Consider the following 57149-nt stretch of genomic DNA (forward strand, 5'->3'; position numbering starts at 1 on the left):
GTAGCCGCCCGCCATGTCGGCCTTGAGGATCTTGCCGCTGGAGTTGTCGGTCAGCGTGCCATCAGCATTTCTGGAGAATGCCGGTTTCATCATCGAGAAGCGACGCATGCTGCTCATGCGCAGTTCGTTGCCTTCTGGTGTAACGGCAATGACGTTTTTGATGGGTGCTTCCAACTCGATGATCTTGCGCAGAGGCAATGCGGAGTCCTCTGCAAACGGGAGGGTTGTGACGCTTTGCAGTTTGAGCCGGACTTCCTTGTTCAGTGCGCTGGGTTCGGAGATGTAGTACTTGTCGTCATCCGAGGTGAAGGCGAACTGATATTTGTTGCCGTCCTGATGCAGGGTGAATGCCATGCCTTCACCCGTGCTGTTGGTGCGGTTGAGCAGGACTTCGGTAGAGCGCTGGAAGGGCAGCAGGTGGCTGGAACTGTAATTGGTGAAACCAATCACCAAGGTGTAGGCCATGGGCAGCACGATGAAAATCATGGCGGCCATCACCCCTGGCACAACATAGCGCCAGGCGTAGAATCGGGGGGAGATGTAGATCCACGTTGCCACACCCAGCAGGACCAGGGTAACGCCAGCCAGCCACGGCTGGTGGGCCACGTAAAATACTATGATCAATGCCAGCCAGGCTAGCAGCGTCACTAGCCCCAGTGCAGCCAGTGATGCTTTCAGATACGAACGCTTCATGCCCTGCTCATCCTTAATACGGTGCGCCCGGCGGATGGAACCCTTGTAGGGGTTTGTCATGCCGCCATGATTGAACTACGGTTGGTGGCTCATGCCACCCGGATACAGCAGCCTGCCGCGCCAGGGCGGCAGACAAGAGGAGATCAACCCGGTGCCTGAGCCCCTTGTGGGGCCTCGGCACCGTTACAGCGGTATGAATTACTCTGCGCCAGAGATGCGCTTGGCCGCACGGGCCAGACCATCCTTCACCGTTTCACGCCCTTGGGTGATGTTCTGGAGCGCAGCTTGCATGGCGGTCCAGAAACGGGTCATCTCAGGGTTGTTCGGCATCGGGGTCCCGGCTTGGGCTGCCGCCATCGTGCCAGCGATCAGCGGGTCAGACTTCAACTCGTTGTAGAACGCCTTGTTGGCAGGCACGCCCAGCGGTGTTGCAGCGTTTACGGCCTTCAGACCATCCATGGAAAGCAGGTAGTTCTCCAGGAATTCGTTGGCCATTTCCTTGTTCGGGCTGGCCGTGCTGACCATCGCACCGAGCACGCCCACCATGGCACCACCCTGTTTGCCATCAACCTTCGGATACGGGGCCACGCCGAAGTTGATCTTGCTCTTCTTCAGGTTGTTCCATGCCCAGGGACCGTTGATCATCATGGCGATGCGGCCTTCGTTCACGCCTGCTTCGGCTTCAGCATACGTGGCGGTCTTGGGCATCACGCCGGCTTTGATCAGATCCACCAGGGTTTGCATGCCCTTGATGGCACCGGGGGTGTTCATGCCGGTGTCCTTCGGATTGTAGGTGCCGTCCGGGTTGCGCTTGAACGCGTAGCCACCGCCAGCGGAGAACAGACCGTAGGAGTAGTAGATTTCAGTCATCGGCCACATGATGGCGCGCTTGTTCTGGGCGGAGAGCTTCTTGTCCAGCGCGATCACTTCTTCCCAGCTCTTGGGCGGGGTGGGGACCAGATCCTTGTTATAGATCAGGGCCACGGCTTCGATGGAGAGCGGATAACCCCAGGTCTTGCCGCCGATGTTCCAGGCTTTCCAGGCCAGCGGGTCGATGGAATCGACAGTCTTTTTGGAAGGCGTCACCGGGGTGATCAGGCCTGCGGTGATCCAGCTGCCTGCGCGGTCATGCGGCCAGATCCAGATATCCGGGCCCTTGCCTGCAGCAGCAGCTTGTTCGAACTTGGCAATGGCGTCTTCTGGGTGCTCGACCTTGACGGCAATGCCGGTGTCCTTGGTGAACTTTTGACCGATCTTGGCGATACCGTCATAACCCTTGTCGCCGTTGATCCAGATCGTCAAAGTTCCCTTGTCTGCGGCAAAGCTGGGGGTGCAGGCCAGACCGAGCGCGGTCAAGGTGCCGATCGCCAGCAGGCGCAGAGCGGTACGCCGGGAATTTTTGACTTGCATATATCGTCTCCTTCTTGTCGGTGCTGTGTACATGCCGTTCGAATGTGGGCGACCGGCGTTCCCAGGCGGCCAGGTGGCCTGCCAAAGTCAAATCAAACTGTGAGGCGCGGTAGCGCCATTCCTTCTGCGTCGAAGAGATGGCATTCCTGCGGCTGGATGTAGAGCGAAACGTTGTCTTCAATCGATACGGTACTCTTGCTGCTCAGGCGAACGATGACCTGTTCTTCCTGCTCTGGCTGAAGGTATGCGTAAGTCATATCACCCAGGCGTTCTACCCATTGCACGCGGCAGGGCAGGGTGTTTTCCTTGGCACTGTCGGCCAGCTCCAGGTGTTCGGAGCGGATGCCCAGGGTGACTTCATCGCCGGTCTTCAAACGCTTATCGGCGGAAACGGCTGCCTTGAGTACGCGCTTGTGTGGGGTTTCGACCACGACGCCGTCATTTTCGATACGCAGCACACTCGCTTTGATGAAGTTCATCTTGGGCGAGCCGATGAAGCCTGCCACGAACAGGTTGCGCGGGCGGGCATAGAGTTCCAGCGGCGAGCCGACCTGGGCCACGCTGCCGTAGCGCAGTACGTCGGCGCCGGTGTGCAGCAACACGATCTTGTCGGCGAGCGTCATGGCTTCGACTTGGTCGTGGGTCACGTAGATGGTGCTGGCTTTGCCATATTGGCGGTGAAGCTTGGCGATTTCCACGCGCATCTGGGTGCGCAATGAGGCATCAAGGTTGGAGAGGGGCTCATCGAAGAGGAATACGCCGGGGTCGCGCACCAGCGCACGGCCAATGGCCACACGTTGACGTTGCCCGCCGGAGAGCGCACGCGGCTTGCGTTGCATCAGCGGCTGGATCTGGAGGATATCCGCGATGCGATCCACGCGGCTCTTGATGGTTTCCTTGTCATATCCCGCTAGACGCATGCCGAAACCGATGTTTTCGGTGACGTCCATGTGGGGGTAGAGGGCGTAGTTCTGGAACACCATGGCCACGTTACGCTCGGAAGGTGCCAGTTTGTTGACCTGCTTGTCGCCAATGAACAGGTCGCCAGAGCTGATGTCTTCCAGGCCGGCAACCATGCGCAACAGGGTCGACTTGCCGCAGCCGCTGGGGCCGACGAATACACAGAATTCGCCATTGGCGATTTCCAGCGACACGTCCTTGATTACCAGGTTCGTGCCGTCGTAGGACTTGAATACATTCTTTAGGGTTACGCCAGCCACACCAGTCTCCGCTTCAATACAGTTCGTTGTCTTACTTACAGTCAGTTGCGCGCGATTGCTTCACGATGCCAGGGCCGAGGCAAAACGCAGATCCCGCCAAGCCTTGGCACACACGCCTAGCAGTTTGGCGCGGTGAGGGGCCGCATCAAGCTGGGCTTGCGCCTTGCGTTCCAGGAAGATGGGGAGGGCTGCCGGGGCTGCCAGGATGCGTAGTTCCAGCGTGGGCCAGTGTCCATCACACGCAAATCGATCCGCCCCCACAAACCAGGGTTCGCCATCGTAGAATTTGTCGTCAACAAGTTTGCCATCGGCATACAGACGACCAATATCGCCTACAAAATCAATTTCCAGTTCCACGCGACCCTTGTGTGCCTTGAGTGCCTCGGGAATTTCAATGGCAATGCGCGTGGTGTTCTCAAAAGCATCCTCTTCCGGCATCAGCGGTACCGGCCCGGTCCGCCAGGAGATATGCGGCCCCATTTTGACAGCCGGGGCTTTGGGTTGGTCCTTCAACACCCGATAGGCAACGTCTTGCCCAGGTTGTTCGGCGGCAAAATGCAGATCTGCAAAACCGCATTCCTCTGTAGCCGCTGCATTCAGACCGTCGGCCGGGAAGATGCGTACACGGGTATCTTCACTGGCCGGGGCGCAAAGTACCAAAGAATCCTTATCCTGATACACAACATGCTGGCTTATCACCAAGCGCTCGCGCCCACCCACCTGCACCCGGCCAGCCTGGTCTGCGGTTGCTTGGGAGAGAACAATCACCGTGTGCTCATTTCCGGTGTTGTCGGCGAAACGCATGCGTTGGATGTCCTTCTGCGTTGAGAAGTCGAGAATCAGATCAGCCCCATTTTGCGTCAGTTTGGCGCCACCTGCATCAATGAGCTTAAGCGTTGTTGCATCAAAGCACATTTGGGCCATCTGTCCAGCTTGACTAAATGCCACCCAGGTGATCTGGCCCTTTTCTTCCCAGCGGCTCAGCGGCTGCAAGGTAGCGTAGCGCAGCAGGCTCGTGCCGATCCGGTGCCCCACCGGCCAGATGCAATAGGCGCCACTTGGGAAATCGACCGCAGGCAGGCTGATTTCTCCTTGTGTGGTGTTCAGCTTGATCACCGCCTTATGGAAGTCTGGTTGCGGGTAATGGCGTACATGGTTGTTGATGAACAGATAGGCTTCTGCCCCCGCACCACGGGCTGCCACACGCAAGCGGCTGCGATCGGCCGCATCGACGATGGCGCCATCGGCCAGTACGGCTTCCATGGGGGCGAGCGCTTGCCCAAAGGCAGCCATGAACAGGTGCAAAGTACGCAGACGCCCAAAAGAGGGGCGTGCATGGCCGTATTGGCCCAGCGGCGCGTGGAAGTCATAACCGAGCAGGCCCACATCATTGGGGTAGCCTGTGCGCTGAGTTTCGTTCTGGTAGCCCAATTTGCCAACGGGGTTGGTGCCACCGTGGAACATGTAGTAGCCGTACAGGTTGGCACCGGAACCGATTTGCACCAGCGTGGTGGCGGCCAAATCGTCTGTGCCGACTACCGGGCGGCGATGGTAGGAAACGTGCATGCCACCGCCTGCTTCAGCCAGGAAGAAGGGGTAGTGCTCCTTGTTGATGGGGCCGTCTGCTGCAGTGCCGCCTACGTTGCCCATCTCGCCAATTGCACGTTCGGTGTTGAAAACATAAACGCCGGAAGGGGGTAAGGGCGCATCGTTATTCTGCCAAAAACCATCCGGGTAGGCGCCGGAGACGGGTACCACTTCGCGCAAGGGGATATCCAGCGTTGGCCAGCCGGTCACGGTATACATCGGTACGCGCACACCTGCTTCAATCGCAATGCGTTTGAGTTCAGCGATGTGTTCGGCGCCACAGCCTGGGCCGATGCGATGGTATTCGTTTTCTAACTGGGCGCCGATGATCGGACCGCCGTCTTCCCACATCAAGCCCTTGAGCTGGGTGCCGATCTCGTTGTAGAAACGGGCCACGCGTTTGAGGTAGAGCGGGTCGTTGCAGCGCACGGCGCCAAGGTTCATCATTTCTTCAAAGAAATGCGCTTCTTGCGCACGGTAGGCCGCGCTGGCCTCACGCTGCATTGGGGTTTGGGTCAGCAGCCAATCAGGGAAGCCACCGTTGCGTGCCTCAGCGTGCACCCAGGGTCCGGGGCGCAGGTAGAACAGCAGGCCGATTTCCTTGACGATCTCAACGAAGCGGCGAAGATCCAGATTGCCACTCCAATCGTATTGGCCTTCGACTTCCTCGTGATGATTCCAGAACACATAGCTGGCAATGATGTTGACGCCTGCTGCCTGCATCTTGCGCAATTCGCGTTCCCACTCACAGGCGGGGTAACGTGAAAAATGGAATTCCCCCATGACGGGTAGCCATGGTTTGCCATCCAACTCCAGGTAGCGGCTGTTGACGTTCAGCGTGCGTCCGGCGGGTTGATAACGGCCCAGTTGCAAATAATCGCTTTCGGCCTTTACCGCAGCGCTCGGAATCTGGATGGTGATGGTGTTGGTTTCCACGAGAAGATTCGCTTTGTGATTAAACGTTTAAACTTGACCGAATCTTCGGTCCGAGTGTAGGTATGGGCAATTAGGGTATACGTGTATTTTTGCAATGTATTTGAAGGTTTTATAAGGTCATTAACATGGGTGTTTGTTATTAAGTAGATGAATTTAATACTAAAAATGTATTTGTGCTTTGCGTCATTGCGAAATGTTGCGCAAACACCTCGGCTGTGAATGATTGTTCAGAGTGTGGTAAAAATGTGCCTTGAAGAAGCAAGCCTTAGCGTCTATAGCTGAGTTTGTAAAAACGTTTAACCAACTAAGCCATCGTGCTCTGCCGCATTGCAAAGCGAAGCGTTTGGCTGCGAAAGCTGAAGAGGAAATTATGAAACTCGGTGTGTGCTATTACCCTGAGCAGTGGGATCGTTCCATGTGGCTGAAAGATGCACAAGACATGGTGCGTTTGGGCGTTAAGGTGGTCAGGATTGCCGAGTTCGCCTGGAGCCGGATGGAGCCGCAACCGGGACAGTATGACTGGGCCTGGCTGGACGATGCCGTGGGTATCCTTGCCGACCAGGGTTTGGAAATCGTATTGGGAACCCCGACCGCAGCCCCGCCGCGTTGGCTGCTGCAGGCGCATCCCGATATGCTGGCGCGTGATGCACAGGGGCGCGAACGTGGGTTTGGCTCGCGCCGCCACTACTGCTTTTCCAGTGAAAGCTATCGTGAAGCCTGTCGGGTGATCGTGACGGAAATGGCACGGCGCTATGGGCAACATCCAGCCGTAATTGCATGGCAAACGGATAATGAATACGGTTGCCATGATACAGTTATTTCTTATTCCGATTCGGCTTTGCGGCGTTTTCGGCTATGGCTTGCCAAGCGCTATGACAACATCGAGAACCTGAATCGCCGCTGGGGCAATGTCTTTTGGAGCATGGAATATGCTGCTTTTGACGAGATCGGTTTGCCGGTAGCCCTGCCAGCACAGGTCAACCCGATTCATGCTCTGGATTTCCGTCGTTTTGCTTCGGATGAAGTGTGCAGTTTCAATCGGCTGCAATGCGACATCCTCCGTGAATATTCTCCGGGGCGCGACATTCTCCATAATTTCATGGGGTTTTTCGGTGAATTCAACCATCACGAATTGTCTGCTGATCTGGATGTAGCCACTTGGGATAACTATCCCTTGGGCTTTACCGATATGGTGCGTTTTATTCCGGAGGCCGAGCGGGTTCAGTGGATGCGTAGCGCCCACCCGGACATTGCCGCCTTCCACCACGACCTGTATCGCGGCATGTGCAAGGGGCGCTGGTGGATCATGGAGCAGCAATCCGGCCCGGTGAATTGGGCCAGCGCGAATCCTTCACCCTTGCCCGGTATGGTGCGTGCCTGGACGTGGGAAGCCTTCGCGCATGGTGCCGAGGTGGTGTCCTATTTCCGCTGGCGGCAGGTTCCCTACGCGCAGGAGCAGATGCATTCCGGCCTGCATACCTCCGATGGGCAGATTGATCAGGGCGGGCGCGAGGCGGCCATCGTGGCGGCGGAAATTGACACGCTGGGGGATTTTGGCGCGCATCATGCGGCTTCTGTCGCATTGGTATTCGACTACAATTCCAAATGGATGATGGATATTCAGCCTCACGGCGAGCAGTTTGACTATTTCGGTCAGGTATTTGCCTACTATCGGGCGCTACGCCGTATGGGGCTGGATATTGACATCGTTCCGCCGTCAGCGGATGTGTCGAAATATGCTATGGTCGTAGTACCGTTGCTGGCAACCCTTGATGATGAATGCGTGGCACGTTGGCAAGCCAGTGGTGCACAGATCGTGATGGGGCCGAGAACCGGCTCCAAAACACTGGATTATGCACTGCCGACTGGATTGCCACCCGGACCCTTGAGGATGGCACTGTCAATCCGGGTCAGCCGCGTGGAATCTTTGCGAGCTGGGGTGAGTGAAACCGTCTGTCTGGCAGATGGCACTCCGGGATACGCGAAAATCTGGCGTGAGTTCATTGATGTGGCCCAAGGCGTCGAAGTTCTTGCCCGTTTTGCTGATGGTCAGCCTGCAGTGGCATGCCAGGGGGCATTCAGTTATCATGCAGCTTACTTCAGTGATGATGTGCTTGATAGGCTGCTGGCCGATGTGGCACACGCTGCAGGGATTACTATCCAGGCGCTGTCTGGGGGGCTCAGATTGAGGCGGCGTGGCAAGTTGCAGTTTGCGGTGAATTACGGCCCAGGGCTTGTTTCATTGCCGGTTGCTGCAGACCGCATGGTGCTGGGGGAGGCGCAACTTGCCCCGGCGGGGGTGGCTGCGTGGCTGGCAGAGTAGGGCACGCCGCATGCGGTCGGAAATTGTTTGCAGCAAAATCATGGATGGCTACGGGTTAAACCGCTAGAGTCACGGCTATGGCAACGATTGTAGAAGTAGGGCGCCTTGCTGGCGTAACCCCCGCGACGGTTTCCAATGTGCTGCGGGGGCGTGGACGCGTGAGCGCAGAAACGCGTGAGCGTGTGCTGGAGGCTGCGCAGCAATTGGGCTACAAGCCGAACCTGAATGCGCGCGCCCTGGTGGAAGGGCGCCCGCATACCATTGCGCTGGTGGTTTCCAGCATTGCCAACCCGTTTTATCCCGAGTTCGCTTTAGAAGTGGAAAAGGCCGTCAGGCGCAGTGGTTATTTTTTGATTGTATGCAACACAAATAATGACCCAGCCCAAGAGATTGCGTATCTGGATGCGGTGGGCGGTGCGCTTGCCCAAGGCGTGCTGGTCATGAATGCCGATTTTGTGCAGATTGACGAGTTGTTGACCTTGCGCAGTCGGGGGGTGCCAGTGGTGCTGTGCATGTGGGAAAAGCCCGACCAGACTCCGCCTTTGCCATGCGTGGCGGTTGATTTCTACCAGGCCGGGGTGATTGCGGCCGAACACCTGCTCATGCTCGGTCACCGTCGGATTGGCGCTGTTGTGGGCAGCGAGCCGACAGGCAACCACATCTGGCGCTATCGCGGGTTCGCCGACACTCTTGCCAAGGCGGGGATTTTGCAGCGACCCGAAGAAGTCCGGTTTGGTCAGGACTCGATTGACGCCGGGCGCAATAGTGCCCATGCTTTGATGGCGGCGGTACCCGATCTGACGGCGATCTTTGTGAGCAACGATTTGCCTGCGCTCGGTGTGCTCCAGGCGGCGGTTGATCTGGGTTTGAGCGTCCCCACGGATTTGTCTGTGGTGGGGATCACCGATATCCAGTTTGCCCATCAGGTTCGTCCTTCTCTGACGACTGTGGCAGTCCCCACAAGCGAAGCGGCTGAATTGGCGGTGCAATTGATGATGAATATCATCGACAAGGCGAAGACCTCGGATACGGAAATGCTCATAGCATCCACCCCTCAGTTGGTTGTGCGAGAGTCCACTGCACGCGTGCGACGCCGTTGAGTGCAGTATCCCATGCAGAAATGAAAAAGCCGACTTGCGTCGGCTTTTTTGTACAGCAAATAATGCAGATTGCTTAGCTGCCGAAGTTGTACTTGGCAGACAGGTTGACACGCGGTTCGCTGCCGGTTTGGCCGTCCAGCGTTTCACGGTGCGACCAGATGAACTCGGCGCCCAGATCGACGTTGGGCAGCGGATTCCAGATGGTGTCAACAAAGGCTTGCTGCAGCGCGCGATTGATGGTGCCTTGGCCGCTGGTGTTGGCATAGCCAGAGTAGTCAGCGTTCAGCAGGCGTTGTTGGCCGTACACCAGGTTCGTGCGCAGGGTGCCGGAGAACTTGTGCTGGAAGCCAAATACCAGACCGAGTTGTCGTTCGGTGTAGATTTTGCCGCTGGCGCTATCCAGCAAAGGACCATCGGAGGAGTTGAAATAACGTCCGATGCCGTCGCCATAGGTTACGCTGCTGAACAGCATGTCTGCGTCGGTGATCTTGTAGGAGTTACCCAGGCCAACGCCGTAGCCACGCTTGCTGGCAGTAAGACTATTGGTTTTGGCGGAAAGATCGTGGCTGACGGCACGGAAGGACAGGGTGCCCCAATCACCGGCCTTGTCCCAACGCACAATAACGTCGGGTACGCGGGAAATGTTCGCGCCATCCCCACCGTTCAACTGCGAGCTGTTATTTTCGAGTGCCAGCGTGTAGTTGCCAAAGTTCGGGGTGACGTAGGTGTAACGTACTTGCGGCTGACGGATCATGGTGTTGCCGACCGGGCCGTTGAAGTCTACGGTTTCCGGCGTGGAGTCCAGGTCCATGAAGGTGGACCAGGTTTGACCAACCAGCCAGGGGCCGACTTGGCCATAGGCATGGCGCAGACGGAACATGTAGCCGTTGCTGGCGTATTGGGCGCCAGAGGAGACTGCACCGCCGTTGCTGCCGCCACGATCGTTGTTGAAGTCACCTTCCACCTTGATGGTCAGCGGGCCCATGCTGGTTGGGGTGGCGGCTTCGATGCCGAAGCGCGAGGTCCGACCATGCATGTAGTTGCTGCCCTTGCGTTCTGCTGCAGCAGAACCCGTGAGGGCTACGCCACCGGCATTGCTGGCATAGTCGCCGTTGTTTTCGCCGCCGAAGTTATGCACGGCATTCAATTCCACGAAGCCATACAGGTGGATGGAGGTTTCTTCCCCAGCACGGCGGAAGGAGGCGGGGATATCCCCCTTGACCACAGCTTCCTTGCCTTGAGCTTCCAGTTGGTTGCTCAGGTCTTTCTGGCTGGCCTTCAGTTCCTGAATCTGTTGTTGCAGTGCCTGGAGTTGTGCTTCCAGTTGCTCGACGCTGACGGCGGCAGCCTGGGCACCCAGCGGACAGGAGAGCGCGACGGCCACGGCCATAGCGATGATGCGCGGTTGAGAGATCTGCATATATGACTCCGTTGCAATAAATTAGGACGCGTGCTTGATCTGGCTGAGGAAAGCCTGTGCACGCGGATGGCTTGGGTTGGAGAAGAACTGCTGGGGGTTATCGCTTTCTTCGACAATGTTGCCGTGGTCGAAGAAAATCACGCGGTCGGCGACCTCACGGGCAAACCCCATTTCGTGGGTCACCACGAGCATGGTCATGCCACTCTTGGCAAGGTCGCGCATGACGAGCAGCACCTCATTGACCATTTCAGGGTCAAGCGCTGAGGTCGGCTCATCAAACAACATGATTTTCGGTTGCATGGCCAGTGCCCGGGCGATTGCTACGCGTTGCTGCTGGCCGCCGGACAGTTGCGCCGGATACTTGTGGGCGTGGGCCGAGAGGCCGACGCGCTCCAGGAGTTCAAAGGCGACCTGCGTGGCTTTTTCCTTGGACCACTTGCGCACACGGCGCGGGGCCAGGGTGATGTTATCCAACACGGTCTTGTGCGAGAACAGGTTGAAGCTCTGGAACACCATGCCGACTTCGGCACGCACGGCGTCGATGTGCTTCAGGTCGTTGTCCAGCTCAATGCCATCCACGACGATGCGGCCGGTATCCTGTTTCTCCAGGCGGTTGATGGTGCGCAGCAGCGTGGATTTGCCGGAGCCGGAAGGCCCGATGATGCATACCACTTCGCCTTCACGGAAAGTGATGGAGACATCCTTGAGTGCGGTGAATGCGCCCCAGGATTTACGCACCTGCTCAACGGTGATGATGGGTTTGCCGTCACGCATGATACTTAACGCTTTCCGGTTGCCAGTTTGCGCTCAAGAGCCGAGGCAAATTGGGTGAAGGTGGTGGTGAGAACGAGGTACACGAGCCCGGTGGTGATACTGACGGGCACGGGCTGGAAGCTCTCGGCCTGGACCCGCGTGTAGATCATGGTCAGTTCCACCACGCCGATGGTATAGGCCAGGGAGGAATCCTTGAGGAGCGCCACCAGGTTGTTGGCCAGCGGGGGGAGTGAGATGCGTACCGCTTGCGGCAACACCACGTCCCAAAAGGTGTACATGGAATTCAGGCCCAGCGAACGGGCGGCTTCAACCTGCCCACGTGCGACGGCGTTGATCCCTGCACGGATGACTTCGGCGTTATAGGCGCCCACGTTTAATGAAAGTGCAATCACGCCGATCCAGAATTCAGGGGCTTGCAGTTGTGGGGCGGTGTTGGACAGGCCGTAGAAGAACAGGATTTGCAGCAGTAGTGGCGTGCCGCGGATCACCCAGACGTACAGATCTGCAATCCAGCGGACGGGTGGAATGGGAGAGAGTTTGCCAATCGCTGCGACAACGCCTAGCAAAATGCCGAGGATGCCAGACCAGATGGTCAATTCGATGGTGGTGATGGCTGCATCTGCGAACTGGTGTGCCGCAGGGCCAATCGGCGCAGGTACCCAGGACAGCGGCAGAGCCAGCAGCCAGAGGATCAGCGCAAGACAGAATACGGACCCGACCAGGATCAGAGAGTCGCGATCTTTGAGTTTGTTCAGCATTATCGTTCAATGAAAGCAGGGGCACGCCGCAATGGGCGTGCCCGAGGTGTACTACAGGGTAGAAAGAAGACGCTTAGTTGCTACAGGTGATGTCTTCTTGGAGATACTTTTCCGAAATGGCCTTCAAAGTACCGTCTGCTTTCAATTCGGCCAGAGCGTGGTTGAGCTGTTCGCGCAACTCGGTGTTGCCCTTGCGCAGAATCATCGCGTCGCGTTCAACGAACACCATGTCGCCAGCCTTCAGCCCTTGGGAAGTGTTTTTGGCGATGGCGGTCTTGGCCACGAAGCGGTCAGACACCCAGGCATCAATCCGGCCACCCATCAGGGCTTGCAGTGCATCGGTGTCTTTCGGGTAGGTCTTCACTTCCTTGACGCCAGCAATCTTCTGCGCTGCGTCGGCATAGGTGGTGGCCAGCTGTACGCCAACGGTCTTGCCGTGCAGGTCGGCGAGCTTCAGCGGGCCACCGGCCTTGCTTACGATCTGGCCGCCGGAACAGTAGTGGGGATTGGTGAAGTCCACCGACTTTTGACGTTCTTCGGTAATCCCGTGGCTGGCGATGGCCACGTCGAAACGGTCTTGGCGGATGCTGGAGATCAGCGCGTCAAAACTCAGGGCGCGCCAGTCAACCTTCAGGCCCAGCTTTTTGGCCACTGCATCCATCACGTCGATTTCATACCCGGTCAGCTTCGGCCCCTGAAAGTAATTGAACGGGGGGTAGGCGCCTTCGCTGGCTGCGACAATCGTGCCAGATTGCTTGATCGTGGCCCAGTCCCGAGCCTGGACACCACTGGCGGCACAAACCAATCCGAGGGCAAGAGCGATAGAGGAAATCAGACGCATGGAGTTGTTTCTCCCAAGAGGATGTTGTTGGATGCCCTGCTAGGCAAAGGGCGTATATTAAGCTGGAGTACCCGGGCAAAAAAGATCAAGAGATCAAACAGTTCTTTAATTGTTGTGCTGCTGCAAATCCAAAATCCGGCCTGCTGGATGGACGGCAGAAAACGTGCCCCATACACGACTGCCAGCCTGACTCAGTGTGCTCGTGCCCACTTGACACGAACCCGCTCAGAGGCTTTTTTCACCCGTGAAACTTAGCAATAATGATGCCTACTATGAAAAGGCGACTCACACCAGGGCGCTGCAAGCATAGGCTTGAGTAAGCCTTGGTATGAAAGGGGCAGATTATGCGCCAGACGGCATGCTCTGCATACCCTTTCAGCGGGTTTCCCGTCTAGCTGAGCTTGGAGGGGATGCCGCTGCGTGAGCGTGCGCGCAACCAGCGCCAGGCACTCTGCAAAGGCGTGGAGTGTGCAGGTGCCTTGATCGTTTCCTCATCCTGTGCCGCTGTCAGCGGGAAGACGTGGAGGTTTTGCGCCGGTTGGCAATCGCGCTCGACCATGAGTTGAGAAATGTTCGTGCCGCAATGCGGGCAATGCACTTGTGCGTCAGAGGCAGGCGCTGCGATGGGCGCCGCCTGCTCGGCAGGGGGCGTGTCGGTTGAAACCTGCGCAGGCGCTTCTACCGGAATTGGCGGGGACGGTGGTGTGCTGTTGAATACCGGCGGGTTCTCAACGTGCGCTGTTTGCGTGTCCATTTCTACGACTTGATGGTTGGCGGACAGGCTGAGCCCCATCTGGTTTAGCAGCGCTTCGGCCGCGCCGAGATTCAGTGTTGTTTTTTGGGGATCAAAATCATCATGCTGCGCTGTGGTGCTTTCTTCGCAGGGTAATGCACTATTTTGGTGTCTTGTTTGCAGGGCATTGACGCAGGTGATGAGGGGGTCAAATTCCGGCTCTGTGGCGGCAGGGGGTTGAGGCGCCTGCTTTGGGGGCGTTTTTTTGCGTTCTGGCTCGGCCCATGCGACCATGCCCAGCTTGGAGAGTTCGCCAACGTAGCGGTTGGCAATGCGCTCGCTCAGGTCCGCCTTGACAATGACCTTGCGCCCGGTAAACAAGCGCTCAATCTGCGTTGCCGAAGCATTCAGGCGGAATGCAACGAGTTTTTTGACCAGTGCCAAATCATAGCCTTCATGGATTTGGCCCTTGAATACAATCCGGTAACGCGCGTCCATGGTGTTGACTCTTGTCGGCAAGCCTAGTGCATCAGCTCATGCCCGTTATATAGTTTGAATGATTATAAAAAGATGATCCTTTTTCGCCAATTATCGGGGTTTGCTCGCCGTCTGTCGCAAAAAATGCTGTGGAAAAGTGTGAATTAACGTGCCGCAGCCAAAAAATTACGTTTTGTCTAGTGAGCGACCGCATGAGGCTGCTACTTGGAAGGCGTGGCCATGATGCGCATCATCAGATCGGTTGATTTCTGGCTGACCAGCAAGGGCGCATAAATCTCCTTCATGCCGGAGATGACGGTTGCGCTGCTTTTGAATTCCCCGAACTTGACGCCCAGCTTTTGTAGCTTGGTTTTGAGTTCAGCATCCTGTTCGGCACGGATTTTCTTGGCTTGGACGGCGGACTCCTGCGCAGACTGGCGGAAGAGTGCCTTGTCCGCTTCGCTGAGCTTGCTCCACAGCTGACTGGACACCAGCACGGCAACCGGTTGCACCACATGGTGGCTGAAAGTGTAGTACGGCGCCACTTTGTAGTGCTCAGAGATGTAATAGGAGGTCAGGTCATTTTCGGCAATGTCCAGCTCGCCCTTCTTGAGCGCATCGGGTAGCTTGTTGTACTCCAGCAGAGAGGTGACGCCACCCAGAGCCGTGGTCATGCCAATCAGTTCGGGGCGATTGGGTACACGGATTTTTTGTCCCTTGAAGTCTGAGGCATATTGCAGCAGGCGGTTGCGGGAGTAGAAAGAGCGCGATCCGCCGTCGTACCAGGCCAGCACAATATAGTTCTTGGCCGCCAGCATGCGCTGGATTTCCTTGCCAACGTCCCCTTCGAGCGCCTGCATCATGTGGTCAGGGCTGCGGAACAGGAAAGGCAGGCCCAGTACCCCCGCTTCCGGTACGGCATCGGCCAGGGCCGATACAGTGAACAGCGCAATGTCTACTTCGCCTTTTTTGAACTTGGGTACGACGGTGGGTTGGTTGCCCAGCGCGTCACAACACAAGACCAAGCCCTGATATTTACCGTTGGAGTTCGTCTTGAGGTGTTCAAAGAACGAAATCAGACCCTGATGTTGTGGGTATTCAGCGGTCTCACGCACCCAACCCTTGATTTCTGCTGCCTGGGCGGCGGGGCCTGCCCCCAGGGTGATGACCAAACCAAGTGCCAAGAAAAAACTGCGACTTAAAAACGACATGAATGTGCTCCCCTTTTCGTATTTGAGGGACATGGTATGCGCTCATCGGGTTTTCCCCATTGCCACAATTCACTGTATTTACAAAATGTTATAAATCCAGGTGTATATCTATAGCTGGTTGTTGTATTGATCAAACGGGAGCGTTTGCCCCTGAACCGAGCTTCCCTCGCGGATCTGCCTGATTCCGTCTTCGATCAGGCGAGAGGCAATACTCACCGGCGCAGGTAATCCGGGCAGATTATCAATCCTGTACCAGCCTGCATCTTCGATCTCTCCGGGCTGCGGGGTGATTTCTCCGCCTGCATAGTCCGCATGGAAGGCCAGCATCAGCGAATAAGGGAAGGGCCAGGGCTGGCTGGCAAACCAGCGCAGATTCTTGATGCGGATGCCGGATTCCTCGAACACTTCACGGTGCAGGCAGTCCTCCACGGTCTCCCCTGCCTCGATGAACCCCGCCAGCGCACTGTACATGCCGGGGCGGAAATGGGGCGAGCGGGCCAGTAGGATCTCATCTCCACGACGCACCAGGGCCATCACCGCCGGGGTGATGCGGGGGTAATCCCGCGTCTTGCAGGCGGGGCACTCCTTGGCGGGTTCGCCATTCAAGGCTTCGGTGGGGGTGCCACAGGCACCACAGTATCGTGAGGCCAGGTCCCAGCGCAGCATCTGGCGGGCACGGGCCGCCATGCCCCAGAACTCTGCCGGCAACAGGCTGAAGACATCTCGTAGGCCCACGACCTTGAGGTGGCTTGGCACGGCCTGGGTGTGTGACCAGCCATATGCATGGCATTCATGCCGGCCATGCATGCCAAAGGCGAATGCTGCACGGGCTTGTGCGGGTAGTTCGTGTGCTTGCGGCAGGGAATTATCTTCCCTGAGTAGCAGGCCATCATCAATAAAGGCAAAGTTGAGGACGGAAGCGTTTTCGTGCTTGAGCGGGACAAAGTAAGGAACAAAATCAGCGGGCCACATAGACGGATGATGCGTAGGCATAGTGAGCAGGCTATCAACGCTACCCCAAAATGCGCCAGGTTTCCAGGCAAAGCGAGCATCTTGAGCTTTGGCAACCCGGCCATGCCTGCCCAATCATGCTATGGAGGCATTGCCCCTGGTAGGGGAGAATGATTCACTTATCATGAGATTGGAGTGTCGCCATGGCAAGCCGAGCAAAGAAACCCACCCACGTAGAGACCACCAGCGCAGACCCGGCCAAGACTGCACTGATCATCAGCGGGGGCGCACCCAATGCCACCTTGATGGCCGGAGCGCTGGCAGCGTTTGATGAAAAGGGCGTGAGCTTTGATGTGATTTCCACGGCGGGGGCAGGGGCCTTGCTGGGCTTGATGTACTGCGCACCCAAGAGCGGCACGCCCCGGCAGGCCATGGAGTCACTGATCGAAATGGGGGTGGCCGATCCGCTCTATGACAAATTCCCCGTCAACTTCAAGGTCTTCAACAAACCCGGCATCATGGCTGATCTCTACCGCAGTGCCTTGGGTTTCAATCCGTTCTGGAAAGCCGTGCAAGGCTGGCAGGCGAAAGACCCTGTTTCCCAATTGTTCAAGGATTCGGTAGGACTGGCCGTTGCCAGCACCTGCCCGAGCGACCTCAACGCCAAATCGCTGGGGCTCTGCGCGCATGTTCCGTTTGCCGAGGAGGTGATTGATTTCGCCGCAATTGCAGGCATTTCCCCCGCGTTTTACGTCAATGCCTTCAACCTCACGCGCAAGAAAATCGAGAATTTCAGCAAGGACATCATTACTCCTTTACATTTGCAGGCTTCGCTATCCTTTCCTTTTCTTTATCCGCCCACGCAGGTTGGGGAGGATTGGTATATTGAGGGCGCTTCAATTGACTGCCTCAACTTCCACGACCTGCTGACCCTTCACCCGAATCTGGAACAGATCGTAGTGTTTGACATCCTGGGGGCGGACAAGTTACTGCGGGCTCCGCGCGACCTCTACGATGCATGGGTCATGTCCATCATCACCCCGCTGGTGGAAATCGCCCGGGATGACCTGAAAATCTTCGAGGCCACCCACCTGCCCAATTACCCCAAGCTCAAGGACCACGTATTGCGTGTGCCGCTGCTTGAGAACATTCCTGCTGAGGATATGCCTGATGTGTTTGACTGGTCGCGCTCCAACCTGACGCGTCTCTACGACATCGGCTATCAAACGGCTCAGACGTTTGTGGAAACTAAGCTCTCAAAATAAGGGAAGTGGTTGCTTCAGCCATTTATAGTTGTGCATGATAGGCTGTATTCATTTAGTATCGAATGCCCGACACAATGTGGTTAATACTTTAGAAGCAGAGGCTGTATGAAAACGTCTATCAAAATTTTTTATGTGTTGTTAGTGGCTTTTGGGGTGGCCGGATGCGCAACGGAGGCTTCCCGATCTGTGGTAGTTGAAACAGTCAATGCCGCCAGTCGTCCGTATTCGGGCCATCGTTCTCCAATTGCAATTGGAAAATTCGACAATCGTTCGTCATTTATGCGGGGTTTGTTCTCTGACGGCGTGGATCGTCTGGGCAGCCAGGCTAAAACTGTTTTGATATCCCATTTGCAGCAAACCAACCGGTTTAGTGTATTGGATCGGGATAACATGGCAGAGACCAAGCAAGAGGCCGGTATCAAACAAAAAAACCAGAATCTTAAAGGGGCGGACTACATCATTACGGGTGACGTGACTGAATTTGGCCGCAAAGAGGTTGGCNATCAGCAATTGTTCGGTATTTTGGGACGAGGGAAGACTCAGGTTGCTTATTCTAAAGTCACGCTTAATGTTGTGGATATTGACACTTCAGAAGTCGTCTATTCCGTTCAGGGGGCCGGTGAATACAGTCTCTCTAATCGTGAGGTGGTCGGTTTTGGCGGTACTGCCAGTTATGACGCTACTTTGAACGGTAAGGTGCTTGACCTCTCAATTCGAGAGGCTGTCGACAAATTGGCGGCTGCGATGGATTCAGGAGCCTGGAAGCCGGTTAAATAATAAATACTCATTCCGTAGGGATTGAAGAGATATGGAAATGGTTAAGAAAGCGGGCCTAATGGCCTTGCTGTTGGGAGCAATGCTCGTAACAGGATGTGCAAGTGGCCCGGAGCCAATCTATCAGTGGGAACACTATCAGCCTCAAGTCTATGAATATTTTAAGGGGCAGAGTCCAGAACAGCAGATTACTGTGCTTGAAGAAGACCAGGAAAAAATTAAATCGGCTGGGAATCGTGTTCCACCTGGAGTGCATGCGCATTTAGGGTTGTTGTATGCGCAAACCGGTAATGACAGCAAGGCGGTTGCAGAGTTTCAGGCGGAAAAGGCGCTTTTCCCTGAGTCTGGTGCATACATGGATTTCTTGCTCAAAAAATATCAGAAATAAAAAGGGGAATAACTCGTGAAACGATTGCGGCGCCTTGGTGTTTGTGTGGCGGCTATTGCATTGTTAAGTGCTTGTGCGACCAAACCTGTTGAAGTTGATTACTCGGCGTACAAGCAGAGTCGCCCGCGTTCTATTCTGATTATGCCTCCGGCGAATCTGTCGCCCGATGTGGCAGCGGGTTATAGCGTGATGTCTGTGTCGACCTTGCCCTTGGCAGAGTCTGGCTACTATGTGATGCCTGTTACCTTGACCAGCGAGACCTTCAAGCAGAATGGCATTACCGTGGCCGAAGATGCACAGGCCTTGTCAATTGCCAAGCTCCGGGAAATCTTTGGTGCTGATGCCGCCTTGTATATGTCGGTGACAAAGTATGGAACGAGCTATCGGGTGCTTGATAGCGTGGTTGAAGTCAGGTTGAGTGCGAAGTTGGTTGATCTTCGTACAGGAGGCACCCTCTGGCAGGGGAGTTCATTCGCATCCAGTGCGGAAAACAGCAACAATAATGGTGGGCTGATCGGCATGCTGGTGTCTGCTGCGGTGAATCAGATTGTTCACAATCTGGCAGATCACGGGCATGACATGGCTGACCGGGCGAGTGTGCGGTTGTTGTATGCGGGCCGTGCAGGCGGTTTGTTGTATGGCCCCTATTCTCCTAAATACGGCACGGATTAAATCTGAACTTGCGTTTGGGGAAGCGGGGCATTGAAGGAATTCAATGCCCCGTTTGTTTTATGCCGTGCAGGTTTCTTCTGTCAGGCAGGCAGCTAGGCGTGCCAGGCCGATTTCCATATCTTGCGGCGTGGCGCAGCTATAGTTCAGGCGCAAGGTCTGTTGCCCCTGGCGCTGGCCGGGGTAGAAGGCTTCACCGGGCATGAAGGCAACATTCTGCGCTAAGGCACGATCCAGGTCGGCGCAGGTGGCGCGATGCTCGCGCAGGCGCAGCCAGAAGAACAGGCCGCCACGTGGCATTTCCCACTCGGCCAGTTCGCCAAAGTGGCGCGTCAATGCCGCCTGCATGGCGTCGCGCCGGATGCGGTAGCCATCGCGCAGGTTTTGCAGGTCGGCCTCCTTTTGCCCACTGTTGAGCCAATGCGCCACGGCTGCCTGAGCTGGGCGCTGGGTGTGCAGGTCGGCCGCCTGCTTCAGGCGCACCAGATGTGGCATCAGACGGGGGCTGGCGGCGAGATAACCAATCCGGCAACCCGGCCACAGGATTTTGGAGAAGCTGCCCAGGTAAATCCAGTCCGAGTGGCGCAGCTGGGCACAGATCGGCAGCATTGGGTGGGCCACATCCAGTGCCACGCTGCGGTAAGGCTCATCTTCGATCACCGTGACCCGGTAGCGGTCGAGCAACTCGGCCACCGCCGTGCGCATTTCCGGCGTATAGCAGGCGCCACTGGGATTCTGGAAGCAGGGCACCAGATAGATGCAGCTTGGGCGGTGTTTTTCCAACATCGTTTCCAGATGGGCCAGATCGGGGCCATGCGGGGTCAGCTCTACAGTCTGGATATCGGCGCCAAACAATTCAAACACCTGCAGGGCCGCCACATAGGTGGGGGCTTCGGTGAGCATGGGGGTGCCTGAATCAATCAGCAGCTTGGCAGCAAAATCCAAGCCTTGCTGTGAGCCCGCCAGCGCCAGTACCTGCGACGGGCTGACATCGAATCCGGTTTCTCCGATCCAGTTTGCCACGGCTTTGCGAAATGCAGGCTCCCCCTCGCTGCATCCATACTGGTAGAGTGCTGGGCTGGCAATCGTCTCCAGAGGGAAGGCGGGCATCAGGTCGGCTGCAGGCAGGCCACCGGCAAAGGAGATCACCCCAGGTTGGGTGGCGGCGGCCAGGATGTCGCGCACCAGTGAAGACTTCAAACGTGAAACACGGGTAGAGAGTCGCGGCTGATCGGTATCCATGGAGCGCCTTTATATTGGTCAAGTATATTGACTTAATATGGCAATCCTCTTTAATAAAGTCAATATGGTTGACCAAAATAATTCTGTGCGTGATCAAGAGATGTTTGCAGCGATTGAGCTGTTCTTCTACGCATTTCGCGCCTTTACGGCACGCCCGGACGAAATTCTGGCCGAGCGCGGGCTGGCGCGCCTGCATCACCGCATCCTGTACTTTGTAGCGCGCCGCCCTGGGCAACGGGTCAGTGATCTGCTGGCCACACTCGGGATCAGCAAACAGGCCGTGCATGCGCCGCTGCGCCAGTTGCAGGACGCGGGATTGGTGGTGGTGGATATCGACGCCCAGGATCGACGCGCACGCTGCCTGAGCCTGACGCCGGAAGGCGCGGCACTGGAAGCGCGTCTGTCACAGACCCAAAGGCAAACCCTCGCACAGGCCTTTGCCAGCCAGGGCGAGGGGGCGGAGAGCGCGTGGCGCCGGGTGATGGAAGAGTTGGCCGGGCAGACGAGGCCGAAAAACGTTTAGTTTGGAACAGGCTCTGAGAAGCTGTAACAAAATGAAGTGCAACGGTTCTGGCTAGGCGCGCCGATGCAGACAGTACAAGCAGTACGGCAAGGCGGCGTAACAACGCCAGAATCATTTTGTTACGGCTTCTAGGCGTATGCCGGGGCAAACGCCTTCTCTGCCGGAGCGTTGGTCGCTTCGTTCCAGTACGGCGAAATCTTGCGCAACTGCTCGATGATGGGCGGCACGGCGGCAATCACCCGCTCGACTTCCTCCAGCGTGTTGTAGCGTGAGAGAGAAAAGCGGATCGTGCCATGCGCCGCAGTGTAGGGGATGCCCATGGCACGCATCACATGTGAGGGTTCCAGTGAGCCGGACGTACAGGCCGAGCCGGATGAAGCGGCAATCCCCAGCTTGTTGAGCAGCAGCAGGATGCCTTCGCCTTCCACAAATTCAAAGGCTATGCTGCTGGTATTGGGCAGGCGGTTGTTCAGGTCGCCCGTGGGGTAGGCGCGGGGCACTTTGGCCAGAATGCCGCGTTCGAGCTTGTCACGCAGATAGCGCACATCACTGTTTTCAGTATCGATGTGTTGCATCGCGAGTTCTGCAGCCTTGCCCAGGCCGATGATGCCAGGGGAATTTTCTGTGCCAGGGCGGCGCCCCCGTTCCTGCTGCCCGCCACGCATCAGATTGCGAAAACGCGTGCCCCGGCGCAGATAGAGCACACCGATTCCCTTGGGAGCGTGCAGTTTGTGGCCGGAGAGTGAGAGCATGTCGATCTGGCTGCGCTTCAGGTCAACGGGAATCTTGCCAACGGCCTGCACCGCATCGGTATGGAACAGTATGCCATGGGCGTGGGCGATCTCGGCCATCTCCTCCACAGGGAAGATTGTGCCGGTTTCATTGTTGGCCCACATGGCCGACACAATGGCGACGCGATCATTGAGCAGTGCGCGGTATTCATCCAGATCCAGCCGCCCACGGCCATCCACGCGCAGCTTGTGTACAACAAAGCCTTCTTTTTCCAGCCGCTCACACAGGGCGAGGATGGCAGGGTGCTCCACCACGGTGGTAATGATCTGGTTACGCTCGGGGAAAGCCTTGAGCGCCGATAAAATAGCGGTGTTGTCAGACTCCGTGCCGCCTGAAGTGAATATGATCTCGGAATCATGCTCTGCGCCCAGCAAAGCCTGGATCTGCTGGCGTGCCGCCTTGATGCCCAGCCCGACCTGGTTGCCGAAGCTGTGGATGGAAGAGGCGTTGCCAAACTGCTCGGTAAAGTATGGCAGCATGGCGGCAACCACGGCGGGGTCGCAGGGGGTTGTAGCGTTGTTATCGAGATAGATGGGGGTCATGGCAAGGCTCTCCTAGGGGGCAGGGGCAATGTTTTGATTCAACGTGCCATTTTTAGCGAGCCATTTCGAGCTGGCTGGCGGGCAGCAGGCGGACGTATTCGCCCAGGTCTTCAAAGAGTTTCTGCTGGATCGAGCCCAGCGTGGCGGCTTCCAATGCGCAGCCCATGCAGGCACCTTTGAGATTGACGTAGATGTTCTTGCCCACGATATCCACGATTTCGATGTCGCCGTGGTCCCGCAGTAACATGGGGCGGATGGATTCGATGATCTCTTCGATCTTGCGCATACGTTGCAGATTGGTCAGCTTGGGCTTCGATGCAGGTTCGGCTTCGGCGACAGGTCCTGGCTCCTTCTTTTCGATGGCAGGGGCTTCGCAGCGAGCGGTGTTGACCTCGACGAGGATTTCCTCGATCTGCTCATGACATGAGCAACATGCCCCGCCCGCCTTGGTGTAATGGGTGACCTGCTCCACGGAGGTCAGCCCGTTGCTCTGTACCACGTCCTTGATCAGGGCGGAGTCCACGGCATAGCACTTGCACACCATCTGGCCTTCTTCGTGGTCATCCTTCCAGCTCTCGCCCCGGTAATTGGCAATGGCGGCCTGCAAGGCTTCACGCCCCATCACCGAGCAGTGCATTTTTTCTGGTGGCAGGCCATCGAGGAAGGCTGCGATGTCCTGGTTGCTGATCTTGAGCGCCTCATCCAGGGTCTTGCCCTTGACGATCTCGGTGAGCGCAGAGCTGGAGGCAATGGCCGAGCCGCAGCCAAAGGTTTGGAAGCTGGCGTCCAGAATTACTTCGGTTGTCGGTTCCACCTTCAGCATCAGGCGCAGTGCATCCCCACACTGGATCGAACCCACATCGCCTATTGCATTGGCATCGGCCAGCGGGCCGGCGTTGCGGGGGTTGAAGAAGTGTTCTTTGACTTTTTCGGTATAGTCCCACATGACGTGGCTCCTGTTGAAGCGGGTGATGGCTTGTGTGCTGCAAGCCATGTGCCATGTGGATGGAAGTTTGCAAGTTGATGATAAATATGCGGTTTGTCGCATTTTGCCGAGTGATTGCTGTCACAAAACCCACAAGCGCGGGCAAACCTTACAAAAGCGTGTGAAATTTGGCGCAAACCTGGAGGTAACCCGCGTGGGAACCGAGTTTTGGGATGGTTTTTTGTGCGGGGGAATCTTGACGTGCAAGGTTGTGGAGTTTGGCACTACGCCAGCTTATGTACAGGGCTCCATCCGTGCGGAGATCGCAATTCTGACCAATGCCGAGGAGGCTGATATTGCCAGCCCGGGGGAGGAGCTGAACCTGGGTTCGTATAGGCGGGGAATTGGCTTCCCCGGTGATCCATACCTGGAATTTCCGCCTTGGGCCTCTGCGCCTTGCACCAGCAGGTGGTAAGGAGATTGCGGAAGAAAAAGTTTCCCCCGCCTCCCCAAAGGTGCCTTGCCACTACTGGCCTGCGGTGCCCAGTCTGGCAGGGGAATGTGCGCTCAAGTAGTCAGGGCTGGTCGGCAAGCGCTGCCTCAAAAAAACGCACCAGGGCGTCCTGGTAGGTGGTGCCAAAGCGGGCCGTCATGGCCTCGATATGACCACCACCGGGTACTGTAATCAGCGTCTTGGGGGGCTGGGCCTGTTGCAACAGCATCTTGGCGTGATCGTACGGAATCACTTCGTCAGCCGTGCCATGCAACAAGAGCAGAGGGATCGGCGCAAGCTTGGCAATGTAGCGTTCTGCACTGTACTGGTCACTGACCAGCAAGCCCGCGCCGGGGAGCGTCTGATTGGCAATCGTGGAATAGGAATAGAAAGTTGCTTCGATGGCGACTGCCTTGACCCCGGAGCGGTTACCGGCGCCGACCGCTGCAATCGCATTGGTGCCCCCCAGGCTTTGGCCAAAAACCAGCAGGCGCAGTGGATCGATATCTGGGCGCTGGCGCACGTAATCAATGGCGCTATTGGCATCTTCAAATACGCCTTTGGGCTCGGGCGAACCGTGTGATTGGCCGTAGCCCCGGTAATCAAAGACAAAGACGTTGAACCCTCGTTGTGGCAGCCATGAAACAAGGAGCCAGTGAGAACTCATGTTCTCGGCATTGCCATGAAAATGGATCACCGTGCCTTTGGCATCCTGTGGGCGGCTAAAGCCTTGTGCGGGCACAAACCAGCCGGAGAGCAAAGTGCCATCCTTGCTCTGGAAACTCACGGTCTCAAACGGCAAACCCTGATCAGCCGGGCTGCCGTATGCAAGTTGATCCGGGTAGTAGAACGCTTTTTCCACACAGCCCATGAGCGGCAGACATACAAAAGATAATGCCAACCAGATGCAGCATCCTGCATAGTTGGTACGAATGCGCCAGGCTGTGGAAAAAATGGACATGAGGGAGGTGAGCCAATGCGATCTGAGCAATCTATCACAGCTCAATCGATTCGAGCCAAGACTATGCAGAAATGATATCGGGCGAAGGGCTTCGCGGGCGCACACAAAAAATCCGGGGCTTGCCTGCCGAACCGCTCAGGCATCGCCCCGGAGGGTACCCATTCAAGCACGGCGCAAACACGCTGCGCCGCGCCATTTCAGTTTTGCACCGGGTAGGGATTGCCCAGCGTGGCCGTGCTGGCTACGGTGGTGTCACCATGGCGGGCAGAGAAAGTTTCAGCCACATTGGTTTGGGCGACGGGGTAAGGGTTGCCCAGGGTGGCTGTGCTGGCACGCGTGGTGTCGCCATGCTGTGCCGGGAAGGTTTCCAGCGAGCGCTCTTGGGCAACAGGATACGGATTGCCCATGGTGGCGGTGCTGGCGCGGGTGGTGTCAGCAGCCATGGCGGCGCCAGAAGCAAGCAAAGTAGCCAGTACGGCGGAGAGGAGGAAGGAAGTTCTCATGATAAAGCTCCATATTTCTAGCGTGGTACAGGGGGAGGGGTATCGGCCCACAGCCCCCACGCGGGTCTGCATGCCTTATTTGTCTTTGCAGCCAAGTGTTGATGCACCTTATCTGCTACCGATCAGAATCTTTTCTAAACTGAACGGTACGGTTATATTTTATGTATTGGGAGGAAGATGTCAAGACAAATTGGGGAGAAAAACGTTAATGCAATGTAAGCCAGACCCTGAAAATGAAGGCAGATCCATGCGCCACAAGGGTTTTGAGGCTTTTTTGAAGGCCTATCATTTGTTTAAATCGAGCGAATAGCTTTTTTTGATGGCGAATAGGGCTGTGCGCCCGGATGCGACCGCAGGCCATAGCCCGTGCTGATTGAGGAGAGATCAGATGATCGAAAGCAGGCGTTGAAACGCGATGGATGCTACAGGCAGGAGGGTATCTATGCGGTGCGGGGCTTACAACGCCGCAACTCGTTCATCAGATCAGGAGTGGTGGGATGCAATCAGGCGGCCAAGGGCTTCTTCACACATGTCCAGCACCCGTTCAAAGTCGGCAGATTCACCATAGTAGGGGTCTGGCACATCTTCCCCTGCCCACAGTGTGGAATAGTTCAGGAATAGATCCAGTTTGCCATGGTGCTCGGTCGGGCAACGACGCTTGAGCCAGACCAGGTGCCCCTTGTCCATAGCCAGGATGAGATCAAAGTGCGCGAAATCGGCGTCCTGAATCGGGCGGGCGCGAAGCCGGGACAGATCGTAACCCCGCCTGCGAGCAGCACGCTGGGCGCGCTCATCCGGCGCCTCGCCGGTATGGTAGGCATGCGTGCCTGCCGAATCGAACTCAAACAAATGCCCCAGCCCCTGCTTGGCCGCAAGCTCACGAGCCAACCCGTCTGCCGTGGGCGAGCGGCAAATGTTACCTGTACACACGAATAGGATGCGTTGCATGGCGAAAAAACTGGAAAATGACAGCTTGGCAAGTATAAATCAGCATTTAGCACGAACGCAGGTGAGCCTGACCCCTTCTGCGGGCGACCTGTCTTCGGGGTGATAGATTTTGGGATCGCAGACGGTGACAACCCGCAAGATTTTGATGCAGAATAAATAGATAGAGCTCTGCCACGAACGGATGCTCAGACTTACTACAAAGCAGCCGTTTGGTGTGCTAAAACTGAAATCTGAAGAGTGATGTTTTTGCCGATTCTGTTAAAGCAGGTTGTATGTATAGCATAATCCTGCGAAAGCTAATCCTCTCTGGTCGGTCATGCCGTGTTAGGGGGCACTTGCCGATGTTATGCAGCAAATCTGTTTCCTATAAAAAGGAGCCCCAATGCCTGATTACGAATCCCTTATCGACTACCTTATCGCGAATATCGATAAGCTCACCCATTCAAGCGGCGCTGGTCTTTTGTTTGATTTCCCTGATTTCGAACTGATGCCTTTTGACTACCTTGAGTTCGCAGAGCAGGATCTGTCAAAGGATACAACTTCGTCTCGTATCGGCTGCGTATCCAATCTGAAGCGTGCAACAGAATGTGAAATGGATACCCTTATTCACATCCTTGGCCTTACAAAACATGTAAAGAGCTTCCCGAAGAAACTCGAATTCGTGTCAAACGTTGGCCTAATTTCTCCGCGCTCCCTCGATAAGCTCAATCGTATTCGAAACAAGATGGAGCACGAGTATGCTGTTCCGAAATTAAGCGAATTGGAAGCGTACTTTGATCTCGCTTCGGGTTTCGTGTACTCGATTGAGGGATACATATTCATGCTGGCATCCCACGCTGAGCAAGAATGGTGTAGATCAGACCCTTTTGAAAAGCCCGCGTTTCGCGTGAAACTGGAACGTGACCCGGCGAGAATTGAGTTTTGCCTCATTTCGTCAGTTGATAAGGTTCAAACACTTACCTTTGATACAACCAACTTCGACAACTACCTAAAAGTGCTGAAAGTGTTCTTTTTGTTATGCAGAGCAACTGCCCTTTTGAGCACCGATTACCTTCTATCCAAATTGACTGGAACTCCTTTGACAATCAATGGGAGGGGATAGCCTATCATTCCAGCGAATCTACGCGCAATCAATAAAGGCGCAAGCGTTCAATTCCACGATTGAAGTCTGGTCCGTGGAGTAGGGGGCAACATAAAAACTCGCCCATGCCACGCGAAGGTGGGATGGGCGATTGCGTTTGAATGATGCTTAAAGCATCAAGCCATGGCTTCGTACAGGGGCAGCGTCAGGAATTCGGGATACTCTTCTGACAAGGACATCTGTTCGAATATGCCGGCGGCTTGGTCGTAGCTCGCGGTATCTTCGCCCTGTGCAATGACGGTGGCTTTCACCTTGGCCAATTCTTCAGGGATCAGCCCGCGCACGAGTGCAGCGTCGACCTTGCGGCCATCGTCCAGCACGCCCTTGGGTGAGCGTACCCATTGCCACACTTGGGAGCGGCTGATTTCCGCCGTGGCCGCGTCTTCCATCAGGTTGTGGATCGGCACACAGCCATTGCCTGCGAGCCAGGAGCCGAGGTAATGGATGCCAACGTTGATGTTGTTGCGCAGGCCCGCCTCGGTGATCGGTTGCTCGGGCTGGAAGTTGAGCAGATCGGCAGCGGTGAAGTTCACGTCCGGGCGCTGTTTGTCCCACTGGTTGGGGCGATCCCCCAGCACTTTGACGAATTCTTCATGCGCAATCGGCACCAGCCCGGGGTGGGCTACCCAGCCGCCGTCGAAGCCATCGGTCGCATCACGGGTCTTGTCGGCCCGCACGCCAGCCAGCGCCTTTTCGTTGGCCGCAGGGTCGTTCTTGATGGGGATGAGTGCTGCCATGCCGCCAATCGCCGGGGCACCGCGCTTGTGGCAGGCCTTGACCAGAGACAGCGCGTAGGAGCGCATGAAGGGCACCGTCATGGTGATGCTGCCCCGGTTGGCGAGGCAGAAATCCTTGTTGCTCTTGAACTTCTTGATGCAGGAGAAGATGTAGTCCCAACGCCCGGCGTTGAGCCCGGCGCTGTGTTCGCGCAGCTCGAAGAGGATTTCTTCCATCTCGAAGGCGGCGAGGATCGTTTCGATCAGCACGGTGGCTTTGATGGTACCGCGTGGCAGGCCGAGTTCATCTTGCGCCATGCAGAAGATGTCATTCCACAGGCGGGCTTCCAGATGGCTTTCCATCTTCGGCAGGTAGAAGAAGGGGCCAGCGCCGCGTGCGATCTGCTCCTTGGCGTTGTGGAACATGAACAGCGCAAAATCGAAGATGCCACCGGATACGCGCTGACCATCCACGCGCACATGCTTTTCATCCAGATGCCAGCCACGCGGGCGCACCTGCAGGGTGGCGGTCTTGTCGTTGAGGCGGTATTCCTTGCCTGCTTCGTTCTTGAAGCTGATGGTGCGGCGAATGGCGTCAAACAGGTTGATCTGGCCCTGGATCTGGTTGAACCAGTTCGGCGAGTTGGAATCCTCAAAGTCCGTCATGTAGGAGTCCGCCCCGGAGTTGAGCGCGTTGATGATCATCTTGCGCTCTACCGGCCCGGTAATCTCCGTGCGGCGGCATTCCAGTGCCTTGGGCAAGGGGGCGATGTGCCATTGGCCATCGCGGATGAATTGGGTGTCGGGCAGAAAATCCGGCATCTCGCCTGCGTCGATCCGCGCCTGCCGGGCGACCCGGGCGGCGAGCAGCGCTTTGCGTTGCGGCTCGAACGCACGATGCAGACGGGCAACCAGGGCCAGCGCCTCGGTGCTCAGAATCTGCTCAAAACCGGGATGGATCGGGGCATTGATCTCAATGCCCGCAGGAAGGTTCAGCGACATGAATCTCTCTCCTGAAGAAAATGGGTTGGACGTGGTCTGCGTCGGGGTTTACATGAACCCCAATCATATAGTGATGCTGCAGCGCAGTGTAACGCGCGCACCGGTCTGTGCGAAGCGTATTGCCCAAAAAGGGGGCCTTTATCAGGGAAAGCAGATGAAGTGTATGCCGCTTTCGGTATTTACGCTGGCGGCAAAGTCTGGCTCAAGGCTGAAAGGGTGTGTTGTTTGGGCTGGCTGTACCGTTTTTGCGCAGCAATGAAAAAATAAGCAGGTCATGGTATTCCCCAAGCCAGAAACCTGCTTCGTGTAAATGCCCTTCTTGGATAAATCCTTGCTTTCCCAAAAGTTGAATTGAGGCTGCATTTTCAGGATGAACCAAAGCCTCGATCCTGTTGAGTTCCATATGCCTGAAACCCCAGGCCAAAATGGCGGACAGGGCCTCTGTCATGAGTCCGTTGCCCCAGGCAAATGCCGCAAGCTCAAATCCGATGGAACAACTATTCCATCCCCGGTTCCATTTAAAAAGGAAGCAAGACCCCAGGAGTCGGCCATCTTCTTTGCTCTGAAGGGCCCAGCGTGTGCCAGGGTTTGGCATCTGACGCCAACTGGCAGCAGTTTCTATGAGGTTCTCTGCTTGTTCAATGTTGAGGATGGGATCAGAGCCATACCAGCGCATAGCCTGTTTGTTACTGTGGAGGGATAAAATTTCTTTGGCATCCGATATGACGATTTCACGCAATAACAGACGATCTGTTTCAAGGGCAGGAAAGTGACTCATGACTGGATTGTTGATGGTGTGCTGGCGCTTAGGGTTGCTTTTTGTCTGAACAGCTTGGCACCTTGCCGATATTGACCGGGAATGGGCATTGCAAAAAGGACTGGGGATTGATGGCAGCCTTATAAGGTGCAAATCTGCGCCTGATCGGTTTTCCGGGGCTGGTGTCTTCCGGCCGGTCAAATGATCGGGTCATGCTCCCTTTGCGAAAATCAATGAGGGTTGTGCCAACTCCATCTCTTGAGGCGGAATAGAACCTGAGGGTACGGAGTGAAAGGGTCTGGCCTTTGACCGCAAAACGGTGCGTCACAATGGTGGAAGCGCCTGCGCCACAGGCGAACTGATAGTCGAATGACACGGTGACGATATTGCGTTTGACTGCCAGTTCCGGCCCGAGCACCACGGTACATGGGTCGTCTGGATAGGTGAGGCTGGGGGCTTGGAATTCCCAGATGCGTCCTCCGGGGGGATTGGGCTTATCGTCCAGCGTGATTCTGACTTTGCGAGGCCGTGGATTGGCGGGCGCACCAATATTGCCGACCCGCGCATCGGGATCAAGGCTTTCCGTCTGATCTTCCAGCAACTGAATCTGGATCATTTCATTACGATCAGGCAGAGGTGCTGTGACGGCGTGCAGGACGACCCATTGGTTGTTTTCTGCCTGGGCGGGAAGAGACAGCCCCAGCCCCACAGTAAGGAGTATTTCAAAGCGAAATCCCATGGTGGCTCCGGCGTTTATGGCTCAAATGGCGTGGTACACGCGCATGTGGCAATCATGCCATACCTTGCAGATGGCTCAAGATTTCACGCTGCAAGGCATTCTTTTTGCGTGGGGAACGGGTATTATCCGTCCCTTTTTGCTGCGAGACCGCTTGATGAGAGCAACACCTGCGCGTGCCTGTGGCGTGGATTTCGGCACTTCCAATTCCACCGTGGGCCTTGTTCGCCCTGGCAACGAGATTCTGCTGGCGCTGGAGGCCGGTAAGCTGACGCTGCCTTCTGCTGTGTTCTTTAACGCCGATGAAGACAGCACCCACTTTGGGCGGGATGCCATGGCGCAGTATCTGGAAGGCTACGAGGGCCGCCTGGTGCGCGCACTCAAAAGTCTGCTGGGTTCCAGCCTGATCGATGCCTATACCGAGGTGGCTGGGCGGGCCCTGTCTTTCCGCGATCTGCTCAAGACCTTTATTGCTGAGCTCAAGCGCCGCGCCGAGCTGGCGGCAGGGCGCCCGCTGGACCATGCGGTGTTCGGGCGGCCGGTTTTCTTTGTCGACGGCAAACCGGAAGCGGACCGGTTGGCAGAACAAACTTTGGCTGAGATTGCGCAGGCGGTGGGGTTCCGCGAAGTCAGTTTCCAGTTCGAGCCGATTGGTGCCGCTTATTACTACGAACGCAGCATTCAGCGTGAAGAACTCGTCCTAATCGCCGATATTGGCGGCGGTACGGCGGACTTTTCTTTGGTGCGCCTGTCCCCCGAGCGCGCCATGCGCGATGATCGGCGGGACGATCTGCTTGCCAACGGGGGCGTGCACATTGGCGGTACAGACTTTGACCGTGCCCTGAATCTGGCCGCCGCCATGCCCTTGTTGGGTTATGGCAGCCGTACCGCACAAGGGGCAGCACTGCCTTCGCAGCTGTTCTTCCAGCTCGCCACTTGGCATACGATTCCCCTGGCATACACACGCCCGGCTTGGGCGGATTTCCAGCAACTCTACCGGATGAGTGTGGAGCGGGAAAAACTTGATCACCTCTCCCGCCTGATTGATCAGCGTGCCGGGCATTGGCTGGCTTTGCAGGTGGAGGAGGCCAAGATCGCGCTGTCTGAAGTGGAAGAGGTGGAGCTTGCGCTGGAGGATATGCTACCCGGCCTGCGTACCACGATCAGCCAGGAAACCTTTGCCAGTGCAAGCCGGGAACTGATCGAGCGCACCGCCCGCACCGTGGCCGATCTGTTGGCACAGGCGGGCGTGGCGGATACGGCGGTTGATACCCTGTTCTTCACCGGTGGCGGCAGTGGCGTCACCCAGTTGCGCGAAGCCATCTCGGCCTTGTTGCCGCAGGCCCGCGTCTGTGAAGGCGATCTGTTTGGTAGCATTGGCGCAGGCTTGGCGCTGGAAGCCGCTCGGCGCTATGGTTGAGCCAGATCAGGCGCATAGCGGGCTGATCAGCGGTTGGGCGATGCGCACGTAATCCTGCGCGTTGAGCACCATGGAGTGATCCAGTCGCCCGGCATTGAAGGCGATTTCGTCGTACTGCTCTACCAGATCAGGATCTACCACCAGCGTGATGCGAGGGGAGAAGCTGAACGGCGGAATCGCGCCGATGACGCAGCTGGTTGCCTGCATGGCCTCCTCGGGCGAGGCGAGCGTGGCTTTCCTGATCTGCACCGCCTGGGCGAGTTTTTTGAAATCCAGTTTGCGGTCCCCGGATAAAACGGCCAGATAGAGTTGGTCGGCGCCTTCTCTGTTTTTGCACAGCATGGCCTTGGCGCCCTGCCCGGGCAAGGTGCCTCGGATTTGTGCCACGAGTTCGGATTTGCCTTCGGGTGGATGGGGAATCACCCTGAAGCGGGCATTCTGGTTTTGCAGCAGAGCGAGCAACTGTTCAAACATGATGAAGAACTTTGTAGCGTGAATCCGCCACATTATGCGCCGCCATCATGTGCCGATAAAGCACTCATCCGCCCCCCTTGTCCTTCACCCCGACAACACCGACAATCGCCCCCATGACTTCTACACCTATTGATATCAGCGAAGAATCCGGCGTTCGCTACCTGCATTTTGGCTCGGAATGGGTTCAGGGGGCCATGCGCATCCGCCGCCCGGTGGATCTGGAACTGGCCTACACGCGGGAGATGATGGCGGGGCTACTTATGCATGAGGGCTGGAACGCGGGGCCGGCGTGGCCTGCGCGCATTCTGCTCGTGGGCCTGGGGGCCGGGTCACTTACCAAATTCTGCTACTGGAAACTGCCACATGCGCAGGTGACCGTGGTGGAGATCAATCCTGCTGTATGGGCCATGGCGCGGCAATATTTCAAGCTCCCCCCGGATGATGCGCGGCTACACGTGGAGATAGCCGATGGCGTCGAATTCATGCGTCAGGATGCAGGCATATATGACTATATCCTGGTGGATGGCTACGACAAGAATGCCAAAGTGGGCCTGCTCGATAGCGAGCCTTTCTACCAGAGCTGTCGTGAGCGCCTNAGCGAGCGGGGCATTCTCAGCGCCAACATGTTCGGGCGCTCACGCAAGTATGAGCCTTCGCTCAAGCGCCTGGGCAACGCTTTTGAGCACAGGGCCATGGCTTTTCCGTCTTGCGACAGTGGCAACGTGGTGGCCTTTGCGGCCAAGGGGGATCCTATCGAGGCCAGCATTGCTGATCTACGTATGCGTGCTACTGCGCTGAAAGCGGCCACTGGCCTGGATTTGCGCCCCACCGTGACACGTCTTGAGCAAGCCAATACGCTGCCCGGCGGAGTGCTCAAACTTTAGGAAGCCGTAACACAATGGTTCTGGCGTTGTTGCGCCGCCTTGCCGTACTACCGGTGCTGTCTGCGTCGGCGCGCCTAGCCAGAACCGTTGCACTCCATTTTGTTTCAGCTTCCCCAGATCAGCCTGCCATCAACTTTTGCCCCACCTCGGTAAAAGACCAGTGGGTCTGGATGATGCGCCATTGCCCTGCGATGCGCTGGAACACCTCGGTACAGTTCCAGCGCAAGGCATTCTCGCTGCCACCCCAGGATTTGAAATTGTAGCTCAGCACGGCGGCATCCCCGATGTATTGGACTTTGGGGTCGAGGAACTCAAAGTGCGCGGCGCTGATCTTGCCACGCAAGGCCTCATAATAGTCCGTCAGCGCCGCCAAGCCGTCCATGCGCCGGGCGAGGAAGGGGTCGAAGTACACCACGTCCGGCGCGCAGATTTCCAGAAAGCCCGAAGGGTCGCCCTGGCACCAGCGCTGCATGGCGGCTTTTTCAAGGGCCAGAATTTCGTCTTCGTGCTGATTGGTATTCATGTGGGGCTCCTGATGGTGGGGTCAATGTGGGGATTATGCCATATGGCAGCATGACCGTTTGCAGGCATGGCCCGCACCGAACCCCGAGCTTGTTCAAACTGGCCGATCAAATGTGTCGGCAGGCTGCATTGCAATGCAGGGCTCCAGGCGATTGACATAAAAAAGCGGCACCACGGAAACCGTGGATGCCGCCCAAGTTCTACGGGGAGGAGAAAACGAAATGCGGATGGATCAGAATTTGTAAGCCAAGCCTACTGTATAGGTGTTAACAGAGCCATAGCCCGTGGAGGGATTCCCCAAATTGCCATAGCGGTTCCATTCCACGCGGGTGGCCACCTGCGGGGTGATGTCATAACTGGCACCCAGCCCAAGAAGGGGGCCTGTGGTAGTGTGGCTGGTGTTGACGGTGTCCACACCATTGCTACCAGAAGCGCGCAGTTCGGTATCTGCCCTGATCAGGCCAAGTTTGCCGTATACCGACACATTGTGTGCCAGTGGCAGGATACCCAGTGCCGCTGCAGTGACACCTTGTGATTTGAATTCACCTACGACAGCCGCATTGGATGCGCCGCTGACGTTGGATTGATAACCGAATTTGCCCAAATTGACATAGCCCGCTTCCACTGCCAGATTTGGCGTGATGCGATACCCAAAGCTTAAGCCGTAGGTGGTATTCTGCGTATCAGACGTGCCGGATGACACACCAATACCCTGTGCGCCCAGGGCGCTATCGATACCGCCTTTGCGCAACGAGGAGACTCCCGCGCCCACGTTGGCGCTGACGTAAGGGCCTGTTGAAAAATCCGCAGCCTGAGCCTGGCCTGCCAGACACAAACCGCCAACAACCAGAGTAGCAACGATGGAATGGGGGATGAATGTTTTCATGTTTGTGCTCCTTGATATATCCAGTCATCTGGAGCGCCCATTGAACCTCAAAGTTGTAAGCCCCCTGTTTCGTGATGTTTCTGAACTGCTACAGGATGCAAGAAAGTGTTACAGGCGTACCGCTCCAAGGCGCTTCAGATTGATTCCCAAGGGTGGCTAAAGGGGTTACTTTTCTTGAAAATGCAGCTGTGGGTCTAAAGACTTTCAGGCAGAGGCCGTTACTCCGCCAAGGCTGATGCTCATTTCAGCCGCAATTGGGAGGTCAATATGAATATTGCGCGCAAGATCATGCTGCTTGTGTTGTTTGCGCTGGCAACCTGTGCCGCCATCGTGGGTGTGGCGACATTCGGGCTGAGCCGGGTCAAATCGGGTGTGGATGACATTACTTCTACCACCTTGCCTGCGGTAATGGCCGCCGGGGAAATTCGGGCCAAATACCTCACGCTGCACGCTGCTGCCTATGATCGCATTCCGGTCACGGATGCTGACGCAGCCAAGCGTATCGAAGCGCGTATGGACGAGTTGAGCAATGGCATCATCAAGGAGATCGTCTTCTATACCGAGAAAACGACTGACCCTAACGAAAAGCAGATTCTCGATGAGGCCAAACGGGGCATTGCGACCTATGTGAGCAAGATGAGCCAGGTGCGCAACCTTGCGGGCTCGGGTGAGGCACAGATGGCTATGAACGTGATGCAGACCCAGGTCGGCCCCGTCCATGCGCAGCTTGCCGACGCCTTCGACAAGCTCCTGAAGATCAAAGCCACTCAGGCGGAAAGCGTCTCTAAGGCGGCTGCCGCATCGTTTGCCACCACCATCAGCGTAACCATTGTTGCTGCCGTGCTGGGCCTGGGCCTGATTGCTGTATTGGGCTTCACGCTCGGGCGCTCCATCATCCGACCACTGGATTCCATGCAAAGGGCAATTGCCCGCACTGCCGAGGAACTTGATTTCCGCAATGATCTGCCCGTCAAGAGCAGGGATGAGATCGGCAAAACCCTGGCGGCCTACAATTCCCTGCTCGCCCGCCTGCGCAGCAGCTTTGCACACATCCAGCAATCAACCAACCAGATGCTCAAAGCCGCCCATGAAGCCAGGGCGAACGCGCACCAGATTGCGGAAAACTCCCGCCAGCAAAGCGATGCCTCCTCAGGCATGGCCGCTGCCATTGAAGAGCTGACAGTCAGCATCTCCCACGTTGCCTCCCAGGCACACGAGGCGACCCAGCACACCCTTTCGTCCCAAAGCAGCGCCGAACGTGGCAGCGAAGTGATTCTGGCCACGGTAGGAGGCATTCAGAGCATTGCCCGCACCGTTGAAGCCGCCGCCGAGCGCATCAATGCATTGCGCAACGATAGCGAAAGCATCTCCTCGGCCGCCAACATCATCCGGGATATTGCCGATCAAACCAATCTGCTGGCGCTCAACGCCGCCATTGAAGCCGCTCGCGCAGGCGAGCAGGGGCGCGGTTTTGCCGTGGTGGCAGATGAAGTGCGCAAGCTCGCAGAGCGCACCGCGAATTCCACGCAAGAGATCTCCTCCATGCTCGAACGCATGCAAAGCAGCGCCCGACAAGCAGTAGATACCATGAATGATGCGGTGCGCGAAGTGGCCGGTGGCGTGGAAAACGCCAATGAAGCAGGGGCCTCCATCCAGGGGATCAAGCAAGGCTCAGGCGTCGTGGTCAAGGCGGTGGAAGATATTACCGACGCCATGCGCGAACAAAGCACCGCCAGCACCACCATTGCCCAGCAGATCGAACAGATCGCCCAGATGACCGAAAGCAACTCCTCAGCAGCCATACAGTCCGCCGATGCGGTCGACAAAATGGCCTCGATGAGCCAGGACATCGCCCGTGCACTGGAAGTCTACAAGGTTTGAAGCGGATTAACACCCAGCCGGATGACCCCAGGCAGCAAAAAGCCCGCATTTGCGGGCTTTTTGTCACTCAACCGGTATAGCCCCAACAGGAATCGAACCTGTATTTCAGTCTTAGGAGGACCGCGTTCTATCCATTGAACTATAGGGCCATAGTTGTATCAGTGGGGAGGGAGGAATCCCGTACTGCTTCGTGCTTTACGGCTTCCTGCCTCGCCCGCGATAATAGCATGTGTAGCGCGCCTTGAACGATCTTGGCAGCACTTTCGGGTTGCAAACAAATCGCTGGCGCAGGCATGCCGTAGCGGTCGCAAGACTATCACAAAACCCTTGCTGACAAAAAAGTAGCAGTACGGTTGGGACAAGCAGAAGGCGTCTACCGGCGAGTCTCGTAACGATCGAGTACTTCAATCGTAGCGGCGTGCCTCTTGAAAAACGCTTCTTCTATGAAATGTCGCCGTATTGTTGGGAGGCGCCTTCGGCTTGTCCCAATCAACCTCGCTGGGAGATGAAACTGTGAAATTTTCAACCTATGCTCGTGGCGTAATTTTATAGGCGGTGAAATAGTAGATAAATGTTAAAAGCAAGGGTCTGAAAACTATGTGATATCACGTAGCCAGCATGCAACCTTGCCCTTCCTGAACTAACACGTTTTTCCATGAAATCCACCGCATTGTTGGGCGGTACCGTTCACCTCACCTTGACCGTGTATTGATGATTGAAGTGCGCGCTCAGATGGATTTCAAAAGTTGTGTGCAGTGAATTAAAAATTCACCTTTCTGCCTTGCAAACAAAGTTTCGCCACTCCACTCTGGAAAGAGAAATATTCCATCAAGTGTGGATTCAATCGGTGGGTGCAACAGAATGAAACAAAGCAGCTTGGGTCAAACGTTAATTCGTATACGGACGATCAGGCTGCGAACCGATAAATGCAGTATATGGAGAAGAGCACCATGAACAAATACATATGTGCCGTATGTCTTGGGATCATGTCCAGCATGGCATTTGCCGACGAAGTGCATGTAGGCGTGTTTATCCATTCACCGAACGTCTATCAAGACAAGCAGACAAACGTCATACGTGGCCCATCGATTGACTACATTACAACCAAACTGAGGAAGATGGGGCACACTCCCGTCGTTGTGGCTCAGCCCTTCCCGAGGCTGATGTTATCTCTGGAAAATGGTGACGTTGATCTTACTTTGGAGATTGCCAAAAATCAGGATAGAGAAAGGTTTGCCTATTTCTCAAAAAAACCTATCTACATCATGCGGCCCGGAATAACCGTGCTGGTTGGTAGCAAACTCAGTAAAATTGAATCTGTCAATAACCTGAACGGCATGACATTAGGTTTTCTTGCGGGGGCTGCAATCCCAGATTTCTTTGCAAACCAGCCCGCCGTTAAATTTGATCTGGTTTCGGGAGACGATTGGTTGGCGAAAAATCTGGGGAAATTGTTGGCCGGACGAGTTGATGCGGTGTTTGACCAAAATGTTTACTCCTATCTGGCCGAGGCGAAAAAGAAGAATATTGGAGATAAAATTAAAACGATACCGTTGCCGGTCAAAGGCACTGAAGCCTTTGTTGCATTCTCAAAGAAATCAGCCGTTGGGGCAAAACTGCTTAAAGAGTTTGACGACGCCAATGATGACAAGGTGGATGTTATCAACTCCATGATAGAGAACGAATTGGCGAAGAGCGACCATTAAAAATGCGCCACAAGAATCGGTGGCATTTTTGAATAATTAGGCTTGTCAGGCAACGACCAACAAAAAGGCCCGGAATTTTCCGGGCCTTGCCTATTCAAGCAGATGATGTCGTTTATTCGTCGCGGTGGGCGCGGCTGAAGTTGCGGCGGCCGCCTTCGGTGGGAGGCCGGGGACGGGCGGGGCGGTCACCGGTGGGGGCGCGGTCATCACGGCGGTGGGCAAAGCCTTGGCCTGCGGGACGGGGGCGGTCGCTGAAGCTACGTTCGCCTGTGCCAGCAGGGCGCTCACGGCGTTCGGTGCTAGGGCGCTCGGCACCAAAGGCGGGGCGATCTGCGCCGAATGCCGGGCGGTCAGCACCAAAGCGGCTGCGACCGGAACCGGAATCGTTGCGGTCGGTACGCGGGCGATCACCAAAGCGGCGTTCGCCGGTGCGGGCGGGGCGACTACCTTCGGAGCCACGACGTTCGCGTTGCTCAGGATTGACGCGGGGTTCCAGCCCGGCAATGACCTGGGCAGGGATGCGCTGGGTGGTGAAGCGTTCGATGGCGCGGACCTTGAAGCGTTCGCTGGCCATGGCCAGGGTGGTGGCGATGCCAGCACGCCCGGCACGACCGGTACGACCAATGCGGTGTACGTAATCTTCCGGCTTCATCGGCATGCCGAAGTTGATGACGTGGCTGATGTTGGGGACGTCGATGCCACGGGCGGCCACATCGGTGGCGACCAATATCTTGATGTGATCCCGGCGCAGGCTCGTCAGCGTGCGGTTGCGTTTGCCCTGGGGCATATCGCCGTGCAGCGCAGCGGCAGCGAAACCCTTTTCGTTCAGAGTGTCGGAGAGCCAGTCTGCATCGCGCTTGGTGGCTACGAATACGATGGCTTGTTGCACGTCTTCACCGCGCAGCAGGTGGTCGAGCAGGCGCAGCTTGTGGCTGCTGTCGTCGGCCCAGTGCAGGTGTTGGGTGATGTCGGTGTGGCGGTCGGTTTGGGAGGCGAGCGCAATACGCACAGGGTCTTGCAGCATGCCTTGCGCGAGGCGGCCGACTTCGCCGCCGAATGTGGCGGAGAACATGACGGTCTGGCGGTCTGCAGGCAGTGATGCGACGATCTGGTCGATGTCTTCCTTGAAGCCCATGTCGAGCATGCGGTCGGCTTCGTCCAGCACAAGCATTTCGCAGCGGGAGAAATCGATGCGACCACGGCCGATGTAGTCCAGCAGACGGCCCGGTGTGGCGACCAGGATGTCAACCGATTGGCGCAGAAGCTTGATCTGTGCCGGGTAGGGCATGCCACCCACGACGGTGACGACAGACAGACGCTTGAAGGCGCGGCCATAGGTGATTGCGGATTTGCCAACCTGTTGGGCCAGCTCGCGCGTGGGGCAGAGTATCAGGATGCGCGGGCCGATGCAGCCGGTAACGGTGGTGTTTTCGGTGAGGCGTTGCAGCGCGGGCAGCATGAAGGCTGCGGTTTTACCGCTGCCAGTGGCGGCAGAGACCATGAGGTCAGCGCCGGTGAAGGCGGCGGGGATGGCTTCGGCCTGAACAGAGGTGGGCGTGGTGTAACCGGCAGAGGTTACAGCCTTGAGAATGAGGGGGTGCAGGCCCAGTGAATCAAAAGTCATAAAATTCCTGTCAAGGGTGCGCGCATCCAGACGCAGACAAGCTGCCGCCGGGTTGGGCGCTGAAAAATCACGAAAACCGGGGTGCAGACAGGTAATGCAGCAAAAGGGGAATAGTTCGCAGCAGCCAGATGGCTGTGAAAACGGCATCCTTCAGCGGCATCCAGGCAGGCTGGTGGCGGATACGTGACACGCGCGTTGCGCAACAATCGCAACGCAAATGCATCGGCGCCAACCAGAACAACAAACGCGCAAGACTCCGGTTTGAAGGGGGAATGCGTCAGGAGGGGTCAGAGACGATGAACCAGGCTCGATACAAAAACTCGGGCATAAGGGGCAGCACTATACAGGAAAATTCTGTATACGCAAGGACTTATGGAAAATTATTGTGCAATGCGCGTTTTGTGCAAAACGTCCAGTTACTCCGGGCGCTCGTGGCGACATCATGGGGTTGGGGTGGTCACTGATCCTTGGGAATTGGCGGGTATTTCACCGCATTCATGGCGATCTTGTTGCGTACGGCTGAATCCAGATCGATTTCCAGGATCATTGCCAGGCGCATGAGGTAGAGCAGCACGTCGGAGATTTCCTGGCGTACATGCTCGGCCTTGTCGGTGCGCATGATGGATTCGGCTTCCTCATCGGTGAGCCACTGGAAGATTTCCGCTAGCTCGCCCACCTCGCCAGTTAGGGCGAGCAGGATATTGCGTGGGGTGTGGAAGCGATCCCAGTCCCGCTCGCGGGCAAATTCCGCGAGCCGTGCTTCCAGGGCGTGGGTGTCGAGCAGGCGAGGGCTGCCTGCAGACTCAGAAGGTGTAGCCAATGACGGTCTCCTCCGGATCGAGTTTGTTGAGCAGGCGCAGCAAGGGGTGTAGTTCCCGGTAGCGTTTGCAGACCGCGCGCAGGTAATGCATCACTAGCGGCATGTCCTTGAGATAGCCGTCTTTGCCATCGCGGTGCCAGAGGCGGGCGAAAATGCCGAGCACCTTGATGTGGCGTTGGGCACCCATGAACTCATAGTCGCGGTGGAATTCGGCAAAGTCTGCACGGACCGGCAGGCCGATGTGGCGGGCGGTTTCCCAGTAGCGGGCGAGCCAGTCCAGCGTGCGCTCTTCTTCCCAATGGATGTAGGCGTCTTTGAACAGCGAGACCAGATCGTAGGTGAGCGGGCCGTAGACTGCATCCTGAAAATCCAGCACACCTGGATTGGGCGTGCTGAGCATCAGGTTACGGCAGTGATAGTCGCGGTGGACGAAGACCTGGGGTTCAGCAAGATTAACGGCGAGGATTGCGTCGAAGACCCCATATAGGTCATTCTTCTCATTTTCGGTCAGGGTGACGCCTTTGTGGTGTTCAACGTACCATACCGGGAACAACTCCATTTCGCGCAGCAGGTGGGCCTGATTGTATTCGGGCAATGCGCCGGGGTGGCTGGCGCGTTGGATGCTTGCCAGCGTGCCCAGGGCATCTGCGTACAGATCGGAGGCGTTCTCGGGGGTCAGGGCCGACAGGTAGGTGGTCGAACCCAGGTCGGAGAGTTCCAGGAAGCCTTGCTCCAGGTCGTTGGCAAAAACGCTTGGTACATGGGCGCCTGCTTCTCCGAAGAGGTGCGCCACATGGATGAATGGGCGGCAATCTTCGTGGCTGGGGGGGGCGTCCATGATGATACGGGTTTCGCCGTCGTCGAAACTGACGCGGAAGTAACGCCGGAAACTGGCATCGGCAGAGGCCGGTGCGATGGAATAAGGGTGGCCGGGATGCAGTTTTTTGATCCAGGCTTGTAATAGTTCAAAACGATCCAATTCAGGCTCCCACGGCTGAGCTGAGGCTTCATGTAGAATGCGACCCCGGATCTTATCAAACGTGGCGGCACTTGGGCCGCTTCGCTCAAGCTTCTAATGTTCATGACGCGTCCTGACCCTACTGCTACACATCATCATTCAAGCCCTGCCTGCTTCCGTCTGAGCGGGCTGGCGCTCGCTGTTATGGCGGCTTTGCCTGCACCTGCCCACGCGGTGGAAAAGGACGCGGGGGAAACGCGCATTTCCGCCGGCCGGATAGAAGGGCAGGACGAGGTGGAGCTTCGGGCGATCGAGGGCGTCAAGGTCGAGCGCAGTGGCGCGGTGTTGACGAGTGAGCAGATCAAGATGGATCTGGGCACCAACAACGTGGATGCAGACGGCGACGTGCTCTTGGTGCGCGACCAGGACCGCATCAAGGGGCCGCATGCCCGCGTTAACGTTGATACGTGGTTCGGCGTGGTGGAGTCTCCCGAATATGCCCTGCGGCGCACGGCACGCGCAAGAAGCGCGAAGATGTTTGCCAATTCGCTCCAGCGTGGTGTGGCGGGCTCGGGGACTGCCGACAAGATTTACCTGGAAGGCGAAAACCAATACCGCCTGACCAATGCCACCTTTTCGTCCTGTAAGGCGCCTAACCCAGCTTGGTATCTCAAGCTTGGGGAACTGCGGTTGGACTACGACCGCGAAAAAGGGCAGGGGAATAACGCGGTGGTGGTCTTCAAAGGTGTGCCTATCGTCTATACCCCTTGGCTGGAGTTCCCCTTGAACGGGGGGCGTCAGTCCGGTGTGCTGCCCCCTACCTTTGGCAGCTCGTCGAACACAGGGATCGACTTGACGCTGCCGTACTATTTCAACCTGGCCCCCAACTACGATTTTACCTTGGCGCCACGCTACATGTCACGGCGAGGGTTGCAGGTGGCCTCCGAGGCGCGTTACCTGACGGCGACTTCCGGTGGCACGATTCGTAACGAGTTTCTGGCTGACGATCTGGTGACCAAGACCTCGCGTTCCTTGTTCATGTTCACGCACAACCAGAGTTTTGGCAGCGGGCTGACGGGGGCTATCGATTTCAACGCGGTATCGGACAAAACCTATTTTACCGACCTCAGCTCACGGATCACCTCTACGTCTTTGACCAACCTGAACCGCCAGGCGACCTTGAACTACAACAATGGTAGCTGGCTGTCGGGAACGATGTTGGTGCAGTCTTTCCAGACATTGAGCGGAGACACGCCTTATGAGCGCTCCCCGCAGATTTCGTTTCTGCCGCAAGTTGCAGATTTCCATGGTTTTGCCTTGCAGATGCCGGTGCAGTACACCAACTTCACCCACCCTTCTGCCGATACCGGACAACGGACGATCATGTACCCGCAGATCTCCTTGCCCATGCGCAGTGCTGCGTATTACCTGACGCCCAAGATCGGTCTGCATCTGACCAATTACGATATCGACCGCCGTACCACGACCGGGGATTCACATCTGCAGCGGGCGGTGCCGATTGCCACGCTAGACACTGGCGTCAAGTTTGAACGTGAGTTCCAGATCGGCGATGCAACGCATATCCAGACGCTGGAACCCCGTTTGTACTACGTGCGTGCTGCCTATCGAGATCAGAGCAACTACCCCGTATTTGATACGGCAGCGGCCGACTTCAACTTTGCACAGATCTTCTCGGAAAACATTTATTCTGGCCAGGATCGGATCGTCAATGCCAACCAGATCACGGCCGGGGTGCAGTCCCGTCTGATCAAGGCTGATACCGGCGAGCAATGGTTGGGGATGGCCCTGGCGCAGCGCTATTACATGGCGGATCAGCGTGTGACGCTGCCCAACGAAACAGCGCGTACAGGGCGGGTGGCTGATATCCTGGCGGCAGTATCCGGCAAGGCCTACCGTAATGTGCTGCTGGATGCAGCCGTGCAGTACGATCCGCGTGCGGGGCTGTTCGAGCAGACCTCTTTTGGGGTGCGGTATCAGCCGGGATATGGCAAGACGGTGTCGTTTGCCTATCGCTTCAAGCGCAACGATACGTTGAACGGATATCGTGATATCGACATCACCTTCCAGTGGCCGCTTTGGGGAAGCTGGTATGGCGTGGGGCGTTACAACCCCAACCTGCAGGACCACAAGTTGACAGAAGCCCTGGCCGGGGTCGAGTACAAGGCCGATTGCTGGGTGTTCCGTGGGGTTTGGCAGACCTTGTTGAACACGACAGGGCTGCGCAACAACTCCTACTTCTTCCAGATTGAACTAAATGATTTTGCCGGGATCGGAACGAATCCGGTGGGATTGCTGCGCCGTAACGTGAGTGGTTATGGCAAGATCAACGAAGCACCAATAGGCAGTGAAGTGTTTTCCGACGAACAATAAGCAGTGCTGAAAGCGGACGTAAAGATGCAAGCATTTTTCAGGATTCCCCGACTCCTCTGTGCTGTGGCACTCATGGCGGCGCTGTCTGCCCAGGCCCAGGTTCTGGACAAGGTGGTGGCGGTTGTCAACAAGGACGTGGTGACGCAATCCGAGTTGAACACACGCCAGCAATTGATAACCAGCCAGCTCAAGCGCAAGGGGACTGCGCTGCCTTCGGCCGCACAGTTGCGTAGCCAGGTGCTGGAGCGCCTGATCATGGAACGCATCCAGCTGCAACAGGCGGAGGCCGTGGGCATCCGGGTGGATGAATCGATGCTTGATCGGGCGGTGGGCCGCATTGCTGAAGATAACAAGATGGACATGGCTGCGTTCCGCAAGGCCGTAGCCGATGAAGGCTTTAGCTGGGAACAGTTCCGTGAGCAGATCCGGACGGAAATTACCCTGGCCCAGCTGCGCGAACGCGAGGTGGATAGCCGCATCGACATCACCAATGCCGAGCTTGAAGCCGCGTTGAACAATCAGGACAACAACGCGATGGCTTCCAGCGAATTCCAACTGGCCCACATCCTGTTGCGTGCGCCGGAAGGGGCTACGCCAGAGCAGTGGAAAGCCGTGACCAGGCGTGCTGAAGACGTGCTGGCCTTGATCAAACAGGGGGAAGACTTCAGCAAGGTGGCTGCCACCTACTCCAACGCGCAGGATGCTATGCAGGGCGGCATGTTGGATTGGCGCCCTTTCCGCCGTCTGCCGGAGATCTTTGCTGAACGCCTGACCGGGATGAAGAAGGGGGACGTCAGCCCCATTCTGCGTAGCCCGGTGGGGCTGCATATCTTCAAATTTGTCGATATGCGTGAAGCGGCCCAGACCAAAACCGAGATTGAGCAGACGCATGCCCGTCATATCCTGTTGCGTGCCAGCGATACGATGAGTGAAGCCGAAGCAGTGCGCCGCCTGAGTGATCTGCGAGACCGGATTCGCAATGGCGCGGATTTTGGCGAAATTGCCAAGGCCAATTCCAGCGATCTGTCTGCGGTCAAAGGAGGGGATCTGGGCTGGATTTCCCCAGGGGACACGGTGCCGGATTTCGAGCGTGCCATGAATGCGCTCAAACCCGGTGAAGTCAGCGATGTCGTGCAGTCTCCATTCGGATGGCATCTGATCCAGGTGATCCAACGCCGCAAGATGGATGTGACAGAAGAGCGTCGCAAGTTTGAAGTGCGCAAAGCCTTGCGTGACCGCAAGAGTGACGAGTCCTATGAAGATTGGCTGCGTCAATTGCGTGATACGGCATACGTTGAGATCAAACCCGAAGACTACTGATTATTTAGCATAAGGCCGGCACCGAAAGGTGCCGGATTACCATGCATCCTGTTATTGCCATAACTTCTGGTGAGCCTGCCGGGGTTGGTCCGGAACTCTGCACCGCCCTCTCGCAGCGCCACTGGCCTGCACGTCTGGTGGTGATCGGAGACAAGGACCTGATCGCACAGCGCATGGCTTCGGCCAATCGCCATGTGGCACTGCGCCCGTTTCAGCGTGAGAACATTCCCGTGCCCGGTACGCTTGAGGTGTTGCATATTCCGCTGGAAGTGCCTGCGCAGCCGGGCGTGCTCAACCCGGCCAATGCGCGGTATGTGCTCAAGACGCTGGACCGTGCCATTGATGGTTGCGTGTCCGGTCGATTCTCCGCGATGGTGACTGCCCCTGTACAGAAAAGCGTGATCAATGACGCCGGGGTGCCGTTCTCTGGGCATACCGAGTATCTGGCTGAACGGACCCACACCCCTCAAGTTGTGATGATGCTGGCGGGGGAGTATGGCGAACAAACGGCTTCACGATGGATGCGGGTGGCATTGGCCACAACCCATCTGCCATTGCAGGGGGTGAGTGCTGCCATCACGGCAGAAGGGCTGGAACGCAGCCTGCGCATCCTGCATGTTGATCTGCAAAAGAAATTTGGTTTTGCCAACCCCAGAATTCTGGTTGCTGGCCTCAATCCCCATGCGGGTGAAGGCGGCCACATGGGGCGTGAAGAGATTGAAATCATCACTCCCGTGCTGGAGCGGCTCCGTGCAGAAGGTATGAACCTGATCGGCCCCCTGCCTGCCGATACCCTCTTTACCCCTCGTCAGCTGGGCCGGGGGGACGCGGTGATGGCGATGTACCATGACCAAGGCCTGCCGGTGTTGAAATTCGCCACCTTTGGCGGTGGCATCAACGTAACCTTGGGGCTGCCCATCATCCGTACCTCTGTTGATCATGGCACGGCGCTGGATCTGGCAGGTACGGGGAGCGCGGACCCCGGCAGCCTGTTTGCCGCCGTCGATTGTGCCCTGAGCATGATCCAGGCACAGCAGCTCACTGTCTGAGCTTGCGGTTTCAATCTGTTTTCTTTTGAGAACCCTTGGTGTTTTGATGAAACGTCTTTCTGTATTGCTGTGTTCTGTGGGCCTGCTGGCCCTGAGCGCATGTGTGGGCCTGGAAACCAAGTCTGATACCCCGCCCGTCAAGCAAGTGGTGACCACGCCTGCGGTTGTCAAGGTCAAGCCAAGAATTGCGCTGGCCCTGGGCGGCGGTGCGGCGCGTGGTTTTGTGCATATCGGTGTGATCAAGGCGCTGGAGACCAGTGGCATTACCCCGGATATCGTAGTGGGGACCAGCGCGGGGAGTGTGGTAGGTTCCCTCTATGCATCAGGCAATGATGCCTTTGCCCTGCAAAAGATTGCCTTCCAGATGGAGGAAAGCGCCTTTACTGACTGGGCGATTTTTGACCACGGCTTCCTCAAGGGCGAGGCGCTGGAGAAGTTTGTCAATCAACAGGTTGCCAACAAGCCCATCGAAGGCCTCAAGCGCAAGTTTGCAGCGGTGGCGACGGAATTGAATAATGGCTCGATGACGGTGTTTACCTCCGGCAACGTGGGGCAGGCCGTGCGGGCTTCGTCCTCCGTGCCCGGCGTGTTCACGCCGGTGGTGATCCGTGGCAAGGAATATGTGGACGGTGGGCTGGTCAGCCCCATTCCGGTGAAGGCAGCCCGCCAGTTGGGGGCAGATATTGTCATCGCGGTGGATATCTCTGCCCGCCCTTCGGGCAAAGCCAATCCGGGTAGCGTTGATGTGATGCTCGATACCATTGCAATCATGGGAACGACCATCGGTGCCTATGAATTGCGTGACGCAGACATCGTGATCCACCCTGAAACAAAGGGCTTGGCTGCGGCCAACTTCCAGCAGCGGCATGAGGCTATTATGCGTGGTGAGCAGGCCGGTTATGCCGCCATTGCCAAGATCAAGGAGAAGATTGCTGCATTCAGCAAGTAAGAGTCGGTTTTTGGCCTGACCGCGAAAAAATGCATCAAGGCTTGTGTGCTGCACCCCTTGCTGCCCCTTTGCGATAGATCGTAGACCGGCTTTGGAATGTAGATTCAGTATCGCCCTGGTGTGAGACGGCAGAGCAGGCTAGACTAGGCCCGTTCTGCCGTATTGTTTTGTGTTTTTTGAAGTGGATTGTGAGCCGCTTCCAACAAGGATTGCCCCATGCCGCAAGGCCATATTGCCCGCAAGCGTTTCGGTCAGAATTTCCTTTCCGACCCCAACATCATCCGCAAGATCATCAGCTCCATTGCCCCCAAGCCGGGGCAGGCGGTGGTTGAGATCGGACCTGGCCTGGGCGCACTGACCCAGCCTCTGCTGGTGGCCTGTGGGCACCTGCATGTGGTGGAGATTGACCGGGACCTGATTGCCCGGCTCAAGCAGACCTACACCCCTGAGCAACTGACGATCCATGAAGGGGATGCGCTCAAGTTCGATTTCGCAAGCCTGCCTGCCCTGCTGCGCGTGGTGGGGAATCTGCCCTACAATATCTCTACGCCATTGCTGTTTCACTTTGCTGGCTATGCCGAACGGGTGGAGGACATGACCTTCATGCTGCAAAAGGAAGTTGTGCAACGTATGGTGGCCGAGCCGGACACCGAGGAATACGGTCGCCTGTCCGTGATGCTGCAATACCGTTTTTACATGGACAGCCTCTTCGATGTCCCCCCTGGCGCTTTCCGCCCCGCCCCCAAAGTGACTTCCGCCATTGTCTGGATGAAGCCCCGGCCTGCGTCGGAGTGCGCCTGCAAGGATGAGGCCTTGATGGCACGCATCGTCACCGCAGCTTTCGGCCAGCGCCGCAAAACCCTGCGGAACACCTTGCGTGAATGGCTGGATGAAGAGGATTTTGCTGCCTTGGGCATCAACCCGCAGGCACGTGGTGAAACCTTGGCCGTGGCTGACTATGTCAGAATAGCCGATCATATTGCAGCAAAGCGCTGACGCAGCCCTGATGTGTATGTATTCTGCATAAAAATTCTTTCTCCTCGATATACGCGCCCATCATGACCACTACCAGTCATCCCTACGATGCTTTGACGCCGGACGTGGTGCTGGATGCAGTTGATGCCACCGGGCTGCATGCCGATGGCCGTCTGCTGGCGCTCGCCAGTTATGAAAACCGGGTCTATCAGGTGGGCCTGGATGATGAAAGTTTCGTGGTGGCCAAGTTCTATCGCCCAGGGCGCTGGAGTGACGCCGCCATTCACGAAGAGCATGCTTTTACCCAGGCGCTCGCCGAGAATGAAATCCCCGCCGTGCCTCCTCTGCGCAACAGCGCAGGAGATACCCTGAGCCATTTTGCAGGGTTCCGGCTGGCGGTTTTTCCGCGTCGTGGTGGGCGCACGCCAGAGCTGGAAGACCCGAGTGTGCTCGAATGGCTGGGGCGCTTCATCGGGCGGATTCATGCCCAAGGCGCACTGGCGACCTACCAACACCGCCCGGTGCTGGATGTGGAAACATTTGGCCGCCTACCTGGGCGCTTTCTGCTCGAAGGGGGCTGGCCTCCGCCTGAAATCCGCACTGCATACGAAGGCGTTTTGCAGCAGGTGCTCGATGGCGTTGCTGCCTGCTTCGAGGCGGTGGGCAGCATCAAGATCATCCGCCTGCATGGTGACTGCCATCCAGGGAACGTGCTGTGGACCGATCAGGGGCCGCATTTCGTGGATTTTGACGACACCTGTACCGGGCCATCCATCCAGGATCTGTGGATGCTGCTGTCTGGCGAGCGGGCCGAGATGACCCGCCAACTTGCCGATCTGGTCGCAGGTTACGAGGATTTCGCCGAGTTTGATCCACGGCAGGTCCGCTTGATTGAAGCACTGCGCAGCTTGCGCCTGATTCATTATGCCGCATGGTTGGCACGGCGCTGGGACGATCCGGCTTTTCCGCACTCCTTCCCCTGGTTCAACACCCGGGCGTGGTGGGATGAACATATTGCCGCACTGAATAATCAACTTGAACGCATGGCACAGCCGTGGCTGTTCTGAATAATTTATTGGCATTGTGATGCCAGGCAGGAGGTAAATCATGACAATTCTGGTAACAGGCGGCGCAGGGTTTATTGGCGCCAACTTCATCCTTGACTGGTTGCGTGGCTGCAATGAACCAGTCATCAATCTGGATGTTCTCAGCTATGCAGGGAATCCTGAAAATCTTGCCTCTTTGCAGGGGGATTCTCGTTATACCTTTGTGCAGGGGGATATCTGTGACCGCGCCCTGGTAGATAGCCTGCTGGCAACGCATCAGCCGCGCGCAATGGTGCATTTCGCCGCAGAGAGCCACGTGGATCGCAGCATTCACGGCCCTGGGGAATTCATGCGCACCAACATTACCGGCACCTTTACTCTGCTTGAGGCCGTGCGGGGTTATTGGAGCGGTTTGGCGGGTGAGGCGAAGGCCGCGTTCCGGTTTCATCACGTCAGTACCGACGAGGTGTATGGCTCGCTCAAAGCAGATGATCCACCATTTGCCGAAACCAACCGCTATGAGCCCAATAGCCCTTATTCGGCCAGCAAGGCCGCGTCTGATCATCTTGTACGCGCATGGCATCATACCTATGGCCTGCCGGTGACGATCAGCAATTGCTCTAACAACTATGGCTCTTATCATTTCCCGGAAAAGCTCATTCCGTTGATCATCGCCAATGCGCTGGCCGGAAAGAATCTCCCGATTTATGGTGATGGCATGCAGGTGCGCGATTGGCTCTACGTGACCGATCACTGTAGCGCGATCCGAGCCATTCTTGAGCGCGGGCGTGTAGGCGAGGTCTATAACGTCGGGGGCTGGAACGAGAAGCCGAATATCGAGATCGTCAAAACCCTGTGCGCCTTGCTTGATGAACTGGCGCCCAGCTCTGCGGGTAGTTATGCCCGCCTCATTACCTACGTGGCAGATCGCCCTGGCCATGATCGCCGCTACGCGATTGATGCCCGCAAGATTGAACGCGAACTGGGATGGCGCCCGGCAGAAACCTTTGAGACCGGCATCCGCAAGACCGTGGAATGGTATCTGGCCAATCAGGCCTGGGTCGCCAATGTGCAAAGTGGCGCATATCGTGAATGGATGGCCAAGAACTATGCGCAGCGATAAGGTGCGCGCGCGGGAGTCAAAATGAAGATATTGTTGTTTGGCAAGGGCGGGCAATTGGGTTGGGAGCTTCAGCGCTCACTGGCTCCGCTTGGCGAAGTCGTGGCACTGGATGCTGATAGCCAGGACTTGTGTGGTGACTTCACCAACCTGCCTGGGCTGGCCCAGGCCGTGCGGGTGGTGCAACCGGATGTCATTGTCAATGCAGCGGCCCACACCGCCGTCGACAAGGCAGAAAGCGAACCGGACCTTGTGCGCATGATCAATGCCCTGGCGCCCAGTGTATTGGCTGAAGAAGCCAAGAAACTCGGCGCATGGCTGGTGCATTACTCCACCGATTATGTCTTTGATGGCAGTGGCGATCAGTCCTGGCGTGAAGAGGATCGCACCGCCCCACTTTCCGTTTATGGCCGGACCAAACGTGATGGCGAGAACCTGATCGCGCTGACCGATTGCAAGCATTTGATTCTGCGTACCAGTTGGGTGTATGCCGCACGTGGGGGCAATTTTGCTAAGACCATGCTGCGTCTGGCCGGGGAACGCGAACAGTTGAAGATCATCAATGACCAGATTGGCGCGCCAACCGGGGCCGAATTGTTGGCGGACGTGAGTGCTCATGCAATACGCATGGTACAGGCCCGGCCGGAGCTTGGCGGGCTATACCATTGCACGGCTGCCGGGCAGACGAACTGGTATGAATATGCCAGACTGGTATTTGAACTGGCGCGCAAGGCCGGGCGGGAACTCAAGCTTGGGGAAGTTCTGCCGATTTCCACCAACGAGTACCCCACGCCCGCGCAACGCCCGCTCAACTCGCGCCTGTGTTGTGCCAAGCTGGAAGCTGCATTTGGGCTGCGCCTGCCGGATTGGCGCGTGGGCGTGACTCGTATGCTCAATGAAATCCTTTGACCGGAGCGGACCTCATCATGACGACACGCAAGGGTATCATTCTCGCCGGCGGTTCTGGCACTCGGCTGCATCCGGCCACACTGGCTGTTTCCAAGCAACTGGTGCCAGTGTATGACAAACCGATGATCTATTACCCGCTGAGTACCTTGTTGCTGGCGGGGATTCGGGAAATTCTGGTGATCTCCACCCCGCAGGATACCCCACGTTTTCAGCAACTGCTGGGTGATGGCTCCGCCTGGGGCATCAAGCTGGAATACGCGGTGCAACCTAGCCCGGATGGTTTGGCGCAGGCCTTCATCATCGGTGCGGATTTTATCGGGGATGGCCCCTCGGCCCTGGTGCTTGGCGATAACATCTTCTATGGGCACAGCCTGATGGATAGCCTGAAAGCAGCCAATGTCCGCAGCGAAGGGGCCAGCGTGTTTGCCTATCCGGTGACTGACCCCGAGCGTTACGGGGTAGTGGAGTTCGATGCCCACAGGCGGGCCCTGAGCATTGAGGAGAAACCGAGCAAACCACGTAGCCGGTATGCTGTCACAGGGCTGTATTTTTATGACAATCAGGTTGTTGGGTTTGCCCGCAATCTCAAACCTTCTGCACGTGGCGAGCTTGAAATTACGGATTTGAACCGCATCTATCTGGAACGTGGCCAGTTGGATGTACAGATCATGGGTCGTGGTAACGCCTGGCTGGATACGGGCACGCACGACAGCTTGCTGGAAGCCGGACAGTTCATCCAAACCTTGGAAAAGCGCCAGGGGCTGAAGATCTGCTGCCCCGAGGAAATCTGCTGGCGCCAGGGCTGGATTGACAATGCCCGTTTGCGTGAGATTGCCACACCCTTGGCTAAGAGCGGTTATGGTCAGTATTTGTTGCGTATCATGGAAGACAAGGTTTTTTGATGAAAGTAGTCGCTACCCCGATCTCTGATCTATTGATTCTGGAACCCCACGTATTTGGAGATGCGCGAGGTTTCTTCTTGGAGAGCTTCAACGCGCGGGTGTTTGCCGAAGCCACTGGTGCAAAGGTGGACTTTGTGCAGGATAACCATTCACGCTCCCAGCAAGGGGTGCTGCGGGGGCTGCATTACCAGATTCGGCAGCCACAGGGCAAGCTGGTGCGTGTGGTGGCGGGGCGTGTGTTTGATGTGGCGGTCGACATGCGGCGTTCGTCTGCCCACTTCGGGCAGTGGTTCGGCGTTGAACTCAGTGCGGAAAACAATCGCCAGTTCTGGATTCCGCCAGGGTTTGCCCATGGGTTTGTAGTGCTCTCCGAGACAGCGGATTTTCTCTACAAGGCGACCGATTATTACGCGCCCGAGCATGAACGCTGCCTGCGTTGGGATGACCCCCATGTGGGGGTACAATGGCCGTGCGAAGGGCTCCCCCTCCTTTTGTCGGCCAAGGATCAGGCAGGGCTTTCATTTGGCGAATGCGAGACCTACTCTTGAAGGCTGATGCACCAATAGGTATGACAGTATGTTGGTTTGCCGTAGAAGGATAAATATATGAGTTGCATATTGGTTACAGGCGGCGCCGGGTATATCGGCACCCACACCTGCGTGGAGTTGCTCAACGCAGGGCATGAGGTTGTGGTGGTGGATAACCTCTCGAACAGCAAGGTGGTGGCCTTGCGTCAGGTGGAGGAGATTGCCGGGCGCAGCATTGCGGCGTTTCACCTGCGCGACATCCGGGATCGCGGCGCCATGCGCGAAGTCTTCCGCAATCATGCCATTGATGCGGTGATCCACTTTGCCGGGCTCAAGGCAGTGGGGGAATCCGTGGCCAAGCCGCTGATGTATTACGAGAACAATATCGCGGGCACCGTGGCATTGGCCGAGGTGATGGCCGAATCCGGTGTCAAGACCCTCGTGTTCTCATCTTCCGCCACCGTGTATGGCGACCCGGCCAGCGTGCCGATTCGTGAAGATTTCCCGACCATGCCCACCAATCCCTATGGGCGTACCAAGTGGATGATGGAATACGTGCTGCAAGATCTGGTCGCCACCGATCCAGCTTGGCGGATTGCCGTGCTGCGTTATTTCAACCCGGTGGGGGCGCATCCTTCCGGCCTGATTGGTGAAGACCCGAACGGCATCCCCAACAATCTGATGCCCTTTGTATCCCAGGTGGCCGTGGGCAAACGCGAGAAACTCTCGGTGTTTGGTGGCGACTATCCAACGCCGGATGGCACCGGAGTGCGCGACTATATTCACGTTGTCGATCTGGCGGTGGGGCACGTCAAGGCACTGGGGCGTCTGGCGCAGCAGCAAGGCTTGCTGACCCTGAATCTGGGGACAGGCAAGGGCTACTCGGTGCTGGACATTGTGCACGCTTTTGAAAAGGCGGCAGGGCGCAAGATTCCGTACGAAATCGTGGCCCGTCGCCCTGGCGATATTGCCCAATGCTATGCCGACCCGGCGCTGGCCGAACGTGAGTTGGGTTGGCGTGCCGAGCGTGGGATTGAAGAGATGTGTGCCGATGCCTGGCGTTGGCAGAGTGGCAACCCGGATGGGTTTGTGTGATCGGCTTTGCGTGATAAAGCGCTGCGTTTGATGTGAAAAAGGGGAGGCACTTGTGGTGCCTCCCCTTTTTGTTTTCATGCTCAGTTGAAGTGCTTCAGTTGAAACTCAGCTCATCTGCAAAAGCCACCGCCTGGATCAGCGCAGAGGTGATCTGTTGATCACTCAGCCCGAGTTGCTGGGCCTGCTTGCGCAACTGGTCGGGCATGAAGGTCTCGGACGCAGTAGCCAGCTTGAGCAAGGGCGCATAGGCACCGTCGCCGGTGAGCAGGGCGTCCCGCACGGGCTCAGGTAGGCTCAGTTGCTCCAGGATCACATCAACCGAGGTGCCCAGCAAGACGTTCAGCAGCGAGAAGGCGCCGGTGATGAACAGGTTGTCCAACTGCGCTTTGTCAAAGAAGTGTGCGCCCAGGATTTCCATCATCCGGGCGCGGGCCAGCGCGGCCTGCATCACCGCCGGGGCGGTAGGGTCCTTGCTGGCGGACACGAGCAGCAGCGAGAGCCACTTGTTGAGCTTGTCGCGCCCCAGGATCGTTACTGCATGGCGGAAGGACTGTACTTCCACCATCAGCCCGAAGCCAGCCGAGTTGATGTAACGTAGCAGCTTATAGGGCAGGGTCACGTCCTGCTTGAGCACGGCCTCGATGTCGTTGATTTCCGCATCGTTGCGCACCAGATTGAGTAGCCGCACGATCTGTGCATGCGAGGGCGCCAGTGTTTTCGACGGGGTGACGCCGTGCAGGAAGAACCAACCCGCTGCACCGCTGTAGCCTTGGGCTACGGCCTGCTGGAAGGATGGCACATCGGGCAGCCCCCATGCCAATGCCACGCCTGGAGCCCCGGCCGGATTGGGCACCTTGTTGATGTCTGCCAGCGCGAAGCGGCAGTCAATCCCATCGGGCCAACGCACACCGGGCTGGAACCAGCTGACTGCCAGCGGGATGTTGGCTTCATTCATCCGGGTGATCAGTTCCTGGATCTGCGTGTATTGCAGGGCTTGGGCCGGGATTTCGATCAGCGTGCCTTCCGGCGGTTGCCAAGCGAAGAGATCGGCTGTGGGTACGAGTCGCCCCAGGCTGACAAAAACGGTATGCGTCTTGGGCCAATGCGGACGAAGCTCCTCCAATGCCTCCACCGCCTCGGGGACGGTGCTGGCATGGACGATCAGGCGGTTGGCCGTGATCGCGCGTTGTTGGTTGACGACGGGTTCGCGCGTAATGAGAACACCGTTGGGCATGAGAATCCTCTCCTCAGAGCTTGTTGTCGGATGCGAAACTGAATGCATCCGCGAAAAATGCGTGCTCAGGCAAACCGCAGGTCTGCATGAAATCGGCTCGCGCCGCATCGATCATTGCCGGGGCGCCACAGGCGTACACTTGATGCGCAGATAGATCCGGCCAGTCCTTTATAACGGCATGGTGCACAAGACCTTTATGGCCCGCCCATCCATCCGGCACTTCATCCGAGATGACCGGGCGATAATCGAAGCCCGGGATTTCCTGCTGCCAACGCTCGGCCAACTCATGCATGTAAAGCCCGGCGCGGTTGCGTGCGCCCCAGTAGAGCGTGGTCGGGCGGTGGATGCCCTGGGCCTGCATGTATTCGACGATGGCCTTGATGGGGGCAAAGCCGGTGCCCCCCGCCAGTAGGATGATAGGCTTGTCGCCGCCCTGCTCAGGTGCTTCGCGCAGAAAGAAGCTCCCCAGCGGGCCTTCCAGGCGGAGGATGTCGCGCGGCTTCATGCTGGTGAAGACTTTGCTGGTGAAGAGCCCGTTCGGAATCTGCCGGATGTGCAGTTCCAGCGTATCGCCACCTGGGGCATTGGCAATTGAAAAGCTGCGTCGTTGGCCATCAGGCAGCAGGAAGTCGATGTACTGTCCGGCGCGGAACTGAAATTCCTCCGTAGGCGGGAGCTTGACCTTGAGAATCATCACGTCATCCGCCACCTTGTCTAGGCTGGCGACACGACAGGGCAGCTTGCGTACGGGAATGTCCTGCGCCGAGCGGACTTCGCGGCATTCGATGCTGAGGTCGCTGCGGGCATGGGCGCAGCACATCAGCACTCCACCCTGTTCGCGTTCTGTGGTGCTGAGAGTGCTTTCGGGCGAGCGGCCATGATCGACCTCACCAGTCAGCACGCGCCCCTTGCAGGCTCCGCAGGCGCCATCGCGGCAGCCATAGGGCACCAGCAGGTGGGCATCCAGGGCGGCTTGTAGCAAGGTGGTGTCTGCCGTGGCATCGAAGTGATGGGGGCCGGGGAATAAAGAAACCTTGAAAGACATGGCTGTAGGCGATGTTGAGGGACGTGGGATAATACGGTGATGAACAGACTTCTGATTATAGGTTGTGGCGACGTAGCCAGTCGGGCCTTGCCCTGGCTGCGCCGTCGCTTCCGCGTGTATGCCTTGGTACGTAATATGGCCGGGGCACAGGCTTTGCGCGCGCAAGGCATCACGCCGATCCTGGGCGACCTGGATCAGCCCCGCAGCCTGAAGAGGCTGGCAGGTCTGGCCCATTACGTGTTGCACAGCGCACCACCGGCAGAGACCACCACAGACGATGCACGTACCCGCCGCCTCCTGGCTACCTTGGCACAAGGCCAAAGTCTAGCACGTGCCATGGTCTATATCAGCACCACCGGTGTGTATGGCGATTGTCAGGGTGCCTGCGTGGATGAATCACGCCCGCTGCGCCCTGCCACGGCGCGTGCGCAGCGGCGGGTGGCGGCAGAGCAGTGCCTGCGGCGTTTCGCCAGTCGTCAGGGCTGTGCCCTGCGTATTCTGCGTGCCCCTGGCATCTATGCTGCCCAGCGCCTGCCCTTGGCACGCCTGCGCCAAGCCAGCCCGGTGCTGTGTGCCCAAGAGGATGTGTATACCAACCACG

The 57149-nt window shown here is 57.1% G+C and carries 52 protein-coding genes and 1 tRNA gene (2 of these 53 only partly in view); 24 read left to right on the plus strand and 29 right to left on the minus strand.

What is annotated here, in order from left to right; all coding sequences use genetic code 11:
- The 4 genes from malF to B145_RS26475 form a co-directional block, all read right to left on the minus strand.
- Positions 1-753, minus strand: the start of a protein-coding gene (gene malF, locus B145_RS0120395) for a maltose ABC transporter permease MalF (RefSeq protein ID WP_018609808.1). 822 nt of this gene lie to the left of the window's left edge; the window shows 753 of its 1575 coding nt (coding positions 1-753); its start codon is at positions 751-753; its stop codon lies beyond the left edge, outside the window.
- A gap of 138 nt (positions 754-891) precedes the next feature.
- The gene (gene malE / locus B145_RS0120400; RefSeq protein WP_018609809.1) at positions 892-2103 is read right to left on the minus strand and encodes a maltose/maltodextrin ABC transporter substrate-binding protein MalE; all 1212 of its coding nucleotides are present in this window, start codon (positions 2101-2103) and stop codon (positions 892-894) included.
- A 92-nt stretch (positions 2104-2195) separates the two neighbouring features.
- A complete protein-coding gene (locus tag B145_RS0120405; protein ID WP_018609810.1) occupies positions 2196-3323 on the minus strand; it encodes an ABC transporter ATP-binding protein in 1128 nt (375 codons plus the stop codon).
- A gap of 60 nt (positions 3324-3383) precedes the next feature.
- Positions 3384-5846 carry a beta-galactosidase gene (locus tag B145_RS26475; RefSeq protein WP_018609811.1) on the minus strand — a complete coding sequence of 821 codons (2463 nt, stop codon included), beginning with the start codon at positions 5844-5846 and terminating at the stop codon, positions 3384-3386.
- Positions 5847-6216: 370 nt separating this feature from the next.
- Here B145_RS26475 and B145_RS0120415 point away from each other — a divergent pair, with 370 nt between their 5' ends.
- A complete protein-coding gene (locus tag B145_RS0120415; protein WP_018609812.1) occupies positions 6217-8169 on the plus strand; it encodes a beta-galactosidase in 1953 nt (650 codons plus the stop codon).
- A 77-nt stretch (positions 8170-8246) separates the two neighbouring features.
- A complete protein-coding gene (locus tag B145_RS0120420; RefSeq protein ID WP_018609813.1) occupies positions 8247-9269 on the plus strand; it encodes a LacI family DNA-binding transcriptional regulator in 1023 nt (340 codons plus the stop codon).
- A 73-nt stretch (positions 9270-9342) separates the two neighbouring features.
- Here B145_RS0120420 and B145_RS0120425 read toward each other — a convergent pair whose 3' ends face one another.
- From B145_RS0120425 to nudC, 7 genes are all read right to left on the minus strand, one after another.
- Positions 9343-10689, minus strand: coding sequence for a DcaP family trimeric outer membrane transporter (locus B145_RS0120425; protein WP_018609814.1), 1347 nt, complete (start codon positions 10687-10689; stop codon positions 9343-9345).
- Positions 10690-10710: 21 nt separating this feature from the next.
- Positions 10711-11445, minus strand: coding sequence for an amino acid ABC transporter ATP-binding protein (locus B145_RS0120430; RefSeq protein ID WP_157288567.1), 735 nt, complete (start codon positions 11443-11445; stop codon positions 10711-10713).
- A 23-nt stretch (positions 11446-11468) separates the two neighbouring features.
- The gene (locus B145_RS0120435; protein ID WP_018609816.1) at positions 11469-12221 is read right to left on the minus strand and encodes an amino acid ABC transporter permease; all 753 of its coding nucleotides are present in this window, start codon (positions 12219-12221) and stop codon (positions 11469-11471) included.
- 73 nt (positions 12222-12294) lie between these two features.
- Positions 12295-13062 carry an ABC transporter substrate-binding protein gene (locus B145_RS0120440; protein WP_018609817.1) on the minus strand — a complete coding sequence of 256 codons (768 nt, stop codon included), beginning with the start codon at positions 13060-13062 and terminating at the stop codon, positions 12295-12297.
- A gap of 391 nt (positions 13063-13453) precedes the next feature.
- Positions 13454-14293: a hypothetical protein gene (locus B145_RS27795; protein WP_018609818.1), complete on the minus strand. Its 840-nt coding sequence runs from the start codon at positions 14291-14293 to the stop codon at positions 13454-13456.
- A gap of 200 nt (positions 14294-14493) precedes the next feature.
- Positions 14494-15483, minus strand: a complete 990-nt coding sequence (gene dctP, locus B145_RS0120450) for a TRAP transporter substrate-binding protein DctP (RefSeq protein WP_157288554.1) — start codon at positions 15481-15483, stop codon at positions 14494-14496.
- A 108-nt stretch (positions 15484-15591) separates the two neighbouring features.
- A complete protein-coding gene (nudC, locus tag B145_RS0120455) occupies positions 15592-16455 on the minus strand; it encodes an NAD(+) diphosphatase (RefSeq protein ID WP_018609820.1) in 864 nt (287 codons plus the stop codon).
- A gap of 182 nt (positions 16456-16637) precedes the next feature.
- On the opposite strand from nudC, the gene B145_RS0120460 reads away from it, so the two are divergent.
- The 4 genes from B145_RS0120460 (at position 16638) to B145_RS0120475 (ending at position 19533) form a co-directional block, all read left to right on the plus strand.
- The gene (locus tag B145_RS0120460) at positions 16638-17699 is read left to right on the plus strand and encodes a patatin-like phospholipase family protein (protein WP_018609821.1); all 1062 of its coding nucleotides are present in this window, start codon (positions 16638-16640) and stop codon (positions 17697-17699) included.
- 105 nt (positions 17700-17804) lie between these two features.
- Entirely contained in the window at positions 17805-18476 is a 672-nt protein-coding gene (locus tag B145_RS0120465; protein ID WP_051082635.1) for a CsgG/HfaB family protein, read from the plus strand.
- A 31-nt stretch (positions 18477-18507) separates the two neighbouring features.
- On the plus strand, positions 18508-18861 hold the full coding sequence (locus B145_RS0120470) for a DUF4810 domain-containing protein (RefSeq protein WP_018609823.1): 354 nt from the start codon (positions 18508-18510) through the stop codon (positions 18859-18861).
- Between the two features lie 15 nt (positions 18862-18876).
- Positions 18877-19533, plus strand: coding sequence for a DUF799 domain-containing protein (locus tag B145_RS0120475; protein WP_083917835.1), 657 nt, complete (start codon positions 18877-18879; stop codon positions 19531-19533).
- A 57-nt stretch (positions 19534-19590) separates the two neighbouring features.
- Here B145_RS0120475 and B145_RS0120480 read toward each other — a convergent pair whose 3' ends face one another.
- On the minus strand, positions 19591-20772 hold the full coding sequence (locus tag B145_RS0120480) for an aminotransferase-like domain-containing protein (RefSeq protein ID WP_018609825.1): 1182 nt from the start codon (positions 20770-20772) through the stop codon (positions 19591-19593).
- A gap of 64 nt (positions 20773-20836) precedes the next feature.
- Here B145_RS0120480 and B145_RS0120485 point away from each other — a divergent pair, with 64 nt between their 5' ends.
- Positions 20837-21295, plus strand: a complete 459-nt coding sequence (locus tag B145_RS0120485) for a MarR family winged helix-turn-helix transcriptional regulator (RefSeq protein ID WP_033407863.1) — start codon at positions 20837-20839, stop codon at positions 21293-21295.
- 128 nt (positions 21296-21423) lie between these two features.
- Here B145_RS0120485 and nifS read toward each other — a convergent pair whose 3' ends face one another.
- The 5 genes from nifS to B145_RS0120520 all read right to left on the minus strand — a co-directional run bounded on the left by nifS (position 21424) and on the right by B145_RS0120520 (position 26459).
- A complete protein-coding gene (nifS, locus tag B145_RS0120490; RefSeq protein WP_018609827.1) occupies positions 21424-22629 on the minus strand; it encodes a cysteine desulfurase NifS in 1206 nt (401 codons plus the stop codon).
- A gap of 52 nt (positions 22630-22681) precedes the next feature.
- Positions 22682-23575, minus strand: coding sequence for a Fe-S cluster assembly protein NifU (nifU, locus tag B145_RS0120495; RefSeq protein WP_018609828.1), 894 nt, complete (start codon positions 23573-23575; stop codon positions 22682-22684).
- Positions 23576-24129: 554 nt separating this feature from the next.
- Entirely contained in the window at positions 24130-25008 is an 879-nt protein-coding gene (locus tag B145_RS0120505; protein WP_018609830.1) for an alpha/beta hydrolase, read from the minus strand.
- A 197-nt stretch (positions 25009-25205) separates the two neighbouring features.
- A complete protein-coding gene (locus B145_RS0120510) occupies positions 25206-25511 on the minus strand; it encodes a hypothetical protein (RefSeq protein ID WP_018609831.1) in 306 nt (101 codons plus the stop codon).
- A 483-nt stretch (positions 25512-25994) separates the two neighbouring features.
- On the minus strand, positions 25995-26459 hold the full coding sequence (locus tag B145_RS0120520; protein WP_018609833.1) for a low molecular weight protein-tyrosine-phosphatase: 465 nt from the start codon (positions 26457-26459) through the stop codon (positions 25995-25997).
- Between the two features lie 382 nt (positions 26460-26841).
- On the opposite strand from B145_RS0120520, the gene B145_RS0120525 reads away from it, so the two are divergent.
- Entirely contained in the window at positions 26842-27561 is a 720-nt protein-coding gene (locus B145_RS0120525) for a hypothetical protein (protein ID WP_018609834.1), read from the plus strand.
- Between the two features lie 155 nt (positions 27562-27716).
- Here the strand turns inward: B145_RS0120525 and aceB are convergent, their stop codons facing one another.
- From aceB to B145_RS0120540, 3 genes are all read right to left on the minus strand, one after another.
- Positions 27717-29318 (minus strand): malate synthase A, encoded by a 1602-nt coding sequence (gene aceB, locus B145_RS0120530; protein ID WP_018609835.1) that lies wholly within the window; start codon positions 29316-29318, stop codon positions 27717-27719.
- Between the two features lie 202 nt (positions 29319-29520).
- Positions 29521-30096, minus strand: coding sequence for a GNAT family N-acetyltransferase (locus B145_RS0120535; protein WP_018609836.1), 576 nt, complete (start codon positions 30094-30096; stop codon positions 29521-29523).
- A gap of 28 nt (positions 30097-30124) precedes the next feature.
- Positions 30125-30814 (minus strand): hypothetical protein, encoded by a 690-nt coding sequence (locus tag B145_RS0120540; RefSeq protein ID WP_018609837.1) that lies wholly within the window; start codon positions 30812-30814, stop codon positions 30125-30127.
- Between the two features lie 154 nt (positions 30815-30968).
- Here B145_RS0120540 and B145_RS0120545 point away from each other — a divergent pair, with 154 nt between their 5' ends.
- Positions 30969-32231, plus strand: a complete 1263-nt coding sequence (locus B145_RS0120545; RefSeq protein ID WP_026259338.1) for an Hsp70 family protein — start codon at positions 30969-30971, stop codon at positions 32229-32231.
- Between the two features lie 6 nt (positions 32232-32237).
- Here B145_RS0120545 and B145_RS0120550 read toward each other — a convergent pair whose 3' ends face one another.
- Positions 32238-32738 (minus strand): YbaK/prolyl-tRNA synthetase associated domain-containing protein, encoded by a 501-nt coding sequence (locus B145_RS0120550; protein WP_018609839.1) that lies wholly within the window; start codon positions 32736-32738, stop codon positions 32238-32240.
- Positions 32739-32818: 80 nt separating this feature from the next.
- On the opposite strand from B145_RS0120550, the gene B145_RS0120555 reads away from it, so the two are divergent.
- A complete protein-coding gene (locus tag B145_RS0120555) occupies positions 32819-33589 on the plus strand; it encodes a spermine/spermidine synthase domain-containing protein (protein WP_018609840.1) in 771 nt (256 codons plus the stop codon).
- A 118-nt stretch (positions 33590-33707) separates the two neighbouring features.
- Here B145_RS0120555 and B145_RS0120560 read toward each other — a convergent pair whose 3' ends face one another.
- A complete protein-coding gene (locus B145_RS0120560; protein WP_018609841.1) occupies positions 33708-34112 on the minus strand; it encodes a YybH family protein in 405 nt (134 codons plus the stop codon).
- 231 nt (positions 34113-34343) lie between these two features.
- Positions 34344-34997, minus strand: a complete 654-nt coding sequence (locus tag B145_RS0120565; protein WP_018609842.1) for an outer membrane beta-barrel protein — start codon at positions 34995-34997, stop codon at positions 34344-34346.
- Positions 34998-35264: 267 nt separating this feature from the next.
- On the opposite strand from B145_RS0120565, the gene B145_RS27800 reads away from it, so the two are divergent.
- Entirely contained in the window at positions 35265-36878 is a 1614-nt protein-coding gene (locus B145_RS27800; protein ID WP_018609843.1) for a methyl-accepting chemotaxis protein, read from the plus strand.
- A 77-nt stretch (positions 36879-36955) separates the two neighbouring features.
- On the opposite strand, the gene B145_RS0120575 is transcribed toward B145_RS27800, so the two are convergent.
- Positions 36956-37027 (minus strand) — tRNA-Arg (locus B145_RS0120575).
- Between the two features lie 801 nt (positions 37028-37828).
- Here B145_RS0120575 and B145_RS0120580 point away from each other — a divergent pair.
- Positions 37829-38584 carry a substrate-binding periplasmic protein gene (locus B145_RS0120580; RefSeq protein WP_018609844.1) on the plus strand — a complete coding sequence of 252 codons (756 nt, stop codon included), beginning with the start codon at positions 37829-37831 and terminating at the stop codon, positions 38582-38584.
- A gap of 112 nt (positions 38585-38696) precedes the next feature.
- On the opposite strand, the gene B145_RS0120585 is transcribed toward B145_RS0120580, so the two are convergent.
- The 3 genes from B145_RS0120585 to B145_RS0120600 form a co-directional block, all read right to left on the minus strand.
- Positions 38697-40208: a DEAD/DEAH box helicase gene (locus tag B145_RS0120585; protein ID WP_018609845.1), complete on the minus strand. Its 1512-nt coding sequence runs from the start codon at positions 40206-40208 to the stop codon at positions 38697-38699.
- A gap of 457 nt (positions 40209-40665) precedes the next feature.
- Positions 40666-41028, minus strand: a complete 363-nt coding sequence (locus tag B145_RS0120595; protein ID WP_018609847.1) for a nucleotide pyrophosphohydrolase — start codon at positions 41026-41028, stop codon at positions 40666-40668.
- Positions 41012-42007, minus strand: a complete 996-nt coding sequence (locus tag B145_RS0120600) for an aminoglycoside phosphotransferase family protein (protein ID WP_018609848.1) — start codon at positions 42005-42007, stop codon at positions 41012-41014. The genes B145_RS0120595 and B145_RS0120600 overlap by 17 nt, the downstream gene beginning before the upstream one ends.
- 102 nt (positions 42008-42109) lie before the next feature.
- On the opposite strand from B145_RS0120600, the gene B145_RS26490 reads away from it, so the two are divergent.
- The 11 genes from B145_RS26490 (at position 42110) to galE (ending at position 54269) form a co-directional block, all read left to right on the plus strand.
- Positions 42110-44377 (plus strand): LPS-assembly protein LptD, encoded by a 2268-nt coding sequence (locus B145_RS26490; RefSeq protein WP_157288555.1) that lies wholly within the window; start codon positions 42110-42112, stop codon positions 44375-44377.
- 24 nt (positions 44378-44401) lie between these two features.
- On the plus strand, positions 44402-45697 hold the full coding sequence (locus tag B145_RS0120610; protein ID WP_026259341.1) for a peptidylprolyl isomerase: 1296 nt from the start codon (positions 44402-44404) through the stop codon (positions 45695-45697).
- 41 nt (positions 45698-45738) lie between these two features.
- Positions 45739-46746: a 4-hydroxythreonine-4-phosphate dehydrogenase PdxA gene (pdxA, locus tag B145_RS0120615; protein ID WP_018609851.1), complete on the plus strand. Its 1008-nt coding sequence runs from the start codon at positions 45739-45741 to the stop codon at positions 46744-46746.
- A gap of 46 nt (positions 46747-46792) precedes the next feature.
- Positions 46793-47695 carry a patatin-like phospholipase family protein gene (locus B145_RS0120620; protein ID WP_018609852.1) on the plus strand — a complete coding sequence of 301 codons (903 nt, stop codon included), beginning with the start codon at positions 46793-46795 and terminating at the stop codon, positions 47693-47695.
- Positions 47696-47911: 216 nt separating this feature from the next.
- Entirely contained in the window at positions 47912-48691 is a 780-nt protein-coding gene (gene rsmA, locus B145_RS0120625; RefSeq protein ID WP_018609853.1) for a 16S rRNA (adenine(1518)-N(6)/adenine(1519)-N(6))-dimethyltransferase RsmA, read from the plus strand.
- A 62-nt stretch (positions 48692-48753) separates the two neighbouring features.
- The gene (locus tag B145_RS0120630) at positions 48754-49737 is read left to right on the plus strand and encodes a serine/threonine protein kinase (RefSeq protein WP_018609854.1); all 984 of its coding nucleotides are present in this window, start codon (positions 48754-48756) and stop codon (positions 49735-49737) included.
- A gap of 40 nt (positions 49738-49777) precedes the next feature.
- Positions 49778-50839: a dTDP-glucose 4,6-dehydratase gene (rfbB, locus tag B145_RS0120635; protein WP_018609855.1), complete on the plus strand. Its 1062-nt coding sequence runs from the start codon at positions 49778-49780 to the stop codon at positions 50837-50839.
- Between the two features lie 21 nt (positions 50840-50860).
- Entirely contained in the window at positions 50861-51745 is an 885-nt protein-coding gene (rfbD, locus tag B145_RS0120640) for a dTDP-4-dehydrorhamnose reductase (protein ID WP_018609856.1), read from the plus strand.
- A 17-nt stretch (positions 51746-51762) separates the two neighbouring features.
- The gene (gene rfbA, locus B145_RS0120645) at positions 51763-52647 is read left to right on the plus strand and encodes a glucose-1-phosphate thymidylyltransferase RfbA (RefSeq protein WP_026259343.1); all 885 of its coding nucleotides are present in this window, start codon (positions 51763-51765) and stop codon (positions 52645-52647) included.
- Positions 52647-53195 (plus strand): dTDP-4-dehydrorhamnose 3,5-epimerase, encoded by a 549-nt coding sequence (gene rfbC / locus B145_RS0120650; protein WP_018609858.1) that lies wholly within the window; start codon positions 52647-52649, stop codon positions 53193-53195. The genes rfbA and rfbC overlap by 1 nt, the downstream gene beginning before the upstream one ends.
- A gap of 57 nt (positions 53196-53252) precedes the next feature.
- Complete coding sequence (gene galE, locus B145_RS0120655; RefSeq protein WP_018609859.1) at positions 53253-54269, plus strand: UDP-glucose 4-epimerase GalE; 1017 nt, start codon at positions 53253-53255, stop codon at positions 54267-54269.
- 94 nt (positions 54270-54363) lie between these two features.
- Here galE and B145_RS0120660 read toward each other — a convergent pair whose 3' ends face one another.
- Positions 54364-55503: an EAL and HDOD domain-containing protein gene (locus B145_RS0120660; RefSeq protein WP_018609860.1), complete on the minus strand. Its 1140-nt coding sequence runs from the start codon at positions 55501-55503 to the stop codon at positions 54364-54366.
- A gap of 13 nt (positions 55504-55516) precedes the next feature.
- Positions 55517-56548: a CDP-6-deoxy-delta-3,4-glucoseen reductase gene (locus tag B145_RS0120665; RefSeq protein WP_018609861.1), complete on the minus strand. Its 1032-nt coding sequence runs from the start codon at positions 56546-56548 to the stop codon at positions 55517-55519.
- A gap of 39 nt (positions 56549-56587) precedes the next feature.
- Between B145_RS0120665 and B145_RS0120670 the strand changes: the two genes are divergently transcribed.
- A protein-coding gene (locus tag B145_RS0120670; RefSeq protein ID WP_026259344.1) for an SDR family oxidoreductase crosses the window boundary here: on the plus strand, positions 56588-57149 show its 5' portion. Its footprint extends 311 nt past the window's final position; the window shows 562 of its 873 coding nt (coding positions 1-562); it begins with the start codon at positions 56588-56590; its stop codon lies off the right edge, out of view.

Origin of the sequence: Uliginosibacterium gangwonense DSM 18521, from assembly GCF_000373965.1 — a bacterium.
Taxonomy (GTDB): domain Bacteria; phylum Pseudomonadota; class Gammaproteobacteria; order Burkholderiales; family Rhodocyclaceae; genus Uliginosibacterium; species Uliginosibacterium gangwonense.

Excerpts from the sequence above, each read along its gene's own strand:
- malE (WP_018609809.1), bottom strand. The coding sequence starts at position 2,103 with ATGCAAGTCAAAAATTCCCGGCGTACCGCTCTGCGCCTGCTGGCGATC.
- B145_RS0120415 (WP_018609812.1), top strand. The coding sequence starts at position 6,217 with ATGAAACTCGGTGTGTGCTATTACCCTGAGCAGTGGGATCGTTCCATG.
- B145_RS0120420 (WP_018609813.1), top strand. The coding sequence starts at position 8,247 with ATGGCAACGATTGTAGAAGTAGGGCGCCTTGCTGGCGTAACCCCCGCG.
- B145_RS0120425 (WP_018609814.1), bottom strand. The coding sequence starts at position 10,689 with ATGCAGATCTCTCAACCGCGCATCATCGCTATGGCCGTGGCCGTCGCG.
- B145_RS0120435 (WP_018609816.1), bottom strand. The coding sequence starts at position 12,221 with ATGCTGAACAAACTCAAAGATCGCGACTCTCTGATCCTGGTCGGGTCC.
- B145_RS0120440 (WP_018609817.1), bottom strand. The coding sequence starts at position 13,062 with ATGCGTCTGATTTCCTCTATCGCTCTTGCCCTCGGATTGGTTTGTGCC.
- B145_RS27795 (WP_018609818.1), bottom strand. The coding sequence starts at position 14,293 with ATGGACGCGCGTTACCGGATTGTATTCAAGGGCCAAATCCATGAAGGC.
- dctP (WP_157288554.1), bottom strand. The coding sequence starts at position 15,483 with ATGTCGTTTTTAAGTCGCAGTTTTTTCTTGGCACTTGGTTTGGTCATC.
- nudC (WP_018609820.1), bottom strand. The coding sequence starts at position 16,455 with ATGTGGCCCGCTGATTTTGTTCCTTACTTTGTCCCGCTCAAGCACGAA.
- B145_RS0120460 (WP_018609821.1), top strand. The coding sequence starts at position 16,638 with ATGGCAAGCCGAGCAAAGAAACCCACCCACGTAGAGACCACCAGCGCA.
- B145_RS0120470 (WP_018609823.1), top strand. The coding sequence starts at position 18,508 with ATGGAAATGGTTAAGAAAGCGGGCCTAATGGCCTTGCTGTTGGGAGCA.
- B145_RS0120480 (WP_018609825.1), bottom strand. The coding sequence starts at position 20,772 with ATGGATACCGATCAGCCGCGACTCTCTACCCGTGTTTCACGTTTGAAG.
- B145_RS0120485 (WP_033407863.1), top strand. The coding sequence starts at position 20,837 with ATGGTTGACCAAAATAATTCTGTGCGTGATCAAGAGATGTTTGCAGCG.
- nifS (WP_018609827.1), bottom strand. The coding sequence starts at position 22,629 with ATGACCCCCATCTATCTCGATAACAACGCTACAACCCCCTGCGACCCC.
- nifU (WP_018609828.1), bottom strand. The coding sequence starts at position 23,575 with ATGTGGGACTATACCGAAAAAGTCAAAGAACACTTCTTCAACCCCCGC.
- B145_RS0120505 (WP_018609830.1), bottom strand. The coding sequence starts at position 25,008 with ATGTCCATTTTTTCCACAGCCTGGCGCATTCGTACCAACTATGCAGGA.
- B145_RS0120510 (WP_018609831.1), bottom strand. The coding sequence starts at position 25,511 with ATGAGAACTTCCTTCCTCCTCTCCGCCGTACTGGCTACTTTGCTTGCT.
- B145_RS0120520 (WP_018609833.1), bottom strand. The coding sequence starts at position 26,459 with ATGCAACGCATCCTATTCGTGTGTACAGGTAACATTTGCCGCTCGCCC.
- B145_RS0120525 (WP_018609834.1), top strand. The coding sequence starts at position 26,842 with ATGCCTGATTACGAATCCCTTATCGACTACCTTATCGCGAATATCGAT.
- aceB (WP_018609835.1), bottom strand. The coding sequence starts at position 29,318 with ATGTCGCTGAACCTTCCTGCGGGCATTGAGATCAATGCCCCGATCCAT.
- B145_RS0120535 (WP_018609836.1), bottom strand. The coding sequence starts at position 30,096 with ATGAGTCACTTTCCTGCCCTTGAAACAGATCGTCTGTTATTGCGTGAA.
- B145_RS0120540 (WP_018609837.1), bottom strand. The coding sequence starts at position 30,814 with ATGGGATTTCGCTTTGAAATACTCCTTACTGTGGGGCTGGGGCTGTCT.
- B145_RS0120545 (WP_026259338.1), top strand. The coding sequence starts at position 30,969 with ATGAGAGCAACACCTGCGCGTGCCTGTGGCGTGGATTTCGGCACTTCC.
- B145_RS0120550 (WP_018609839.1), bottom strand. The coding sequence starts at position 32,738 with ATGTGGCGGATTCACGCTACAAAGTTCTTCATCATGTTTGAACAGTTG.
- B145_RS0120560 (WP_018609841.1), bottom strand. The coding sequence starts at position 34,112 with ATGAATACCAATCAGCACGAAGACGAAATTCTGGCCCTTGAAAAAGCC.
- B145_RS0120565 (WP_018609842.1), bottom strand. The coding sequence starts at position 34,997 with ATGAAAACATTCATCCCCCATTCCATCGTTGCTACTCTGGTTGTTGGC.
- B145_RS27800 (WP_018609843.1), top strand. The coding sequence starts at position 35,265 with ATGAATATTGCGCGCAAGATCATGCTGCTTGTGTTGTTTGCGCTGGCA.
- B145_RS0120580 (WP_018609844.1), top strand. The coding sequence starts at position 37,829 with ATGAACAAATACATATGTGCCGTATGTCTTGGGATCATGTCCAGCATG.
- B145_RS0120585 (WP_018609845.1), bottom strand. The coding sequence starts at position 40,208 with ATGACTTTTGATTCACTGGGCCTGCACCCCCTCATTCTCAAGGCTGTA.
- B145_RS26490 (WP_157288555.1), top strand. The coding sequence starts at position 42,110 with ATGACGCGTCCTGACCCTACTGCTACACATCATCATTCAAGCCCTGCC.
- B145_RS0120610 (WP_026259341.1), top strand. The coding sequence starts at position 44,402 with ATGCAAGCATTTTTCAGGATTCCCCGACTCCTCTGTGCTGTGGCACTC.
- pdxA (WP_018609851.1), top strand. The coding sequence starts at position 45,739 with ATGCATCCTGTTATTGCCATAACTTCTGGTGAGCCTGCCGGGGTTGGT.
- B145_RS0120620 (WP_018609852.1), top strand. The coding sequence starts at position 46,793 with ATGAAACGTCTTTCTGTATTGCTGTGTTCTGTGGGCCTGCTGGCCCTG.
- rsmA (WP_018609853.1), top strand. The coding sequence starts at position 47,912 with ATGCCGCAAGGCCATATTGCCCGCAAGCGTTTCGGTCAGAATTTCCTT.
- B145_RS0120630 (WP_018609854.1), top strand. The coding sequence starts at position 48,754 with ATGACCACTACCAGTCATCCCTACGATGCTTTGACGCCGGACGTGGTG.
- rfbB (WP_018609855.1), top strand. The coding sequence starts at position 49,778 with ATGACAATTCTGGTAACAGGCGGCGCAGGGTTTATTGGCGCCAACTTC.
- rfbD (WP_018609856.1), top strand. The coding sequence starts at position 50,861 with ATGAAGATATTGTTGTTTGGCAAGGGCGGGCAATTGGGTTGGGAGCTT.
- rfbA (WP_026259343.1), top strand. The coding sequence starts at position 51,763 with ATGACGACACGCAAGGGTATCATTCTCGCCGGCGGTTCTGGCACTCGG.
- rfbC (WP_018609858.1), top strand. The coding sequence starts at position 52,647 with ATGAAAGTAGTCGCTACCCCGATCTCTGATCTATTGATTCTGGAACCC.
- galE (WP_018609859.1), top strand. The coding sequence starts at position 53,253 with ATGAGTTGCATATTGGTTACAGGCGGCGCCGGGTATATCGGCACCCAC.
- B145_RS0120660 (WP_018609860.1), bottom strand. The coding sequence starts at position 55,503 with ATGCCCAACGGTGTTCTCATTACGCGCGAACCCGTCGTCAACCAACAA.
- B145_RS0120665 (WP_018609861.1), bottom strand. The coding sequence starts at position 56,548 with ATGTCTTTCAAGGTTTCTTTATTCCCCGGCCCCCATCACTTCGATGCC.